This is a genomic window from Flexivirga lutea (assembly GCF_054778955.1).
The window spans coordinates 84,588-141,284 of the sequence record NZ_BAAGZB010000001.1; the positions used below are offsets into that span (position 1 = coordinate 84,588).

General features: G+C 68.9%; 50 protein-coding genes and 4 tRNA genes (1 of these 54 cut by a window edge). 35 read left to right on the forward strand and 19 right to left on the reverse strand.

Features of this window, described 5'->3' with window-relative positions; all coding sequences use genetic code 11:
• The first annotated feature begins 297 nt into the window (after positions 1-297).
• From htpX to ACYVBN_RS00460, 4 genes are read left to right on the forward strand one after another with little or no spacing between them, the layout of a single operon-like run.
• Positions 298-1,185 (forward strand): zinc metalloprotease HtpX, encoded by an 888-nt coding sequence (htpX, locus tag ACYVBN_RS00445; RefSeq protein WP_460598866.1) that lies wholly within the window; start codon positions 298-300, stop codon positions 1,183-1,185.
• A 17-nt stretch (positions 1,186-1,202) separates the two neighbouring features.
• A complete protein-coding gene (gene pepN / locus ACYVBN_RS00450; RefSeq protein WP_460598867.1) occupies positions 1,203-3,731 on the forward strand; it encodes a M1 family aminopeptidase in 2,529 nt (842 codons plus the stop codon).
• Positions 3,732-3,737: 6 nt separating this feature from the next.
• On the forward strand, positions 3,738-6,227 hold the full coding sequence (gene pepN, locus ACYVBN_RS00455; RefSeq protein ID WP_460598868.1) for a M1 family aminopeptidase: 2,490 nt from the start codon (positions 3,738-3,740) through the stop codon (positions 6,225-6,227).
• Positions 6,224-7,021 (forward strand): serine hydrolase, encoded by a 798-nt coding sequence (locus ACYVBN_RS00460; protein ID WP_460598869.1) that lies wholly within the window; start codon positions 6,224-6,226, stop codon positions 7,019-7,021. The genes pepN (ACYVBN_RS00455) and ACYVBN_RS00460 overlap by 4 nt, the downstream gene beginning before the upstream one ends.
• Positions 7,022-7,055: 34 nt before the next feature.
• On the opposite strand, the gene ACYVBN_RS00465 is transcribed toward ACYVBN_RS00460, so the two are convergent.
• The 5 genes from ACYVBN_RS00465 to ACYVBN_RS00485 all read right to left on the reverse strand — a co-directional run bounded on the left by ACYVBN_RS00465 (position 7,056) and on the right by ACYVBN_RS00485 (position 13,137).
• A complete protein-coding gene (locus ACYVBN_RS00465; RefSeq protein ID WP_460598870.1) occupies positions 7,056-9,917 on the reverse strand; it encodes a helix-turn-helix transcriptional regulator in 2,862 nt (953 codons plus the stop codon).
• 104 nt (positions 9,918-10,021) lie between these two features.
• On the reverse strand, positions 10,022-10,231 hold the full coding sequence (locus ACYVBN_RS00470; protein WP_460598871.1) for a hypothetical protein: 210 nt from the start codon (positions 10,229-10,231) through the stop codon (positions 10,022-10,024).
• 296 nt (positions 10,232-10,527) lie between these two features.
• Positions 10,528-11,283 carry a Rossmann-fold NAD(P)-binding domain-containing protein gene (gene fabG, locus ACYVBN_RS00475; RefSeq protein ID WP_460598872.1) on the reverse strand — a complete coding sequence of 252 codons (756 nt, stop codon included), beginning with the start codon at positions 11,281-11,283 and terminating at the stop codon, positions 10,528-10,530.
• 73 nt (positions 11,284-11,356) lie between these two features.
• Positions 11,357-12,337 (reverse strand): NADPH:quinone oxidoreductase family protein, encoded by a 981-nt coding sequence (locus tag ACYVBN_RS00480; protein WP_460598873.1) that lies wholly within the window; start codon positions 12,335-12,337, stop codon positions 11,357-11,359.
• The gene (locus ACYVBN_RS00485; RefSeq protein ID WP_460598874.1) at positions 12,334-13,137 is read right to left on the reverse strand and encodes an SDR family oxidoreductase; all 804 of its coding nucleotides are present in this window, start codon (positions 13,135-13,137) and stop codon (positions 12,334-12,336) included. Before ACYVBN_RS00485 ends, ACYVBN_RS00480 begins: the two co-directional genes overlap by 4 nt.
• A gap of 115 nt (positions 13,138-13,252) precedes the next feature.
• Here ACYVBN_RS00485 and ACYVBN_RS00490 point away from each other — a divergent pair, with 115 nt between their 5' ends.
• Positions 13,253-13,852 carry a TetR/AcrR family transcriptional regulator gene (locus ACYVBN_RS00490; RefSeq protein ID WP_460598875.1) on the forward strand — a complete coding sequence of 200 codons (600 nt, stop codon included), beginning with the start codon at positions 13,253-13,255 and terminating at the stop codon, positions 13,850-13,852.
• Positions 13,853-13,864: 12 nt separating this feature from the next.
• Here the strand turns inward: ACYVBN_RS00490 and ACYVBN_RS00495 are convergent, their stop codons facing one another.
• Positions 13,865-14,362 (reverse strand): YajQ family cyclic di-GMP-binding protein, encoded by a 498-nt coding sequence (locus ACYVBN_RS00495; RefSeq protein WP_440280838.1) that lies wholly within the window; start codon positions 14,360-14,362, stop codon positions 13,865-13,867.
• Positions 14,363-14,487: 125 nt separating this feature from the next.
• On the opposite strand from ACYVBN_RS00495, the gene ACYVBN_RS00500 reads away from it, so the two are divergent.
• Positions 14,488-14,568: transfer RNA gene (locus ACYVBN_RS00500), tRNA-Tyr, on the forward strand.
• A 76-nt stretch (positions 14,569-14,644) separates the two neighbouring features.
• Here ACYVBN_RS00500 and ACYVBN_RS00505 read toward each other — a convergent pair.
• Positions 14,645-15,529, reverse strand: a complete 885-nt coding sequence (locus tag ACYVBN_RS00505; RefSeq protein WP_460598876.1) for an EamA family transporter — start codon at positions 15,527-15,529, stop codon at positions 14,645-14,647.
• A gap of 270 nt (positions 15,530-15,799) precedes the next feature.
• Between ACYVBN_RS00505 and ACYVBN_RS00510 the strand changes: the two genes are divergently transcribed.
• The 3 genes from ACYVBN_RS00510 to ACYVBN_RS00520 all read left to right on the forward strand — a co-directional run bounded on the left by ACYVBN_RS00510 (position 15,800) and on the right by ACYVBN_RS00520 (position 19,049).
• A complete protein-coding gene (locus tag ACYVBN_RS00510; RefSeq protein ID WP_440280836.1) occupies positions 15,800-16,003 on the forward strand; it encodes a cold-shock protein in 204 nt (67 codons plus the stop codon).
• Between the two features lie 224 nt (positions 16,004-16,227).
• Complete coding sequence (locus ACYVBN_RS00515; protein ID WP_460598877.1) at positions 16,228-17,700, forward strand: MFS transporter; 1,473 nt, start codon at positions 16,228-16,230, stop codon at positions 17,698-17,700.
• Between the two features lie 86 nt (positions 17,701-17,786).
• A complete protein-coding gene (locus ACYVBN_RS00520) occupies positions 17,787-19,049 on the forward strand; it encodes a GNAT family N-acetyltransferase (protein ID WP_460598878.1) in 1,263 nt (420 codons plus the stop codon).
• A gap of 24 nt (positions 19,050-19,073) precedes the next feature.
• On the opposite strand, the gene ACYVBN_RS00525 is transcribed toward ACYVBN_RS00520, so the two are convergent.
• On the reverse strand, positions 19,074-20,981 hold the full coding sequence (locus tag ACYVBN_RS00525; RefSeq protein WP_460598879.1) for an acyl-CoA dehydrogenase family protein: 1,908 nt from the start codon (positions 20,979-20,981) through the stop codon (positions 19,074-19,076).
• Positions 20,962-21,684, reverse strand: a complete 723-nt coding sequence (locus tag ACYVBN_RS00530; protein WP_440281530.1) for a TetR/AcrR family transcriptional regulator — start codon at positions 21,682-21,684, stop codon at positions 20,962-20,964. The genes ACYVBN_RS00525 and ACYVBN_RS00530 overlap by 20 nt, the downstream gene beginning before the upstream one ends.
• 81 nt (positions 21,685-21,765) lie before the next feature.
• On the opposite strand from ACYVBN_RS00530, the gene ACYVBN_RS00535 reads away from it, so the two are divergent.
• From ACYVBN_RS00535 to ACYVBN_RS00580, 10 genes are all read left to right on the forward strand, one after another.
• Positions 21,766-23,067, forward strand: coding sequence for an acetyl-CoA C-acyltransferase (locus ACYVBN_RS00535; protein ID WP_460598880.1), 1,302 nt, complete (start codon positions 21,766-21,768; stop codon positions 23,065-23,067).
• The gene (locus tag ACYVBN_RS00540) at positions 23,064-24,431 is read left to right on the forward strand and encodes a 3-oxoacyl-ACP reductase (protein ID WP_460598881.1); all 1,368 of its coding nucleotides are present in this window, start codon (positions 23,064-23,066) and stop codon (positions 24,429-24,431) included. Before ACYVBN_RS00535 ends, ACYVBN_RS00540 begins: the two co-directional genes overlap by 4 nt.
• A 7-nt stretch (positions 24,432-24,438) precedes the next feature.
• Positions 24,439-25,299 carry a MaoC family dehydratase gene (locus tag ACYVBN_RS00545; protein WP_460598882.1) on the forward strand — a complete coding sequence of 287 codons (861 nt, stop codon included), beginning with the start codon at positions 24,439-24,441 and terminating at the stop codon, positions 25,297-25,299.
• Positions 25,300-25,377: 78 nt separating this feature from the next.
• Positions 25,378-25,450, forward strand: a tRNA-Thr gene (locus ACYVBN_RS00550).
• Positions 25,451-25,478: 28 nt separating this feature from the next.
• Positions 25,479-25,555, forward strand: a tRNA-Met gene (locus ACYVBN_RS00555).
• Between the two features lie 42 nt (positions 25,556-25,597).
• Entirely contained in the window at positions 25,598-25,768 is a 171-nt protein-coding gene (gene rpmG, locus ACYVBN_RS00560; RefSeq protein ID WP_325550922.1) for a 50S ribosomal protein L33, read from the forward strand.
• Between the two features lie 89 nt (positions 25,769-25,857).
• A complete protein-coding gene (locus tag ACYVBN_RS00565; protein WP_460598883.1) occupies positions 25,858-26,310 on the forward strand; it encodes a hotdog family protein in 453 nt (150 codons plus the stop codon).
• A complete protein-coding gene (locus ACYVBN_RS00570) occupies positions 26,307-26,714 on the forward strand; it encodes a MaoC family dehydratase (RefSeq protein ID WP_460598884.1) in 408 nt (135 codons plus the stop codon). The genes ACYVBN_RS00565 and ACYVBN_RS00570 overlap by 4 nt, the downstream gene beginning before the upstream one ends.
• On the forward strand, positions 26,714-27,802 hold the full coding sequence (locus tag ACYVBN_RS00575) for a UDP-N-acetylmuramate dehydrogenase (protein ID WP_460598885.1): 1,089 nt from the start codon (positions 26,714-26,716) through the stop codon (positions 27,800-27,802). The genes ACYVBN_RS00570 and ACYVBN_RS00575 overlap by 1 nt, the downstream gene beginning before the upstream one ends.
• 56 nt (positions 27,803-27,858) lie before the next feature.
• Positions 27,859-28,230 (forward strand): hypothetical protein, encoded by a 372-nt coding sequence (locus ACYVBN_RS00580; protein ID WP_460598886.1) that lies wholly within the window; start codon positions 27,859-27,861, stop codon positions 28,228-28,230.
• A 4-nt stretch (positions 28,231-28,234) separates the two neighbouring features.
• Here ACYVBN_RS00580 and ACYVBN_RS00585 read toward each other — a convergent pair whose 3' ends face one another.
• Positions 28,235-29,281, reverse strand: coding sequence for an adenosine deaminase family protein (locus ACYVBN_RS00585; RefSeq protein ID WP_460598887.1), 1,047 nt, complete (start codon positions 29,279-29,281; stop codon positions 28,235-28,237).
• A gap of 105 nt (positions 29,282-29,386) precedes the next feature.
• Positions 29,387-31,153 (reverse strand): RICIN domain-containing protein, encoded by a 1,767-nt coding sequence (locus ACYVBN_RS00590; protein WP_460598888.1) that lies wholly within the window; start codon positions 31,151-31,153, stop codon positions 29,387-29,389.
• Between the two features lie 337 nt (positions 31,154-31,490).
• On the opposite strand from ACYVBN_RS00590, the gene ACYVBN_RS00595 reads away from it, so the two are divergent.
• The 5 genes from ACYVBN_RS00595 (at position 31,491) to rplA (ending at position 34,646) form a co-directional block, all read left to right on the forward strand.
• Positions 31,491-31,563 (forward strand) — tRNA-Trp (locus ACYVBN_RS00595).
• Positions 31,564-31,602: 39 nt separating this feature from the next.
• A complete protein-coding gene (gene secE / locus ACYVBN_RS00600) occupies positions 31,603-31,845 on the forward strand; it encodes a preprotein translocase subunit SecE (protein ID WP_440280974.1) in 243 nt (80 codons plus the stop codon).
• 565 nt (positions 31,846-32,410) lie between these two features.
• Entirely contained in the window at positions 32,411-33,268 is an 858-nt protein-coding gene (gene nusG, locus ACYVBN_RS00605; RefSeq protein WP_460599778.1) for a transcription termination/antitermination protein NusG, read from the forward strand.
• Between the two features lie 164 nt (positions 33,269-33,432).
• Positions 33,433-33,861, forward strand: coding sequence for a 50S ribosomal protein L11 (gene rplK, locus ACYVBN_RS00610; protein ID WP_440280973.1), 429 nt, complete (start codon positions 33,433-33,435; stop codon positions 33,859-33,861).
• A 68-nt stretch (positions 33,862-33,929) separates the two neighbouring features.
• Positions 33,930-34,646, forward strand: coding sequence for a 50S ribosomal protein L1 (gene rplA, locus ACYVBN_RS00615; RefSeq protein ID WP_440280972.1), 717 nt, complete (start codon positions 33,930-33,932; stop codon positions 34,644-34,646).
• 85 nt (positions 34,647-34,731) lie between these two features.
• On the opposite strand, the gene ACYVBN_RS00620 is transcribed toward rplA, so the two are convergent.
• The 6 genes from ACYVBN_RS00620 to ACYVBN_RS00645 all read right to left on the reverse strand — a co-directional run bounded on the left by ACYVBN_RS00620 (position 34,732) and on the right by ACYVBN_RS00645 (position 41,747).
• On the reverse strand, positions 34,732-35,547 hold the full coding sequence (locus ACYVBN_RS00620; RefSeq protein ID WP_460598889.1) for an ABC transporter ATP-binding protein: 816 nt from the start codon (positions 35,545-35,547) through the stop codon (positions 34,732-34,734).
• The gene (locus ACYVBN_RS00625) at positions 35,540-36,535 is read right to left on the reverse strand and encodes an ABC transporter ATP-binding protein (protein ID WP_460598890.1); all 996 of its coding nucleotides are present in this window, start codon (positions 36,533-36,535) and stop codon (positions 35,540-35,542) included. The genes ACYVBN_RS00620 and ACYVBN_RS00625 overlap by 8 nt, the downstream gene beginning before the upstream one ends.
• The gene (locus ACYVBN_RS00630; RefSeq protein WP_460598891.1) at positions 36,528-37,514 is read right to left on the reverse strand and encodes an ABC transporter permease; all 987 of its coding nucleotides are present in this window, start codon (positions 37,512-37,514) and stop codon (positions 36,528-36,530) included. The genes ACYVBN_RS00625 and ACYVBN_RS00630 overlap by 8 nt, the downstream gene beginning before the upstream one ends.
• Positions 37,511-38,443 (reverse strand): ABC transporter permease, encoded by a 933-nt coding sequence (locus ACYVBN_RS00635; RefSeq protein ID WP_460598892.1) that lies wholly within the window; start codon positions 38,441-38,443, stop codon positions 37,511-37,513. The genes ACYVBN_RS00630 and ACYVBN_RS00635 overlap by 4 nt, the downstream gene beginning before the upstream one ends.
• The gene (locus ACYVBN_RS00640) at positions 38,440-40,131 is read right to left on the reverse strand and encodes an ABC transporter substrate-binding protein (RefSeq protein WP_460598893.1); all 1,692 of its coding nucleotides are present in this window, start codon (positions 40,129-40,131) and stop codon (positions 38,440-38,442) included. Before ACYVBN_RS00640 ends, ACYVBN_RS00635 begins: the two co-directional genes overlap by 4 nt.
• Positions 40,132-40,316: 185 nt before the next feature.
• Positions 40,317-41,747 carry an MFS transporter gene (locus ACYVBN_RS00645; protein ID WP_460598894.1) on the reverse strand — a complete coding sequence of 477 codons (1,431 nt, stop codon included), beginning with the start codon at positions 41,745-41,747 and terminating at the stop codon, positions 40,317-40,319.
• A 127-nt stretch (positions 41,748-41,874) separates the two neighbouring features.
• Here ACYVBN_RS00645 and ACYVBN_RS00650 point away from each other — a divergent pair, with 127 nt between their 5' ends.
• From ACYVBN_RS00650 to rplL, 3 genes are all read left to right on the forward strand, one after another.
• The gene (locus ACYVBN_RS00650) at positions 41,875-42,666 is read left to right on the forward strand and encodes a MerR family transcriptional regulator (RefSeq protein ID WP_460598895.1); all 792 of its coding nucleotides are present in this window, start codon (positions 41,875-41,877) and stop codon (positions 42,664-42,666) included.
• Between the two features lie 313 nt (positions 42,667-42,979).
• Positions 42,980-43,600, forward strand: coding sequence for a 50S ribosomal protein L10 (gene rplJ / locus ACYVBN_RS00655; RefSeq protein WP_440280964.1), 621 nt, complete (start codon positions 42,980-42,982; stop codon positions 43,598-43,600).
• 93 nt (positions 43,601-43,693) lie between these two features.
• A complete protein-coding gene (rplL, locus tag ACYVBN_RS00660) occupies positions 43,694-44,080 on the forward strand; it encodes a 50S ribosomal protein L7/L12 (protein WP_440280963.1) in 387 nt (128 codons plus the stop codon).
• A gap of 87 nt (positions 44,081-44,167) precedes the next feature.
• Here rplL and ACYVBN_RS00665 read toward each other — a convergent pair whose 3' ends face one another.
• Positions 44,168-45,004 carry a class I SAM-dependent methyltransferase gene (locus tag ACYVBN_RS00665; RefSeq protein WP_460598896.1) on the reverse strand — a complete coding sequence of 279 codons (837 nt, stop codon included), beginning with the start codon at positions 45,002-45,004 and terminating at the stop codon, positions 44,168-44,170.
• Positions 45,005-45,154: 150 nt separating this feature from the next.
• Here ACYVBN_RS00665 and ACYVBN_RS00670 point away from each other — a divergent pair, with 150 nt between their 5' ends.
• Positions 45,155-45,820 carry a winged helix-turn-helix transcriptional regulator gene (locus ACYVBN_RS00670; RefSeq protein ID WP_440283308.1) on the forward strand — a complete coding sequence of 222 codons (666 nt, stop codon included), beginning with the start codon at positions 45,155-45,157 and terminating at the stop codon, positions 45,818-45,820.
• A 1-nt stretch (position 45,821) separates the two neighbouring features.
• On the opposite strand, the gene ACYVBN_RS00675 is transcribed toward ACYVBN_RS00670, so the two are convergent.
• On the reverse strand, positions 45,822-46,286 hold the full coding sequence (locus tag ACYVBN_RS00675) for a cupin domain-containing protein (protein ID WP_460598897.1): 465 nt from the start codon (positions 46,284-46,286) through the stop codon (positions 45,822-45,824).
• A 435-nt stretch (positions 46,287-46,721) separates the two neighbouring features.
• Here ACYVBN_RS00675 and ACYVBN_RS00680 point away from each other — a divergent pair, with 435 nt between their 5' ends.
• The 7 genes from ACYVBN_RS00680 to ACYVBN_RS00710 form a co-directional block, all read left to right on the forward strand.
• Positions 46,722-47,903 (forward strand): acyl-CoA dehydrogenase family protein, encoded by a 1,182-nt coding sequence (locus ACYVBN_RS00680; protein ID WP_460598898.1) that lies wholly within the window; start codon positions 46,722-46,724, stop codon positions 47,901-47,903.
• A 7-nt stretch (positions 47,904-47,910) separates the two neighbouring features.
• The gene (locus ACYVBN_RS00685) at positions 47,911-48,999 is read left to right on the forward strand and encodes an acyl-CoA dehydrogenase family protein (RefSeq protein ID WP_460598899.1); all 1,089 of its coding nucleotides are present in this window, start codon (positions 47,911-47,913) and stop codon (positions 48,997-48,999) included.
• A gap of 181 nt (positions 49,000-49,180) precedes the next feature.
• Positions 49,181-49,897 (forward strand): S1 family peptidase, encoded by a 717-nt coding sequence (locus ACYVBN_RS00690; RefSeq protein ID WP_440283304.1) that lies wholly within the window; start codon positions 49,181-49,183, stop codon positions 49,895-49,897.
• A gap of 192 nt (positions 49,898-50,089) precedes the next feature.
• Positions 50,090-50,647 carry an anthrone oxygenase family protein gene (locus ACYVBN_RS00695; RefSeq protein WP_460598900.1) on the forward strand — a complete coding sequence of 186 codons (558 nt, stop codon included), beginning with the start codon at positions 50,090-50,092 and terminating at the stop codon, positions 50,645-50,647.
• Positions 50,648-50,696: 49 nt separating this feature from the next.
• Positions 50,697-51,635, forward strand: coding sequence for an AraC family transcriptional regulator (locus ACYVBN_RS00700; RefSeq protein ID WP_460598901.1), 939 nt, complete (start codon positions 50,697-50,699; stop codon positions 51,633-51,635).
• 415 nt (positions 51,636-52,050) lie between these two features.
• Complete coding sequence (gene rpoB, locus ACYVBN_RS00705) at positions 52,051-55,536, forward strand: DNA-directed RNA polymerase subunit beta (RefSeq protein WP_460598902.1); 3,486 nt, start codon at positions 52,051-52,053, stop codon at positions 55,534-55,536.
• Between the two features lie 110 nt (positions 55,537-55,646).
• Positions 55,647-56,697, forward strand: partial view of a DNA-directed RNA polymerase subunit beta' gene (locus ACYVBN_RS00710; RefSeq protein WP_460598903.1) — the 5' portion only. The gene runs 2,846 nt beyond the window's last position; 1,051 of the gene's 3,897 nt are visible here — the first part of the coding sequence; the start codon lies at positions 55,647-55,649; its stop codon lies off the right edge, out of view.

Below are 56,697 nucleotides of genomic sequence, written 5' to 3' on the forward strand. Positions count from 1 at the left end.
AGGGTGGGGTTTGGTACGGCGGGGGCTGGGGTTCGTGTACCGAAGTCTCCCCAGGGTGGGGTTTGGTACGGCGGGGGCTGGGGTTCGTGTACCGAAGTCTCCCCAGGGTGGGGTTTGGTACGGCGGGGGCTGGGGTTCGTGTACCGAAGTCTCCCCAGGGTGGGGTTTGGTACGGCGGGGGCCGGGGTTCGTGTACCAAAGTCTCCCCAGGGGAGAGTTCGGTACGGCAGTCGGCAGGCGACCACGGTCGCGGCAGCTGACCGGAACAAACGCATCAGGCACGCACGTTCTGCAGATATGCACCGTCACTTCAACGGCCTGAAGACAGCCGCGCTCTTCGGCGGCATCTGGGTCGTGCTGCTCGCGATCGGCGGGCTGGTGGCCGGTGGTCGCTACATCTGGATCTTTGCGTTGATCGGTGTGGCCACCACGGCATACAGCTACTGGAACTCCGACAAGCTCGCGATCAAGGCCATGCGCGCATACCCCGTCAGTGAGATGGAGGCGCCGGCGATGTACCGCATCGTCCGGGAGCTGTCGACCAAGGCCGGCAAGCCGATGCCCCGCCTGTTCATCTCGCCGACCGACGCACCCAACGCGTTCGCCACCGGCCGGAGCCCGCAGCACGCCGCGGTCTGCTGCACCCAAGGCATCCTCGACCTGCTCGACGAACGCGAACTACGCGGTGTCCTCGGCCACGAGCTCATGCACGTCTACAACCGCGACATCCTCACCTCCTCGATCGCCGCGGCGCTCGCGGGCATCATCACCTCGATCGCACAGATGATGATGTGGTTCGGGATGTTCGGTGGCGGTGGCGGCGGCGGCAACGACGACGACCGGCCCAACCCGCTGGCCATGCTGGCGATGGCATTCCTCGCGCCGGTGGCCGCGAGCCTGATCCAGATGGCCATCAGCCGCACCCGCGAGTACGACGCCGACGAGGACGGCTCGAAGCTCACCGGCGACCCGCTCGCGCTCGCCTCCGCGCTGCGCAAGCTCGAGGCCGGCACGGCCCGGACCCCCCTCGCGCCCGAGCCGAAAGTCGTCAATGCCAGCCACATGATGATCGCCAATCCCTTCCGGGCACAGGACGTTTCACGCCTGATGTCGACTCACCCGCCCACCGAGCAGCGCATTCAGCGACTGGAGGACCAGGCCTACGGCCGGCAGATCCGTCCGTGACATGAAAGCCTGAGCCCATGGGTTCTCTGCTGCGCACCGAGGCACAGGCACGTGCCGCGCTGATCGACGTCACGTCCTACGACATCGCGCTCGACCTGGATCAGGGCGAGGAGACGTTCGGCTCGGACACGACCATCCGCTTCACCTGCCGCGCGCCGGGGGCATCGACGTTCCTGGACCTGGACGCGGTCTCGGTCATCTCCATCACGGTGAACGACCAGGAGATCGACCCGGCATCGGTCGTCGACCGCCGGTTGCCGCTGGACGGGCTGCGCGAGGACAACACCGTTCGGGTCGTGAGTGTGATGCGCTACCGGCACGACGGCGAGGGCCTGCACCGTGCCGTCGACCCGGCGGACGGACGCCACTACGTCTACGGCATGTCCTTCCTCAACGCCGGCCCCTCGATCTTCGCCTGCTTCGACCAGCCCGACCTCAAGGCGCCGTACGACGTACGGGTCCGGGCTCCGCAGGACTGGCTGGTCGCGGGCAACGGTGCCGCCCGGCGGACTGCGCCCGGTGAGTGGACGCTGGTCACGACACCGCCGCTGTCGACATACTTCGTGACGATCTGTGCCGGGCCGTATGCCGTGGAGACCGACGAGCACGACGGCATCCCGCTGGGCATCTACGTGCGCGCATCGCTCGCCCAGCAACTCACCGAGCAGCGCGACGACATCTTCGAGGTGACCAAGCAGTCGTTCGACTACTACCACCGGCTCTTCGGGATCCGTTATCCCTGGGGCAAATACGATCAGTTCTTCGTGCCGGAGTTCAACGCCGGAGCGATGGAGAACCCCGGCTGTGTGACCCTGCGCGACGACTACATCTTCCGTGGTGCGCACACGCGCACACAGTTGCTCACGCGCGCCAACACGATCAGCCACGAGATGGCGCACATGTGGTTCGGCGATCTGGTCACGATGCAGTGGTGGGACGACCTGTGGCTGAACGAGTCGTTCGCCGAATACATGGCGCACCGCACGGTCGTGGACGCCACGCAGTACACCGAGGCCTGGGTCGACTTCGGCATCACTCGCAAGACGTGGGGTTACGGCGTCGATCGCAGCCCGTCCACGCACCCGGTCGCCGGCGCTCCGGCGCCGGACGCGGAGTCCGCGCTGACCAACTTCGACGGCATCTCCTACGCCAAGGGCGCGTCCGCGCTGCGCCAGCTTGCACTCTACGTCGGCGACGACGCGTTCGTCGCCGGTGTCCGAAAGCACTTGGCGGACAACAGCTTCGGAAACGCCACGATGGCCGACTTCCTCGGCGCCGTCGAGGAGGCCAGCGGACGATCACTGACCGAGTGGACCCAGGGCTGGTTGCGCAGCTCCGGTGTCGACGACATCCACCTCGACGTGCACGACCAGGACGGCACGATCACCCGGGCCGAACTCGTGGTGACGCCCCCGGAGGCGGACCCGGCAACGCGGTCGCACGTACTCGACGTCGCCGCGCTCAACGACGGGGTCGCCGGCAAACAGCTCCGGCTGCACACCGGCGGAGCGCGGACCGACATCCCCGAACTCGTCGGGACGGCGCGCGCCCGGCTGCTGCTGCCGAACACCTCGGACCTGACCTGGGCGACCACCGTGCTGGACGAGGCCTCGTTGGCCTCGGTCGCCGACGAGTTGGCCGCTGCGGACGACCCGTTGGTCCGGCTGGGCATCTGGTCGGCCCTGCTGGGCGGAGCCGACACCGGCCGCATCGACCCGCGCCGGGTCGTCGAGGTGTTCGGCGCCTGCTGGCCGCAGGAGCCCGTGCCGTCACTGAGCGACGCCCTGTCCGGTCAGGTGCGGACTCTCTACCCCTATCGTCTTGTGCCGCCGTCGGATTCGGCAGCAGCGCGCGACGCGCTGCACGGCGCTGGACGGCGCCGGCTCGACCAGGTCGACCCGGCCTCACCGGCAGCGCTGACTGCCGCGCGTCTCGTGGTGACCACGACGACCGACGGGCAGCTGCTCGACCGGTGGGCGTCGGACACCGACCGGCCTGCTGCGGCGGCCGGTGACCAGGACTTCGGCTGGCTCGCAGTCCACCGGCAGGCCGTCCTGGGCCTGGTCGACGACGCGGCGATCGAGCAGGCCGCCACGTCGGACGAGAGCCTCAGCGGCCACCTGTCCCGGCTCGGTGCGCGTGCCGCCCTGCCGACCGAGGAGGCGAAGGCCTGGGCATGGGATCAGTTGTACGGCGAGACGCACCTGTCCAACTACGAAGGCCTCGCGATCGCGCGCAGCTTCTTCGCTGGGTATGCCGAAACCCGCGTCACCGAGATACTGCGCCCGTACGTCGACCGGTTCTTCACTGAATTGCCCGCTGTACCAGCCAAATACGGCGACATGGCGGCCGAGAAGTTCGTCGTCGCCGCGTTCCCGCACCGTGCTACCGAACCGGCCGTCGCGGATCGCGCCCGCGCAGCCACCGCGTCGAGCGAAAACTCCGCGGGCGTGCGACGGGCGCTGACCGATGCGCTCGACCGGCTCGACCGCGCACTGGTCGCCCACGAGCGTTTCCCCGCCACCAACGCCACCACGGAAGGCTGAGCACCAGTGTCGTCGCTGCTGCGCACCGAGGCCGAGGAGCGCGCGTCACTGATCGACGTGACGTCCTACGACCTCGCCCTGGACTTCACCCGCGGAGACGAGCTCTTCGGCTCCCGAGTGGTCATCCGGTTTGGTTGTGCGACGCCGGGAGCATCAACATTCGTCGATCTCGATCCGCGGGAAGTCCACTCGATCACGTTGAACGGCAACAGGATCGACGACTCCCAGGCCAAGGATGGCCGGCTCTGGCTGGACCGGCTGGAGCCGGACAACGAGCTGGTGGTGGACGCGACGATGGGCTATGTCCGCGACGGCGAGGGCATGCACCGTGCCGTCGATCCGCAGGACGGGCAGGCCTATCTCTATGGCAGTCCTGCGTCGTCGACGGCCGGCAAGATCTACGCGTGTTTCGAGCAGCCGGACCTGAAGGCGCCGTACGACGTGCAGGTGAAGGCACCGGCGGAGTGGTCGGTGATCTCCAACGGTGCGGCGGATGATGCGGCACACGACGCGGTCGACGGGTGGCGCAGTTTTGAGACGACCCGGCCGATCGCCACCTACTTCTTCACGGTGTGCGCCGGCCCGTTCGCGCGGCAGACGAGCGAACACGACGGGATCCCGCTGGGCCTCTACGTACGCGCCACCCTCGCCGAGGAGTTGCGTGATCAGGCCGAGGAGATTTTCACCGTCACCCGCCAGGGCTTCGACTACTACCACCGGGTCTACGGCATCCGCTATCCGTGGGGCAAATACGACCAGGTCTTCGTGCCCGAGTTCAACATGGGAGCGATGGAGAACCCGGGGTGTGTGACGCTGCGCGACGAGTTCGTCTTCCAGGGTCACGCGTCTCGCGCCGAGCACCTGCTGCGCGCCGTGGTCGTCATCCACGAGATGGCGCACATGTGGTTCGGGGACCTGGTCACCATGCAGTGGTGGGACGACCTGTGGCTCAACGAGTCGTTCGCCGAGTTCCTGGCCCAGCAGGGCACCGCCGAAGCCACCGAATTCACCGAGGCGTGGGTCGACTTCTCGGCGACCCGCAAGAACTGGGGGTATGCCGCCGACCGTGCGCCGTCGACGCACCCGATCGCCGGGACGCCGGCGCCGGACGCCAACGCGGCCCTGGAGAACCTGGACGGCATCACCTATCCCAAGGGAGCGTCGGCGTTGCGCCAGCTGGCGGCATACCTGGGAGAGGAGACCTTCCTCTCCGGTGTGCGGAAATACCTGCGGGCACACGAGTTCGGCAACGCCAGTCTGCAGGATTTCCTGCGGGCGATGAGTGAGGAGAGCGGTGAGGACATCGTGGCCTGGGCGCGCGGCTGGTTGCTGACGCCGGGCACCGACGTCCTCGCCGTGTCCGCCGATGCGGACGGTGTGTCGATCGCCCGCTCGGCACCGCAGCATTACCCGGCGAGTCGGCCGCACGTCACGGATGTCGCGGCCTATCGGGACGGTGTGCTGCTCGGTGCCACCGACCTACGCCTCGATGCGGACGTGACGGCGGTCGACGGCCTCGACCTGGTGGAGCGGCCGAACCTGGTGCTGCCCAACGCGACCGACCGCACGTGGGCGATCGTCGCGCTCGATCAGGACACCCTGGCGGCGTTGCCGGCCGAACTGCCCCAGCTGGCCGACGCGACCGCGCGCGGCGTCGTCTGGTCGTCGCTGTTCAACGGCGTGGCACTCGGCACGGTGGACCCCGCACTGGTCCTGGACGTCTTCGAGGCTGCCTGGCCCAGCGAGGACGTCGACCCGCTGCTCGAAGCGGTCGCCAATCTGATCAGCAGCATGCTGCCCGGCCGGTTCTTGACCCTGGACCGGACACCAGCCGCGCTGGATCGCCTGGCCGGCACCGGGATGCAGGTCTTCCAGGCTGCCGGCATCCCGGATTCCCGGCGTCTGACGGCGGCCCGCCTGGTCGCCGCCACCTCCGCCGACACCGATCTGCTGCGCGGCTGGCTCGACGGTCGCGGGTTGCCGGACTTCCTCGCCGGTGACGACCAGTTCCGGTGGTCCGTGATCGGCCGGCTGGCGTCGCTCGGCGCGATGGAGAGTGCCGAGATCGGCCACTGGCGGGAGAAGGACCCCTCGGTCAGCGGGGTGTTGCGCTCGTTGTCCGCCCGGACCCGGATCCCGACGGCGGAGGCGAAGGCGTGGGCCTGGTCGCACCTGTTCGACTCGGACAATGCCAGCAGCCACGAACTCGGCGCCGTGGCGAGCGTGTTCTTCGGGCCCACCGACCAGATGGTCACCCGGCCGTATGTCGAGCGCTTCTTTGCCGAGTTGCCTCAGTTGGCAGGCAAACTCGGTGACATGGTGCTTCACCTTCTCGCCGCGGACGGCTTCCCCTCGACCGTGGTTGAGCCCGCCACCGTCGAGGTCGCCGAACGTGCGCTCGAGCGGCAGTTGCCGGCCGGAGTGCGCCGGTCGTGGGTCGACGGCACCAGCCGGCTGCGTGAGCAGCTGCGTTCGCAGGAGGAGTTCGGCGCATGAGCCTGCAGTGGAGCATCCTGGCGGTGCGGCTCGATCGACCCGATGCGCAGCCGTGGGTGGAGGAAGCATCGGACCTGGTGCTGAAAACCGCGTCCGTCGGCAAGCTGCTGCTACTGGGCGAGGTGGCACGCCGCATCGACGACGGCGATCTCGCCGCCGAGCACCGGGTCAGCAGGGCCGGCGCACCGTTCGTGCGCGACTCCGGGCTGTGGCACGCGCTCGACCAGGGCGACCTCTCCGTGGTCGACGCATGCCGGCTGGTCGGCGCGGTCAGCGACAACCTCGCGACCAATGTGCTGCTCGACCTGGTAGGCCTGGATTCGGTGGCGGCATACGGAGATTCGATCGGCGCAAAGCCGATGGAGCTGCTGGATTACATCCGCTCCGAGGCGCGCGACCTGACCGTTCCGGGCACTCCGCCGACCCTGTCGCGGGCCAGCGCAGCATCCCTCATCGGCTATCTGCGCAGGCTGTATGACGGCACTGTGTCCTTCCGGGTGGAGGAGTGGATGTCGTTGAACACCGATCTGTCGATGGTGGCGTCCGCCTTCCACGAGGATCCGTTGGCGCACAACATGATCGACACGGGCGAGCATCCGGTCCTGATCAACAAGACCGGCACCGACGACGGCATCCGCGCCGACGTCGGGCTGGTCCGCGCCGGTGATCGTGTCGTCGGCTACGCGGCGATCGCCAACTGGCCGACGGACGACTCGCCGCCGGGTCTGGCCTCGGTGCTGGCGCGCATGCGCCGCATCGGTGCCGAGATCCGCGACCGGCTGGCGCAGGACTGACCGACCGTCGTGCTGCACCGACCCTCGCCGACGGTCAGTGCAGCACCCCGCGTTGCCGGGCCAGGTCGACGGCCTCGGTCCGGTTGGCGGCACCGAGTTTGGCCAGGATGTTCGACACGTGCACGCTCGCGGTCTTGGTGCTGATGAAGAGCCGGCCCGCGAGCTGCCCGTTCGTCATACCCGCGGCGACGAGTCGCAGCACGTCGAGTTCCCGCGGGGTCAGTGCCCCGCCCCGTGCGGTCTCGCCGCCTGACCGTCCGCGCAAGCGGGTGACGAGGCGCGCGGCGCCCAGCCGGTGTGCGGTCGCCAGGGCGTCGTCGGCGATCGATCGCGCCGCGCTGCGGTCGCCGGCCGCCTGCAACGCGCGGCACAGCAGCAGCTGCGTGGCGGCCTGCTCGTAGCCGAAACCGGCGTGGCCGAAGAGACGCACGGCCTCCCGGTGCTCATCGGCCGCCAGCGCGTGCTCGCCGGCATACCGTGCCAGTTCGCCGCGAGCCCGGGCGAACCAGGCCCGTGACTCCTCGCCCAGTGACTCGCGTGCGCCGCGCACCGACAGCACGGCCTCCAGCCGGGCTTCCAGCTCTTCCACCCGGGATGCATGATCCGCGGCCGCTCGTGGATCGGCGAGGGCGGCCTCGGTGAGTTGGGTCAGCAAAAGGGCGGTCATCCGGATCTGAGCGTCGAAAACCCGCATCCGCCATACCTTCTCGACGGTCGCAATCGCTTCGTCGTAGATGCCGATCGCGCCGTCGAGGTCGCCGCCAGCGCCGAGGATCTCGATCATCCCGGGGGCATCGTTGACCAGGATGAACATGTCGTGCGACCACTGCTCGTGCAGCACCTCGTGCCGGGCCCGCGCCTGCTCGAACCTGCCGCGTGCGACGTCGACCGTGAGCCGCACCGCTTCGCCGGACATTCTGGCCAACAGCGGCAGGTCGTCGGTCTTGGCCAGCAACTCGTCGACGCGGTCCCAGTCGCTCAGCTTGGCAGCGAGGGTCGCGGCGAAGATGACCGAATCCATGCCGTACATCTCGGTCCGCGCATTCGTCTCGTCCGCCCGGCGGATCGCCTCGTCGTAGGTGGCAGCAGCCTTGGTGTGCTGGTCGGTGCGCGCCTGCAGCCCGGCGAGCTGGTGCAGCGCGCGCAGCTCGGCGCGGATGTGGCCTTCGGCGGCCGCCTGCTGCCGGACCTGCTCCAACGTGGACAGTGCCGAGCTCATGTCGCCCGCGATGCCGTCGAGCTTGGCCTGGGTCGTCATCGCGTCGGTGATGATCGAGGGTTCGTCGACGGCGCGGCCGATCGTCAGCGCGTCGCCCGCGGCAACGGCCGCCTCATCGAAGCGGTCGAAGGCGAGCAGGTAGTGCGCCTTGAGCGCAAGCAGCTGGCCCAGCAGCACCTTGTCGTCGAGGTCGCGTGCCCAGTGCGCGGCCGTGTCGAGCAGCTCGTCGGCCTCATCCGGCAGGTCGGCGACACCGAGCTTGAGATGCATGGACGGCAGGTCGGTCAGCAGCAACGCCGACAGGTACAGCCGCAACAACTCGGCACGCTCCAGCAGGGGCCCGGTGTGCGAGCGCAACGCGTCCCGCATCAGGTCGGCGGCCCGCAGCGGATCACCGGCCGCGAGCAGGGCGCCGGCGGCGCGTTGTGACAGGTCGGTGGGCACGTCGGTGAGTTCGGGGTGCCAGGCGGCCAGCGAGATGGCGGCCTCGAAGTGGCGAGCGGCGTTCGACGGTGCAGCGGTGGCCAGTGCCTCGTCACCGGCCCGCACTCGGGCCCGCAGCGCGACCTCGAAACGCCCCGCCTGCTCGGCGTGTCTGGCCAGCAGGGCGGCCCAGCAGTCCGCACCGGTCGCGAGGAGTATGTCGGTCAGCCGATCATGCAGCCGCACGCGTTCGCCGGGCAGCAGGTCGTCGTACACCGCCTCGGACAGCAGCGCGTGGCGGAAGGCGTAGGTGCCGTCGCGGGTCGAGACGAGCAGGTGGGCGTCGATGGCGGCCCGCAGCGCACCGTGCAACTGCTCGGGTGGCAGCTCGACCAACCCCTGCAGGGTCGCGTGGGAGGCCGCGGAGCCGGCGACGGAGACCGCGCGCAGCACCCGGCGTGGTTCGTCCTCGAGCGAGTCGGCACGCACGAGGAGCAGGTCGGCGAGGTCGCCCGGCAGCTGCGGGCCGGCGTTCGCGGCGGCGACGAGCTCCTCGGTGAAGAAGGGGTTTCCGCCCGAGCGACGGATGATGTCGCCGGCGGCGGGTTCGGCGAGCCCCGGCTCCAGGTGGTGCACCAGGGCACGGGCCGGCTCGGCCGCGAGCGGGTCGAGCAGCACCCTGCGGACCGTCGGCAGCCGGGACCACTCGGCCAGCGCCGGACGCAGCGGGTGGCGCCGGTGCAGGTCGTCCGTGCGGTATGTCGCGACGACGTGCACCCCGGGCCGCACGTCACGGGTGAACTGGTAGGTCAGCAGCTCACGTGTCGCACGGTCGGCCCAGTGCACGTCCTCGATGACGACGAGCACCGGCGCCAGCTCGGCGATGTCGTCGAACAGGTCCGCGACGGCCTCGAAGAACTCGACCGGCCGGGCGCTGTCACCGGGCGTGAGGCCGTTGACGGCCACGACGCCGGCAGCGGCCGGCAGGTCGCGCAGGGAGCGCGCGATGTCGGTGATCGGCAGGTATGGCGCGGCGCTGTCGCCCAGGTCGAGGCAGCGACCCACGAGCGCCACGCCACCGGCCTGCCGGCAGATCGCGGCGATCTCCTGCACGAGACGGGTCTTGCCGATGCCGGCGTCACCGCCAAGCAGCGTGATCGACGACCGCGCCCGGTCCCCGAGCAACCGCGCGAAGTCGTCGATCTCTGCACTGCGACCGAAGATCGGTCCGTCGGGGGCGGAGTCGGAGATCACTGGTTCATTGTCGCCCGTCCGCGGCTGCGCAGGACGACCATTTTCCGGTGGCTCACCGCCCGGCGAACTCGCCGGCGGACCGGCCAGCACCGATCCGCCGAGGTTCACCGCCCTCCGAGGTGGCCCGGAGTGACCAGGTTGGGGTCGTGCCGGGGCGCCGGCGTGCGGTCGACCGGCCGGCGGCGTCGCCCGAAGAGCCGCCGGACACTCAGTTCCCAGCCGTGCGCGACGGCGAAGTCGTGGGCGATCTGCTGCTGCCGGTAAGCGATCTCGGCCCCGACGATGGGGGAGGTGGAGTAGGAGAAGGGTGTCATCAGGGTGCCTTCCGATGTCGTGTTGCGTTGACATCGACAGTCGTCGCCTGAGGTAGCCGCTCGCCTCGGGCAGATGCCCTATTTGTCCGCTGGGCAGTGCCTCAGCTGCGTGCCGTCAGCGCCTCGAGCGGGCGGGCACACTCCTCACCGAGCGTGCACACTCCTCACCGAGCGGACACGAACGCACCGAGCGGACACACAAAGTGGCCGGAATCCGGCCACTTTTCGTGTCCGCTCGGTAGGTATGGTGTCCGCTCGGTCAGGGGAGCGGGGAGCGGGGGCGGGTGCCCACCCGATCAGTCGTAGGGGCCGCCGGCGACATACAGGACCTGCCCGCTGACGAAGCCGGCGTTCTCCCCGCAGAAGAACGACGCGGCGTTCGCGATGTCGGCGGGGCGGCCGACCCGTTGCACGGGGATCTCCTGGGCGGCCAGTTGCTGGAACTCCTCGAAGTCGATGCCGACCCGGTCCGCCGTCGCCTTGGTCATGTCGGTGACGATGAACCCCGGCGCGATCGCGTTGGCGGTGACGCCGAACTTGCCCAGCTCGATCGCGAGCGTCTTGGTGAAGCCCTGCAGGCCGGCCTTGGCCGCCGAGTAGTTCACCTGGCCGCGGTTGCCCTGCGCCGACGTGCTCGACAGGTTGACGATGCGCCCGAACTTCGCCTCGGTCATGTACTTCTGGGCGGCGCGTGTCATCAGGAAGCTGCCGCGCAGGTGGACGTTCATCACGGTGTCCCAGTCGTCCGCGGACATCTTGAAGATCAGGTTGTCGCGCAGCACGCCCGCGTTGTTCACCAGGACCGTCGACGCGCCGAGCTCGCCGGCCACTCGCTCGACCGCGGTGGTCACCGAGGCCTCGTCGCTGACGTCGCACCCGACGGCGAGTGCCCTGCCTCCGGCTGCGGTGATGGCCTCGACGACGGCGCCGCACGCTCCCTCGTCGAGGTCGAGCACGGCGACGGCGAGGCCGTCCGCCGCGAGGCGCTGGGCGATCTCTGCGCCGATGCCGCGTGCGGCACCGGTGACGATGGCGGTTCGCTGGTCCGTCATGGTTCTCCTTGCGTTGTTCGGTGGTTTCAGTGCGCCGGCCGAGTGCCGGGGGAGCGGATCGGAGGGGTATCGGCTAGGGGTGCCAGACCAATCGGCCGATGGTCCTGCCCGCTGCCAGGTCGGTGAGTCCCTCGGGCAGTTCGTCGAAACGGAGGGTCCTGCTGATCACCGGCTGGATCGCGCCGCTGGCGGCGAGGCGGGACAGCTCGGCATACCCCTGCTGGATCACCGACGGCCGCATGGTCTGGTAGTAACCCCAGTGCAATCCGAGGATCGAGTAGTTCTTCAGCAGCATGTGGTTCAGCGGCGGCGCCTGGATGCGGCCACCGGAGAAGCCGACGACCACGATCCGTCCCTCGAAGGCGACGCACTTGGCGAGCAGGTCGTAGGCGTCGCCGCCGACGGGGTCGAAGATGACGTCGGCGCCGCGGCCCTCGGTGGCTTCCTTGACCGCGGCGACGACGTCCTCGGTGGTGCGGTCGATGATCACATCGGCGCCCAATTGTCTTGCCGCAGCCGCCTTTTCGGCGCCGCCCACGATTGCGATCACCCGGTTGCCGTTGATCTTCGCCAGCTGCACGGTCGCCGAGCCGACGCCGCCGGAGGCTGCCTGCACGAGGACGGTGTCCTCGGGTCGTAGCTGGGCGCGGCGGAACAGTGCTGCCCACGCGGTCTGGTAGGCGATGGTCAGCACTGCGGCCGCATCGTCGTCGAGCGCCTCTGGTGCGAGCGCGCTGGCAGCCGGCATCAGCGCCGATTCGGCGAAGGCGCCGTGCGGCAGTGCCGCCATACCGATGACGCGATCACCGATCCTGCGGTCGGTCACGCCATCTCCGACCGTGGTGATCTCGCCACACAGTTCGGCACCGGGGACGAAGGGCAACTCCGGTCGCACCTGGTAGAGCCCCTGGCACATCAGCACGTCGGGGAAGTTGAGCGCTGCGCTGCGCACCCGGACCCGGACCTGGCCGGCGGCGGGTTCGGGGTGCGGCAGATCGGCCGTGCGCAACGCCTCCGCCGGGGTGCCGAGCTGCTGCACCTGCCATGCCTTCATGGCGTCCCTCCTGCGTCGTCGATCCGTGCCTGCAGGCGCTGCATACCCCGCAACCACTTGTCGGTGGCTGCTCCACGCAGCGCGAAGTAGTCCTTCACCTCCGGATGCGGGAGCACCAGGAAGTCTCCGTTCGCAACGGTTTCCACCAGGCAGTCGGCGACCTGAGCGGGCTCCAGGGCACCGTCGTGACCGATGACGTCGGCCACCGGGTCGGTGCCGGGTCCGGGGTACATGTCCGTGCGGACACCCTGCGGGCAGATGGCGTGGACGTCGACGCCGCGATGCCCGTAGGTGACGGCCAGCCATTCGGCGAAGGCCTCGGCACCGTGCTTGGTCACCGCGTATGACGGCTGGCCCAGCACGGTGAGCAGTCCGGCCGCTGATGCGGTGACGACGAAGCGTCCGCGGCCGCAGGCGAGCCATTCGGGCAACAGCAGCCGTGCGGCGCGCACATGCGCCAGCACGTTGACCGACCACGAGGTCTCCCAGTCCGAATCGGGCGTGTCGAGCCCTGCGCCACGTGCGACACCGGCGTTGCCGATCCACACGTCGATCGCCGACAGCTGCTCCCGGGCGGCGTCGACGACGGATCGCACGCCCTCCGGGGTGGCGATGTCGGCGGGCACGGCGTATGCGCCGATCCGGCCGGCGGTCTCGTCCAGCGGCTCGTCCAGCACGTCGGTCACCACGACGCGGGCACCGAGCACGGCCAGTCGTTCTGCAATCGCCGCCCCGATGCCTCGGGCGGCGCCGGTCACGACGACACGTTGGTCCTGCCAGGTCGTGAGCGGGGTGGGCACCGGTGCTCCTTCGAGGGTGGGCGGCTGACTAAGCGCTTGCTTAGCGTCGCACGCTGCGGCATGCTCGTCAACGAGGCGGAGCCCGTCCGTCGCGCGTCGAGGGAGAGGGGTCCCGATGGCCGAGCCGGTGGATGCGCTGCCGTCGGCGACGCAGCGCAGGCTGCTGGAGGCCGCACGGGATGCATTTGGTGCCAAGGGTTTTCACGGCACGACGACCCGGGACATCGCGGCCGCGGCGGGCATGTCACCGGCGGCGGTCTACGTGCATCACCGGACCAAGGAGTCGCTGCTCTTCGCCATCTCCCTCGCGGGTCACCGGGCGACGTTGCAGGCGCTCCGCGATGCCGGTGCGGCTGCCGACGGGCCGGTGCAGCAGCTCGCGGCGATGGTCCGCCGGTTCGTGCTGGGGCACACGACGGAGCACACGCTCGCACGCGTGGTCAACTACGAACTCGGCGCGCTGACCCCCGAGCACCGCGCCACCATCGACGCATTGCGGCACGACATACAGCAGCTCATCCGCGGTGTGCTCGCCGACGGTGTGGCATCCGGCGCCTTCCAGTGCGTCGATGTCGGTATGACCACCAACGCGATCATGGGCATGTCGATCGACGTCGCGCGCTGGTATGACGAACGCGACGCCTGGCAGCCCGAACGCGTCGCCGACCACAGTGCCCGGATGGCGCTGCGGATGGCCGGCGCGCGGGACGGTTAGCGCCGCGATGCCCTACCGGTAGTTGGTGAACTGCAGCGCCACATCCAGGTCGGCGCCCTTGAGCAGTCGCTGCACCTCCTGCAGGTCGTCCCGCGACTTGCTGGTGACGCGCAATTCGTCGCCCTCGATGCGCGACTTCACCGACTTCGGCCCCTCGTCCCGGATGAGCTTGGAGATCTTCTTGGCGTTCTCCTGGCTGATGCCGTCGCGCAGGGTCGCCTCGAGGCGGTAGTCCTTGCCCGACAGTTGCGGCTCGCCGTCGTGCGACAGTTCGAGCGACTTCAGCGAGACACCGCGCTTGACCAGTTTGGTCTGGAAGACGTCGAGCACCGCGAGGGTGCGCTCCTGCGAGTTCGCCTTCATCAGGATCTTCTCCCCGGACCACTCCAGCACGGCGCCCACGTTGCGGAAGTCGTAGCGGGTGGCGATCTCCTTGGCCGCCTGGTTCAGCGCGTTGCTGACCTCCTGCTTGTCGGTCTTGCTGACGATGTCGAACGACGAGTCGGCCATGCTGCTGCTCCTTCGGATGGCGGGTGCTGCTCGCCCCGAGTATGCCGGGCTGCCACCGGTGGCGGCCCCCGGGACGCCGATTGGCCCAGCGCGCACGATGCTTGTTATCCTCGTCCACGCACCACGCCAGGTTGCCCGAGCGGCCAATGGGAGCGGACTGTAAATCCGTCGCGAAAGCTACCTAGGTTCGAATCCTAGACCTGGCACCGCGTGCACGAGGGCCCCGGCAGTTCTGCCGGGGCCCTCGGTCGTGCCGGGGCCGTTTCTGCGTCATCCGGATCGTCATACGGCGATGAGTGCGATGCCCGCCAGCACCACCACGGCACCGGCGAACTTGCGCGCGGGCGCCGGCTCGTGGAAGAGCTTCCAGGCCAGCAGTGAACCCACCACGATGCTCGACTCGCGGGCCGGCGCGACCAGGGCGACCGAGGTCGTCGTCATCGCCTGCAGTACCAGGATGTACGCGAGCGGGGAAAGCACTGCGACACAGACGATCTCGCGCCAATGCTCACGTGCCACGCGCGACAGCTCCGCCCGCTGACCGCGCACCCCGGGGACCATCAGCAGGCTCTGCCAGGCGGTGCTCAACGCGAAGTAGGGCACCGGCAGCAGCGCCAGCCCGGTCATCGAGTGGTCGTCCCACAGCGTGTATGACGCGATGGCCAACCCGGTCAGCGCCCCCCACTGCAGCCCGGTCGCAGCCGGCTTCGCCGACGGTCCGGTATGGCGCCGCGGCGCACCCGCCGGTCGTGCGGCGGCGACCACGGCGACACCCGCCACGATGACGAATCCGCCGGCGACGGCGATCGGGCCGGGGCGTTCGGCCAGCACCACGATGGCGAAGAGCATCGTGAGCAGTGGGCCGGTGCCACGGGCGACGGGGTAGACCACGCTCAGTTCGCCCTTGCGGTAGCCGGTCTGCAGCGCGAGGCCGTAGGCGATGTGCAACAGGCCGGACAGCGCGGATGCGGCCAGCAATGCCGCACTGAGGGCCGCGCCGTTGGCCGCCAAAACGATCAACCCGATCGGCAGCCACACCAGCGCGGACAGGGCGGCATACGCGAAGACGAAGACGTATCCGCCGTGTGCGACGCGCTTCGCGGCGATGTTCCAGATCGCGTGCAGCACCGCGGCGGTAAGCACCAGGGCCAGAGCGGTCGCCGACATCCGTTGACGCTATCGAACCGTCGTACCGGCGCCGCGGAGAGGCAGGATGACGGACTGGCCGGCCGCCGCGCTGGGTGTATGGCGCCGGAGCGGGTAACCTCGGTCCTGGTCGGCAGGTTGTTCCTTCACGTCTTGAGCGCGCTGGATCCATGCAGCGCTCGACGCACAGGCCCCGATGAGTCCATGTCGGGTGCGTGCCACGTCGTCGTTTGGCCCCGGGCGTCGCGCAGAGTGTGCGGCCCGGAAGACATATCGAAGGGAACCGCCATCATGGCAACAGGCACCGTCAAGTGGTTCAACGCGGAAAAGGGCTTCGGCTTCATCGCCCCGGAGGACGGCAGCCCCGACGTCTTCGTCCACTTCTCCGCGATCAGCGGCACCGGCTACAAGTCGCTGGAGGAGAACCAGCGTGTCGAGTTCGACTCGGCGCAGGGCCAGAAGGGTCCGCAGGCGGAGAACGTTCGCGCGATCTGATGAAGCACGTCTGATCGAGGCGGGCGCATCCGGCACTTCCGGATGCGCCCGCTTCGCTTGTCGCCGGACCGAACCCGCCACGCGCCACAGGGGGCGCGCAGACCTGTTGGGCGCCCGCTGAAACCACCGGACGCCCGGCTGAAGGGCCAGCGAAACCGTGGTGAAACTCCTGCTCCCTAGCTTCCTCGGCATACCGATCCCCACGCGAGCCGCAGGAGGCCGCCATGACCAACTCCACCCTCACCGAGCCCACGACGACCGAACCACCGGGGCCGCGGACCTATGCGTCCATCCGGGCCGCCTGGATCCCGCTGGCCGCCCTCTGCCTGGCCTTCTTCGTCGAGATGGTCGACAACACGCTGCTGTCCATCGCGTTGCCGACGATCGGCCGCGACCTCGGCAGCGGCACCACCGCACTGCAGTGGGTCACCGGCGCCTACTCGCTGACGTTCGGCGGCCTGCTGCTCACCGCCGGCTCGGTGGCCGACCGGTTCGGGCGCAGACGCGTCCTGCTGGTGGGTCTCGCCCTCTTCGGGCTGATCAGTCTGACCGTCGTCCTGGTCGACTCGACCGGCCAGTTGATCGCGATGCGGGCTGCCCTCGGGGTTGCGGCCGCCGCGATGGCGCCGATCACCAACTCGCTGGTCTTCCGCCTCTTCGACGACAAGGCGCTGCGCATGCGTGCGATGACGGTGATGATCGTCGTCGGCATGTCTGGCTTCATCCTCGGCCCGCTGCTCGGCGGCACCGCCCTGGCGCACATCCGCTGGGAGTGGCTGCTCGTCGTGAACGCTCCGATCGCGCTCATCGCCGCCGCCGGGGTATGGCGCGGCGTGGCGCCGGACGACCGAGGCGGCCTGACCAGCGACCGGCTCGACCTGCCGGGTGCGGCGCTCAGCATCACCATGATCGGGCTCGCGTGCTACTCGCTGACCAGTGGCGTGCAGCACGGCTGGTTGTCGGCCGTCACTCTCGCGTCCGTCGGTGGCGCCGTCGCTGCAGGCATCGCCTGGGTATGGCGCGAGCGGACCAGCAGGACACCCATGCTGGACCTGTCGGTGCTCTCCGACGGCACCGTCCGCGGCGCGATCTTGGCGCAGGTCGGCACGGCCATCGCGATGGCTGCGGTGATGTTCGGCCTGATCCTGCACTTCCAGTACGCCTACGGCTGGAGCCCGGTCCGTGCCGGCCTGGCGAACCTGCCGATGATCGCGACGATGCTGGTCGCCACACCGTTGTCGGAGTGGCTGGGCAAGAGCTTCGGTCACCGCATCGCCTGCCTGGTGGGCGCGGCGTGTCTCGGCGGCTCGCTCGTCGGTATGGCGTGGGGCGTCGAGCACGGCTACCTCGCCATCGCGGTCTCGATGGTGATCATGACCGTGGGCCTGCGCACCGTGATGACGATCTGCGCCGTCGCGCTGGTGGATGCCATGCCGGCCAACCGCACGTCGATGGGCACCGCGCTGAACGACACCGCCCAGGAGGTCGGCACGAGCGTGGGCACTGCCGTCGTCGGCACGCTGATCGCCGCGCTGGTCACTGCGACGTTGCCCGCGGGCACCTGGAGTGCGGGCCTGGTGCAGTCCTTCTTCCACGGCGAACGCATCACCTACCTGGTGCTTGCCGGCATCGTGGGCGCCATCGCAACGATCGGCGCGCTCAGCCTGACCGACTCCCACACGGTCGAAGAGAACTGAGCCCGGTGACCGGTCGGCCGGTCCGTTCGACCGTGCGCCGGGTAATCCGGTTGCGGCGGGTCCGCGAGTACGGCTTCATGGGTGGCATGGCAGATGTACACGTCGGCCCGGCTCGCGACGCCCGGCGGTTCCTCGACACCGACGAACTCGTGTGGTTCGCCGAGCCGTCGCGCGAGTCCCCGGAACGGACCCTGTCCGGCATACCGGAGGACCAACGGTTCGCCGCCGAGGTCGCGGACGGCGACCCGTCCTACTACGCGGGCGTTTACGGTGTCTACCCGCTGACCCTCACCGTGCCGGGACGAAGGCAGGCGCTGCAGCAACTGCCGGCGAGCGGACTCACCTTCGTCGGCGTGCACCCAGACGAACGTCGCCGAGGGGTCCTCACCGCGATGCTGCGCGACCACTTCGAGCGAGTGCGTGGTGGTGACTGGTCCGGATTGTCGGTGCTCCACGCGAGCGAGCCGGCAATCTATGGCAGGCACGGCTACGGAGTTGCGTCGCTGGAGACCCGGGTGACTCTGACCAGGCGTGCGACCCTCACCGCCCCGGGCCTCGAGCCGGACGCGTCGGCACTTCAGACCCGTCTGGTGGCAGCGGGCGGGCCGGGCGTCCCGGACCGCATGCGGGCCGCCGCACTGCACGCCGGTGCCCGCACGCTCGGCTCGGTCGTCCGGGAGGTCGAGGCCTACGCGATGTTCGGCCGCGATACGCCACAGACGCTGCGTGACAAGGAACCACAACGGATCCTGTTCGCGACACGTGACGGCAGCGATATCGGCTATGCCCGGTTCCGTCGCCAACAGAAGTGGGAGGACGGCCGACCCGACGGCACCGTGGAGGTCGGCGAACTGGTCGGTGACCCCGCGACCGAGCTCGCGCTGCTGCGGCGCCTGGTGGACCTCGACCTCACCTCCTCGGTCGTCCTCAACGGCCGTGGAGTCGATGACTCCGTCTTCGCGTGGGCAGGTGGAGACCGCAGCCTGCGCGGTCCCGTCTGGGACAGCCTGTGGATCCGGCTCGTCGACCTGCCGCTCGCCATGGCGCGGCGTGGGTATGCCGCCCCGGTCGACCTCGTGCTCGAGATCGAGGACGCCTCCTGTGCCTGGAATCAGGGCCGATGGCGGTTCACCGTCGACGAGGAGGGCGCCGGCCGCCTCGCGCGCACCGATGGCAGTCCCGATCTGCTGCTCGCCACGCAACTGCTGGCGAGCGCTTACCTGGGTTCGCGCAGTCTCGAGGCCGCGCGGGTCGCCGGGCTGCTGGACGAGCACCGCGCCGGGGCGGCCCGGGACCTCGACGCCGCCCTACGGATGCCGCTGGCCGCGGCCGCCGCCGTCGGCTTCTGATCGCGTCGAAGGCGACGACCTCCGTCAGCGCACGATCGGTGCGGTGATCAACTCCTCGGGCACACCGAGCGCGTCCACCAGCGTCGACACCTGGCCGCGCAGTTCCTGGCACAGGTCGTTGACCGAGGCGGTGACGGCGCGGCTGCGTGCGGTGGTGATCCGGCCGTGCTCGAGGAACCACGCCTTGTCCTGCTCGATGGACGAGAGGGCGTAAAGGATCAGCGTCCGCTCCAGCAGAGACTTCGCCGCGCCGTCCGGCATACCGTCCAGCGCCTCAACTGCCGACTCCAGGACGCACCGGTCGATGTGCGTGCGTGCCGCCAGCAGGACATGGTCCTGTGCATTGTTGAACAGCTCGAGAGCATTGTCCTTGGTCGCTTTCCGCAAGCGGCTGCCCAGCGTCTCCAGGACGTGGTCGGCCCGTTGCTCGAACATCGACGCCGCCCAGCCCAGGCTGTCGGTCGCCGAGTCGTCATCGCGCCCCGTCGCGGCGTCGACGAGCCGCTGGATCCCGGCGCGGCCGGCGGTGCGCTCGACGATGCGCTCGCCCACCTGGCCGGCGACCTTGCCGACCATGCCCGGCACGTCCAGGTCGCCCCACATCGCCTGGTAGTCGGTGAGCAGGCCCTTGGCCGCGAGCTGCAGCAGCACGGTGTTGTCACCCTCGAAGGTGGTGAACACGTCGACGTCCGCGCGCATCTGGGTCAGCTGGTTCTCGGCCATGTATCCCGCCCCGCCGCATGCTTCTCGGCAGGCCTGGATCGTGTCCAGTGCATGCCAGGTGGTGACCGCCTTCAGGCCGGCGACCCGCGACTCCAGCTCGCGCTGGCCCTCCACGTCGCGCTCGGCGTGTGCCGGGCCGCCCTGCAGCTCCTGCAGGCGTTCCGTGACGGCGTTCTGCGCGAAGCTGAGGGCGATCGACTTGGCCAGCCGCGGGAGCAGTTTGCGTTGGTGGGCGAGGTAATCCAGCACGACGATCTCGTCCTGGTCCTCCGCCGCCGCGAACTGCCGCCGCGTCGTTCCGTAGCGCAGCGCGATGGCCAGAGCCTTCTTCGCCGCCGCACCGGAACCGCCGCCCACGCACACCCGTCCGCGCACCAGCGTGCCGAGCATGGTGAAGAAGCGGCGGTTGGGATTGTCGATGTCGGAGACGTAAGCCCCGTCGTCGTCGATGTCGCCGAAAGCGCCCAGCAGATTGTCCTTCGGCACGCGGACCTTGTCGAAGGCGAAGGTGCCGTTGTCGACACCGGGCAGTCCGCCCTTGGCCCCGTTGTCGCCGATCGTCACGCCGGGCAACGGCTTCCCGGTGTCGTCGCGCACGGGCACCAGCACTGCATGTACGCCGTGCCGGCCGGCCCCAGTGACCAGTTGCGCGAAGACGACGGCCAGGCGAGCGTCACGCGCGGCGTTGCCGATGTAGGTCTTCACAGCGCTCTCGGTCGGTGTGTCAATGATGATTTCTCGGGTCGAATCGTCATACGTGGCAGTCGTTTCCAGGGCTTGGACGTTGCTGCCGTGGCCGACCTCGGTCATCGCGAACGATCCGAGCAACCGCCCGGTCATGATGTCCTCCAGGTATGCCGCGTGATGGCGACGCGTGCCCAGCCGCGCGACGGCACCGCCGAAGAGCCCGAACTGCACACCCGTCTTCACCAGCAGGGACAGGTCGCCGAAGGCTTGCATCTCGAACAGGACACACGAGGCGGCGTAGTCCAGCTCGCCGCCGAACTCGGCGGGGAAGCCGACCCGGCCGAACCCGAGGTCGGCGATCTTGCGCAACGCGTCGGTGGTGTGCGCGCGATGCTCCTCCGTCGTGAGCCCGGCCGGTGCGAGCATCAGCTCGGCCGGCAGCTCGGTCCGCGCCTTCCGGCGCAACTCGATCCAGCGGCCGTCGAGGACATCGCGCAGTTGGTCAGCGGTCCGGTCGGTCATGTCGTGCTCCTTCGGGTCGAGGACGGGTCGAGTCGGAGGTGAGGCCGAGGGCCCCGGTGAGGCCATCGGACGCGAATTCCGCCAGATGTCGGACCACGACGCCGCGTGGCGGCCGGTCGGGGTCGGCCAGCCAGCGGTCGGCCGACTCCCGGACGAATCCGATCAGTCCGTGCGCCCAGATGCGGGCGGCGTCGGTCGGTCGGCCGGCATCGCGCAGCGCCTCGGCGAAGATCGGCTGCAGCACGCCGGCGATGGTGTCGCTGATCCCGATGACCGGGTCGTCCTCGGGTGCGACGTTGAGAGCGGGTCGACGGACCACGAAGCGGTAGACCTCCGGATCCCGTTCCACCTGCACGAAATAGCTGTCGATGACCGCTTCGATCGTCGCACGCGCGTCGCCGGCCAGCGGCGCACCGCCCGCACCCTCCCCGGCGTGCGTCAGTGCCTGTTGCAGGTCGCCCAGCACGTTGCTGTCCACGCTCGCGCAGACCGCCAGGTAGAGACCGAGGCGATCACCGAAATGCCGGTAGATCACCGTCTTGCTGGTGCCGGCCTCGGCGGCGATCTCGTCCATGCCCACCGTGGCGCCGTGACTGCGGATCGCACGCAAGGCGGCATCGGTCAACTCTCGCCGGCGCTGCTCGCGATGCTCGGCCCAGCGGGCGTCGCGGCCGTCGACGCGTGGGGGATGGCGGGTGGTCATGCCTCAAGAGTATCCGAAACCTGCTGTACCTGCTACTCTCGGTATCGGTAAATATGTCCCTTGAACATGGGAGTTTCTTCGATGAGCTCTGCAACGAACGAGCGCAGCGTCCGTGACGTCTACGTCCTCGGCGGCAACCGCATCCCGTTCGTGCGGTCCGGCGGCAAATACCTCAAGGCGTCCAACCAGGACATGCTCACCTCGGCTCTGGACGGTCTGGTCTCGCGCTACGGGCTGGCCGGCGAACGGCTGGGCGAGGTGGCGGCAGGAGCAGTGCTGAAGCACTCGCGCGACTTCAACCTGACCCGCGAGTCGGTGCTCGGGTCCCATCTGTCGCCCACGACGCCGGCGTATGACGTGCAGCAGGCGTGCGGCACCGGCCTGGAGGCCGCAATCCTGGTCGCCAACAAGATCGCGCTCGGCCAGATCGACTCCGGCGTCGCCGGCGGCACCGACACGACCTCGGACGCCCCTCTCGCAGTGAATGATTCATTGCGGCGGACGCTGATGAAGGTCAACTACGCCAAGACACCGCAGCAACGGATCTCCGCGCTGACCAAGATCCGGCCGGGACAGCTCGCACCGGACCAGCCGACCAACGGCGAGCCCCGCACCGGTCTGTCGATGGGCGAGCACCAGGCGATCACCACCAAGGAATGGGGCATCACCCGGGAGGCGCAGGACGAGTTGGCGGCACTTAGCCATCGGAATCTCGCCGCGGCATACGATCGCGGCTTCTTCGACGACCTGGTGACGCCCTACCTCGGGGTGACCAAGGACAACAACCTGCGTCCCGACAGCACGCCCGAGAAGCTGGCCGAGCTGAAGCCGGTCTTCGGCAAGGGCGAGGACGCCACGATGACCGCCGGCAACTCGACGCCGCTGACCGACGGAGCCTCGGTGGTGCTGCTCGGCTCGAAGGAGTGGGCGGACGAACACCGCATCACGCCGCTCGCCCGGTTCGTCGACGCCGAGACCGCCGCCGTCGACTACGTGACCGGCGACGAGGGTCTGTTGATGGCTCCGCCCTACGCCATCGCCCGCATGCTGCAGCGCAACGGATTGTCGCTGCAGGACTTCGACTTCTACGAGTTCCACGAGGCCTTCGCCTCGACCGTGCTGTGTCATCTGGCCGCGCTGGAGAGCCCGGAGTTCTGCACGCAGAAGCTCGGACTGGACGAACCGCTCGGAGCGATCGACCGGAGCAAGCTCAACGTCAACGGATCCTCGCTCGCCGCAGGTCATCCCTTCGCCGCCACGGGCGGCCGGATCGTCGCGTCGACCGCGAAGATGTTGGCGCAGAAGGGCTCTGGCCGGGCACTCATCTCCATCTGCGCCGCGGGCGGCAACGGCGTCGTCGCAATCCTGGAGGCAGCACAGTGACCGACACCTACGCGAACCTCGTCAACAAGAACGCCTTCGGCAAGAAGGTGGCCGGCCAGTTCGGCCTGCCGCGACCGGAGATCCTGCGCCGTTATGAAGAAGGGCAGGACCTGCTCGCCGGCCCCGCCGCCGTCGGCGGCATCGGCGACGCACCGGTCGCCGCCTCGGCCACCGGCATCGTCAGGGCCTCCGGTGGCCAGGTCGTGCAGGCGTCGCCCGAGGCGACATACGACAGCAAGCTGGGCGCGATCGTCTTCGATGCCACAGCCGCCCGCACCCTCGACCAGCTGGACCAGCTGCGCGCCACCGTCGCGCCGGCCGTCAAGAAGCTCGGTCCGTCCGCCCGGCTGGTCGTGATCGGTACGACGCCGGCGCAGCTGGCGGACGCCGAGGCGGCCGCCACCCAGCAGGCACTGGAAGGCATCACCCGGTCGATCGGCAAGGAGATGCGCCGGGGCAGCACCGCCAACCTGCTGTGGGTCGACCAGGACGCACAGGGCGACTCCTCCGTCCTCGCCGCACCGTTGCGGTTCTTCCTGTCCGCCCGATCGGCATACGTCTCGGGCCAACCGGTCCGAGTGCGGGCTGCCGAGGTGCCGGACACGGCCGATTGGCGGCACCCGATGACCGGCCGCATCGCCGTCGTCACCGGTGCCGCCCGCGGCATCGGCGCGGAGATCGCCAAGGTCTTCGCCCGCGCCGGCGCGGAGCTCATCCTCGTCGATATCCCGGCGGCCGGCGAGTCGCTGAGCAAGGTCGCGAACACGCTCGGCGCGACCGCGCTGCAGCTCGACGTCACCGCCGCCGACGCGGGCGAGCGGATCGCCGAGGCAGTGGCGCGCAAGGGCGACACGCTGCACGTCATGGTGCACAACGCCGGCATCACCCGCGACAAGCTCTTCGTCAACACCGACGAAAGCCGTTGGGGCAGTGTGCTCGACGTCAACCTGCGCTCGCAGTTCCGCATCAACAAGACGCTGCTCGACCCGTCCGTCAAGGGCGGTCTGGCCGAGGGCGGCCGCATCATCGCGGTCGCCTCGATCAGCGGCATCGGCGGCAACCGCGGCCAGTCCAACTACGCGGCCTCCAAGGCCGGTGTCATCGGCATGGTGCGGCAACTGTCGCAGAACCTCGCCGACCGGGAGATCACCGTCAACGCGGTGGCACCGGGCTTCATCGAGACCGAGATGACGGCCAAGATCCCGTTCGCGACTCGCGAGGTCGGGCGCCGGCTCAACTCGCTGCTGCAGGGTGGCCGGCCGGTCGACGTCGGCGAGGCGATCGCGTTCTTCGCCGAGCCGGGCTCGTCCGGTGTGACCGGTCAGGTGCTGCGGGTGTGCGGCCAGAGCCAACTGGGTGCGTGAGTTCGGTATGACGAAAGTCGTGGAACTGCAAGGCCCCCCGAGCCTGCCGAAGATCTTCGCGCGCGCCGTCGCGACCTCCAGGACGCACCACGGCAAGAGCGGGCTGCCCGACCTGCAGGTGGTCCGACGCGGGGTGCAGGTCGATCCGGCGGCGCTCGCGGACTACGACCACGTGTGCGGCTTCCCCCTGCGGGACCAGCTGCCGGCGACCTACCTGCACAACCTGGTCTTCCCGTTGCAGGTCACGCTGTTCGCGGACAAGAGCTACCCCTACCCGTTGATGGGCAGTGTGCACCTGGACAACACCCTCACCGTCCACCGTCCCGTGCTGCTCGGGGAACCCCTCGACCTGTCGACGTGGGCCACCAACGCCCGGCCGCACCGCAGCGGCGTGCAGGTCGACGTGATGTCACGGGCGCACGTCGGCGACGAACTGGTGTGGGAGGGCTTGGCGACATACCTCTATCGCGGCCAGCGGGTCGAGGGCGACGTCCCCGACCGCACGCCGGACGTCGAGGCGCCGGACGGCGCGGGCATGATCTGGCGGCTGTCCGGCGACCTCGGCCGCCGGTTCGCCGCCGTCAGTGGTGACGTCAACCCGATCCACCTGCATGCGGTCACCGCCAAGGCGATGGGCTTCCCGACCACGATCGTGCACGGCATGTGGAGTCAGGCGGCGATGCTCGCCGCGATCGAGAACCGCCTGCCCGCCTCGTATGTCGCGAAGATGTCGTTCCGCAAGCCGGTGCTGATCCCGGGCACGGTGCGCCTGGTGGCGCGCGAGACCACCGGGTCCTGGCAGCTCGCGGTGCGCGACAACCGCAAGGCGACCGTCCTGGTCCGCGGGGAGGTTTCGCCGATTTCGTGATCGAAGAGGCTTTGAGGTAGCCTTTTCGCTGCGCTGCCCGGGCAGGGCGACAACATCGTCGCGCTCGGGTTGCAGCAGGCCCCTATAGCTCAGTCGGCAGAGCGTCTCCATGGTAAGGAGAAGGTCAACGGTTCGATTCCGTTTGGGGGCTCGCAGATGGATCGCCATCCATCCGTCGAGGCGGGGTAGCTCAGCTGGTTAGAGCGCACGACTCATAATCGTGAGGTCGCGGGATCGAGCCCCGCCCCCGCTACCAAGACAGACGCACCGAAGACAGAAACTCCGAGAGCAGGTTGCCGTGGCCAGCAAGAGCGCAGACATTCGCCCCAAGATCACCTTGGCGTGCACCGAGTGCAAAGAGCGCAACTACGTGACGAAGAAGAACCGTCGCAACAACCCCGATCGCGTGGAATTCAAGAAGTACTGCCCGCGTGACAAGAAGCACACCGTGCACCGCGAGACCCGCTGACCGCAGCTCGCCATACGCTCCACGAGCGCCCCGGACCGGCAACGGTCCCGGGGCGTTTTCGCGCCTATGACGACCAGTAGTCTGACGCCATGGCTGTGAACCCTGAGGTGGCCGGGCGGAGCTATCCGCCGTCCGCGCCGTATGTCGTGTCACGCGCGAAGATCGCCGAGTTCGCCAGGGCGGTGGGTGCGACCGACAAGGCGCACTTCGACCCCGACGTCGCCCGGTCACGGGGTTACGCCGACGTGATCGCGCCGCCGACGATGGCGGTGATGATCTCCCAGCAGGGTGACGCCAACGTGATGGCCGACCCGGAGGCCGGCATCGACTTCAGCCGGCTGGTGCACGGCGAGCAGGCATTCGAGCACCACCGGCCCCTGGCCGCCGGCGACGAGGTGCAGGCCACCACGACGATCGAGAAGGTCCGCCAGGCCGGTGGGCACTCGATGGTCACGATGGGCACCGAGATCACCACCGTGGACGGTGAGCTGGTGACGACCGCGACCTCGGTCGTCGTGATCCGAGGGGACGGCGAGGCATGAGCATCGAAGCAGGCACCGAGATTCCGTCGCGCACCATCCATGTCGATCGGGCCACGCTGGTCCGGTATGCCGGAGCCAGCGGCGACTTCAACACCATCCACTGGGACGAGCAGTTCGCCAAGTCCGTCGGCCTGCCCGACGTGATCGCGCACGGCATGTGGACCATGGGTGCCGCGATCCAGCCGGTCGTCGACTGGCTCGGCGACGCCGGACGGGTGACGTCATACAGCGTGCGGTTCAGCGCGCCGGTGCCGGTGCCGCACGACGGGGGAGCGGACATCGAGGTCGGCGCGACGGTCAAGTCCGTCGACGGCGACACCGCCACGATCGACCTGACCGCCACGTCCGGTGGGCAGAAAGTGCTGGTGCGCGCGCGGGCGACCGTCGCGCTGAAGCCCGCCTGATGCGCGAGGCGAACGACGTCGAGCTCGCACCGCTCACCACCATGCGGGTCGGCGGCCCGGCCGCCCGCCTCGTCGTCGCGGAGACGACCGACGAGATCGTCGACGTGGTGCGCGAGGTGGACGACGCCGACGAACCGCTGCTGGTGCTGTCCGGCGGATCCAACATGGTGATCGCGGACGAGGGCTTCCCGGGCACCGTGCTGCGGATCGCCAACGCGGGCATCGAGGTGGAGTCGGACGACGCCTGCGGGGGAGTGCACGTGCGGGTCGCCGCCGGGGAGGAGTGGGACGACCTCGTCGAACGGTGCTGCGACGAGGGCTGGTCCGGCATCGAGGCGCTGTCCGGCATACCCGGGCTCACCGGTGCGACCCCGGTGCAGAACGTCGGAGCCTACGGTCAGGAGGTCGCGCAGACCATCGCGTCGGTGCGCACCTGGGACCGACAGGAGCAGCAGGTGCGCACGTTCACCAACGCGGACTGCGAATTCGCCTACCGCCATTCACTGTTCAAGGGGTCGTCGTTCCGCGGCGGCGGGCGGTATGTCGTGCTGGACGTGCTCTTCGCACTGCGGCCGACCGAGTTGTCGCAGCCGGTGGCCTATACCGCGCTCGCGGACGGACTCGGCATTCAGATCGGTGAGCGGGTGCCGCTGGCCGACGCGCGCGAAGCGGTCCTGGAACAACGCCGACGGCGCGGCATGGTGCTCGACACCGACGACCACGACACGTGGTCGTGCGGGTCGTTCTTCACCAACCCGATCATCAGCGCTGCGGCATACGACGCCCTCGCGGCGGCCGCGGCCGAGCGCTTCGGCGCCGACGCGCCGCCCCCACCGCAGTGGCCCACAGACGGCACCGGCGTCAAGACGAGCGCCGCCTGGCTGATCCAGCACGCAGGCTTCGACAGGGGCTACGGCATGCCCGGGCCCGCGGCGCTGTCCGGCAAGCACCCACTGGCGATCACCAACCGCGGCGGCGCGACGGCGGGCGACGTCGCCGAGCTCGCGCGTGATGTGCGGGACGGCGTGCGGGCCGCGTTCGGCGTGACGCTGGTCAACGAGCCGATCTTCGTGGGTCACGAGCTCTGACCCTCGCATCCCAGCCGCCGGAGTGCCACGATGGAAGTGGCACTTGGGAGGTCGCGATGTGGCGGCTCGTCGAATACGTCGGTGCCTGCGTGGCACCCGCGGCGCTGCTGGTGGCTGCCGACAAGGCGGTGCGCTGGTGGGTCGCGCCGCGGACCCCGAAACACACCCCACGCACGCCGGCGTCCCGGGACATCGCCCGGCTCTCCTCCGACCTCACCCGCCTGTATGCCGAACTCGATGTGCTGCGCGACTCCAAGGCCGCCGCACGCGTGCACCGGTTGCGAGCGACCACCCTGGCGTACGACGACGTCCTGGAGTCCTGCTGCACCGCGTTGCAGGTGCGCGACGGTCTGCCACCACGGGAGTGGACCTCGGTCGAGCGGCTCGAGGTCGAGGCCACCCTCGAGGAGGCTGGGCTGCGCTGGTGAGCCGTCATTCGCGCGGGTGCGCCAGCCAGGCGTCGATGTCCTCGTATGCCGCTTTGCGGACGTCCGGCGGGGCGAACGACGCGTCCATCGACGAGCGCGCGAGCGCGGCAAGCTCACGGTCGGTGAAGCCGTGGTCGGTCCGCGCCGAACGGTATTGATCGGCCAGGCGGTTGCCGAACAACAGCGGGTCGTCGGCGCCGAGTGCGACCGTCGCGCCGGCATCCACGAGGGTGCGCAGCGGCACCTCCGCCGGCGTGCGGTAGACACCCAGCGCGACGTTGGAGCCCGGACAGACCTCCAGGGCGATGCCGGAGTCGACCACCCGGTTGAGCACCGAGCGCGACTCGACGGACCGCACCCCGTGGCCGAGTCGGTCCGGTTGCAACGACGCAACGGTCTCGTTGACCGCGGCGGGGCCGAGCAACTCGCCCGCGTGCGGCACCGCAGCCAGGCCGGCCTTGCGGGCGATCGCGAAGGCGGCGGCGAAATCGGCGGTGGTTCCACGGCGTTCGTCGTTGGACAGCCCGAAGCCGACCACCTGCCCGGGCTGGTCACCCGCGTGGTGCGCGGCGAGCCGGGCCAGCGCGCGAGCGTCCATCGGGTGCTTGAGCCGGGAGGCGGCCACGATCACGCCCACCCCGATCGGCAGGTCGGTGCTCGCCGCCCGTGCCTCGTCGAGCACGATCTCCAGCGCGGGCGTGATGCCGCCCAGCCCGGCGGCATACGACGTGGGATCGACCTGGATCTCCAGCCACCGCGAACCCTCGGCCACATCGTCCTCGGCTGCTTCGCGCACCAGCCGGCGCAGGTCCGACTCGTCCTTGACGCAGGCGCGGGCGGCGTCATACAACCGCTGGAACCGGAACCAGCCGCGCTCGTCACGGGCGGAGAGGGCGGGCGGCCAGTCGGCCAGCAGCGCCTCGGGCAACCGCACGTCGTGCTTGGCCGCCAGCTCCCGCAGCGTCGTGATGCGTAGCGACCCGGTGAAGTGCAGGTGCAGGTGTGCCTTCGGCAGGGCAAGGACCGAGCGGGCGCCCACGGGTTCCGGCATGCCCCGAACCTAGTAGACGCGATCGAGCGGACACACACCGAACGAGCGGACCAGAAAATCGCCCGGATTTTCTGGTCCGCTCGTGACGTTCCGTGTCCGCTCGGTTCAGCCGAGCGGCACGAAGCGCAGCTCCTGCGTGGCGGGTTTGCGCGCGGAACCGGCTGCCGACTTCGTGCCGGTCCAGTTCCGGTAGGGCTCGGTGCGGGCCGGGCTGCCCTTCCCGCCGCCCAGGTCCAGCACCAACCCGCTGTAGCGGTTGACCAGCCGGAACGCGTTGCCGCCCTTGCCCTGGGTGGCCTGGATGAACCACTGTTGGCCGGCGGTCGGCCCGTCGCCACCGACCGGTGAGAGTCCGGTCGTCGCGCCCCAGGCCCGCCCGGTCGTGGAGGTGTCATCGACGCCGAGCGCCAGGCCGGAGGACGCGTTGCGGACCGTGTAGGAACCGTCGTCGTTGGACCGGAATCGCCAATGTGTGGAGGCCGAGTTCCCCTGGGCGACAACGGTCTTGGAGCCGACCGCAGCCAGCGAGCCACCGGCTGCGAGCAGCCGGTAATCCTGCCCGGCCCGGACCGGTGACGTCGCGGGCTGGTCGCTGTCGATCGTGATGGTGGCGTAGTCACCGTCCGAGCCGTTGGCGCACGCGATGGAGCAGTAGCTGCGGAAGGTCTTGCCGACGGTGGTGCCCTGCGTCCTGCTGACCGGGTCGATCAACCAGCGATACCAGCTGCTGTTGGCGTATGCCGAACCCGTGTCGCCGACCAACGTCCACTTCGGGTGGGCGAGGTCGTCCGTGGCGTAGATGCGCTGCGGAGTGTTGTCGGACAGGCGTTCCGGCGTGCCGATGTACTTGCCGAGGTAGGCGTCGTAGGCGATGTTCAGGATGAACAGGTCGGAGTTCGGCGGCAGGGTGCCGGCCGCCTGCTGCTGCCGCCAGGTGCCCTTGGTGGTGGGGTCGTACTCCTTGTCCGGCGCGACATACCCGGTCGGCGAGCTGGCCGTCGAGACGACGCCGCTCTCCTTGCCGCCGACCCCGGGCTGGCGCCAGGCGCCGTCGTAGTACTTCTGCCAGGTGCCGGTCGCCATCTTGCCGCTGATCGGCGCGCGGGCGACGTGCTCGGTGAAGCCACCCCAGCTGCCGCCCTTGTCCACGATGCGCGAGCCGTAATAGACGTAGAAGTAGCCGGACTTCATGTCGACGAACAGGCGCGGATCGCCGTCGCCGTAGTAGTAGGTCTGCTCCGGGAACGCGTGGGTGTCACCGCGTTTCGTGCTGTACGGCGAGGTGATCGCGTGGCCCTTGATCTGCCACGTCGTGCCGTGGTCGGTGGACACGGCGTAGTCGATTGCGTCGTAGTGCAGTCCGTCATCGAACGGCCGTGGGGTGAATTCGTTGTGGACCAAGCCGATCCAGTTCCCGGTGTCCGGGTCGACCCAGGTGCCGACCAGGTCGCAGTAGTTCGCGAAGGAGTAACCGGTGGGTGTCGGGGTCGCCGTCGCCTCGCGGCCGGTCGGGCCGTTCAGGCAGCGCCATACGGTGTCGTCGTTGCGGTCCTGCGGGTTCGCCGGGTCCGCGGCCGTCGACAGCGCCTCGTCCTTGGTCGCGGTGTCCATGTCCTTGCCGGTGTAGAACTCCCACTCGTGCACGCTGTCGGCGCTGTAGAGGGAGGCGGACTGCTGGAAGTGGAAGGTGCCGTCGGCGTCGATGAACGGCGCGGCGGGGGTGTCGGTCGGATGGTTGTAGGCGCCGATCGTGCCGACATCGATCGTGTACGACGGCGCCTGCGGCGCGGCGCTCGCGCCCGGTGCGGCGGCGACGGTGGCCAGCGCGATGGCTGCCACTCCGGCGCTGCGCAGGGTCGTGGTCCGGTGCATGGGATGACCTCTTCTCTCGGCGAGCTGCGGCGGGGACGCGCAGCCTGGCCTTGTCGAGGCTAACGAGCAATTGACGTTAGGTGAGCGTTCGAGCGCAAAAACTTCATCAAGAATCAAAGTCGGATCCTGTGCGACCCTGTGCGAGGTCGGGGTGGGCCGTCGCTGACCGGCCGGCGGGCGGTGCCCGGCGGTGGCAGTCCGCGACCGCGGAACTCCGATGGAGCACGCACCGTTTTGTGAGGAGTGGGCCGGACACCGTATGCTTGACCCACCGATCAACCTCAGGCTGATGTGGCATGCCCGAAAGATGGCTTGTCGCGGTTGCGTGAGCGCTCGGAGGGCACTAGCTCAATTGGCAGAGCACCGGTCTCCAAAACCGGGGGTTGGGGGTTCAAGTCCCTCGTGCCCTGCACGACAGATTCACCAGAAGCAACGAGTCAGGAGTCACCGTGAGCACGAGCACCGCCTCGACGCGCGGCTCCGCCGACGAGAAGCCGCGGGGTGGCCCCCTCGGCAAGCTGGTGCTGTTCATCCGGCAGGTCATCGACGAGTTGCGCAAGGTGGTGCGGCCGACCCGTGACGAGCTGGTCAGCTACACCGTCGCGCTGGTCGTCTTCCTGGTGATCCTGATGGCTTACGTCGTCGGTTTGGACCAGCTGCTGGTGCACCTCGTCGACTGGGTCTTCGCCTGAGGCGTATGACGCCGCGGCGTCATACAGCGCCATACAGGCGTCCGGTACGACACGGAACATCAAGGAAAGCAGGGCAATGACTGGCGAGCTGGACCCGCAGGAGGCTGCGGCGCTGGACGCGACGCGCGCCGAGGACGAGGCATGGGACGCCGACCTGAAGGCTGAGGACGGCCAGGCCGTCGACGCTCTCGTGCTCGCGCACGACGAGGACGTCGACGCACCGGCGGACGACATCCGCGAGGCCATCGAGGACCAGATCGATGCCGCCGACGGTGACAGCGACACCGAGCAGGCACTGGAGATCGCCCGTGACGGTGCCGACCCGGAGGACCCGGCCGAACTCGACGCCATCCACCGCACCGAGACCGACGTCGAGGACGACGGCGACGACTTCGACCCGGACGCAGCCGAGGCCGGTGACGACCCGCAGGCGGAGGCCGAGATCGCCGAGGCAGACGACGACACGGCCGCCGAGGCCGACGCCGAGCGTGACGAGGCAGAGGTCGACGGCGCCGAGGGCGACGAGGAGGCCGAGGCCGGTGACGACCCGCAGGCGGAGGCCGAGATCGCCGAGGCAGACGACGACACGGCCGCCGAGGCCGACGCCGAGCGTGACGAGGCAGAGGTCGACGGCGCCGAGGGCGACGAGGAGGCCGAGGCCGAGGTCGCCGGCGAGGCCGCCGACCTCGGCGAGGACGTCGCCGGCGACGACACCGGGGACAGCACCGACGAGGACAGCGCCGACGGGGACAGCACCGACGAGGACAGCACCGACGAGGCTCCCGCGCTGAGCGCCGACGAGCAACGTGCCGCCTTCATCGCCGACCTCAAGATGCAGTTCGGCGAGTGGTATGTCGTGCACTCCTACGCCGGCTACGAGAAGCGCGTCAAGGCCAACCTCGAGACCCGCATGACCAGCCTCAACATGGAGGACTACATCTTCCAGGTCGAGGTTCCCATGGAGGAGTTCACCGAGATCAAGAACTCCCAGCGCAAGACCGGCACCCGCGTGCGGATGCCCGGATACGTGCTGGTGCGCATGGACCTCACCGACGAGAGCTGGGGCGCGGTGCGCCACACCCCGGGTGTGACCGGTTTCGTGGGCAATGCCCACCAGCCGTCGCCGCTGTCGATCGACGAGGTCGTGACGATGCTCAACCCGGTCTTCGAGGAGCCGGCCGGCGCGACCGAGTCGGGTGCTCCTGCGGCCGGTGGTGCGGCCAAGCCCGGCAAGACCGCGGCGAGCGCGGACGTCGATTTCGAGGTCGGCGAGTCCGTCACCGTCATGGAGGGCCCGTTCGAGACTCTGCCCGCGTCGATCTCCGAGATCAACACCGACACCCAGAAGCTCAAGGTGTTGGTGTCCATCTTCGGCCGGGAGACCCCGGTCGAGCTGTCGTTCAACCAGGTCGCCAAAATCTAAACCCGACGAAGTTTCTCCCCCGCTTCGCTCCTCCGAATACTTCGCGGGGGCCCCGAACGGGAAGCGGTGGAGCGATAAGGAAAGAACCCTGACCGGGACTGCCGGCTCAGGACAATGCAACCGGGTCATCGCCCACGGCGTAGGCCCACGAGAAGGAATAGAGCATGCCTCCCAAGAAGAAGGTCGCCGGCTTCATCAAGCTGCAGATCCAGGCCGGCCAGGCGACCCCTGCCCCGCCTGTCGGTCCCGCGCTCGGTCAGCACGGCGTCAACATCATGGAGTTCGTCAAGGCGTACAACGACGCCACGGCGGACAAGCGCGGCAACGTCATCCCGGTGGAGATCACGGTCTACGAGGACCGCTCCTTCACCTTCATCACCAAGACCCCGCCGGCCGCCGAGCTGATCAAGAAGGCCGCCGGTGTCGCCAAGGGTTCCGGTGAGCCGCACAAGAACAAGGTCGGCAAGCTGACCAAGGACCAGGTCCGTGAGATCGCCACGGAGAAGATGGCCGACCTCAACGCCCACGACGTGGAGCAGGCCTCGCGCATCATCGCCGGCACTGCACGCTCGATGGGCATCGAGACCGAGTAACACCACCAACACACACCGTGGATGGGCCAGCTTCGGCCCGCACAACCACAACCCCGAAGGGAAACCAGATGAAGCACAGCAAGAACTACCGCGCAGCGGCGGAGCAGATCGACAAGAGCAAGGTCTACGCGCCGCTGGAGGCCGTGCGTCTGGCCAAGGCCGGTGCCAAGACCAAGTACGACTCGACCGTCGAGGTCGCGTTCCGTCTCGGCGTCGACCCGCGCAAGGCCGACCAGATGGTCCGCGGCACCGTCAACCTGCCCAACGGCACTGGTAAGACCGCCCGCGTGCTGGTCTTCGCCAACGGTGACAAGGCTGCCGCCGCGGAGGCCGCGGGTGCGGACTTCGTCGGTTCGGACGAGCTGCTCGACAAGGTCGCCGGCGGCTGGACCGACTTCGACGCGGTCGTTGCCACGCCCGACCTGATGGGCAAGGTGGGTCGTCTCGGTAAGGTCCTGGGTCCGCGCGGTCTGATGCCGAACCCGAAGACCGGCACCGTCACGATGGACGTCGCCAAGGCCGTCTCCGACATCAAGGGCGGCAAGATCGAGTTCCGCGTCGACAAGCACTCCAACCTGCACTTCATCATCGGCAAGGTCTCCTTCGACGAGAAGGCCCTGATCGAGAACTACGGTGCGGCGCTGGAGGAGATCCTGCGTCTGAAGCCGGCCGCTTCGAAGGGCCGCTACATCTCCAAGGCGACGATGTCGACCACGATGGGCCCGGGCATCCCGCTCGATGCCTCCGTCACGCGCAACCTGATGGGTGAGGACGCCGACGCCTGATCGTCGCTCTCCCGCCATACGCACGCGGCCGTCGTCCCCCGGGGACGGCGGCCGTTTGCGTATGGCGCGCAGCCGTCGCATCCCGTCATTCGGTGGATGTCGGCAAGGGGCGGCGCCGACGGTGCGGGTCCGGCACCGGCACGGCCGCCAGCAAGGAGCGCGTGTAGGGGTCCTGCGGATCGTCGTAGATCTGCGCGACCGGGCCGGACTCGACCAGCCGGCCCTGCTGCATCACAGCCACCCGGTCGGCGATGCCGCGCACGACCGCCAGATCGTGAGAGACCACCAGCAGGGCGAGGCCGCGTTCGTCGCGGAGATCTCCGAGCAGGTTGAGGATCTGCGCCCGGATGGACACATCCAGCGCCGACACCGGCTCGTCGGCGATGATCATCCGCGGTTGCGTCGCCAAGGCACGCGCGATGCCGATGCGCTGACGCTGGCCGCCGGAGAACTGGTGCGGGTAACGGTCCAGGTGCTCCGGCTCCAGACCGACCGACGTGACGAGATCTTCCAATGCCTGTCGATCACGGGGGAGACCGTGGTTGCGCAGCGGCCCGGAGACGATGCGTGCGACCGTCTGGCGGGGGTTGAGCGAGGTGTAGGGGTCCTGGAAGACGACGCTCAGTTCCCGCCGGAGGGTGCGCAGTCCCCGGCCGCGCAGCTGCGTCACATCGTTGCCGTCGAAAAGGATCCGGCCGGACGTTGGGTCCGTCAGCCGCAGCGCCAGGCGGGACAGCGTCGACTTGCCCGAGCCGGACTCGCCGACGAGTGCGACCGTCTCACCGGGCGCGACATCGAGCGAAACGTCCTGCACCGCATGCGTTTCCGCCCCCGGCCGGAAGGCCGAGCGGCTGCGGAACGTCTTGCTGACGTTGCGCAGGCTCAACAGGGGCTCAGTCATGGGGCAGCTCCCGCTCGGCGGTGTAGTGGCAGGCGGCACGGTGCTGGTCGCTGCCCGGCCGCGGGTCCAGCGGCGGGCGCTGCGTGCGGCAGGCGTCGCCCACCGCGGCGGCGAACGCGCACCGCGGGTGGAACGGACAGCCGCCCGGCAGGTTGGTGCCCGACGCCGGCACGCCGGGTATGGCGGCCAGTCTGCCGGGAGCCTCCAGGTTCGGGGTCGCCTGCAGCAGGGCCCGCGTGTAGGGGTGCGCCGGACGGTCGAAGATGTCCAGGACGCTGCCCGATTCGACGATCCGGCCGGCATACATGACGGCGATCCGGTCGGCGGTCTCGGCGACGACGCCGAGGTCGTGGGTGATGAGCACCAGCGCCATACCGAGATCGTCGGTGAGCCCGGTGAGCAGATCGAGCACCTGCCGCTGGACGGTGACATCCAGAGCAGTGGTGGGCTCGTCGGCGATCAGGATCGCGGGTTCGTTGACGATCGCCATGGCGATCATCGCGCGTTGCCGCATGCCGCCACTGAACTCGTGCGGGTAGTCGTCGACGCGGCGCTGCGGCTCCCGGATGCCGACCCGTCCGAGCACTTCGACGGCACGCTTGCGCGCGGTCGCGCGATCCACGTGATGGTGCAACCGGTAGGCGTCGCTGATCTGTCGGCCGATGGTCCGGAAAGGGTTCAGCGACGCCAAGGCGTCCTGGAAGACCATTGCGATCGTGCTGCCGCGCAACGCGACTCGTCGCTTCTCCGGCATGGCATTGAGGTCCGCGCCCTCGATCAGGACGCTGCCGTCCACGGTGGCCGACTCGGGCAGCAGGCCGATGGATGCCAGTGCCGTCGCGGACTTGCCCGAGCCGGACTCGCCCACGACGGCCAGCACCTGACCCGGGTAGGCGTCCAGCGTCACACCGTTGACCGCGGCGACGGGGCCGGACGAGCCGCGGAAGGTGACCCGCAGGTCACGCAGGCGTAGAGCGGGACTAACCACGGCGCACCCTCGGATCGATGGAGCCTTGGACGACGTCGACGATCAGGTTGCCGACGATGATCAGCGCAGCGCCGAAAAGTGCTGTGCCGACGACGATCCCGAGATCATGGGAGGAGACGCCACCGATCAGCAGGTCACCGATGCCGTGCATGCTGAACACCCGCTCGGTGAAGATCGACCCGCTCAGCAGCATGGCCAGATCGAGGCCGAACAGCGTGGTGATCGGCACCCACACGCCGCGGCGCGCGGTGCGGCGCACGGTGCGCCGGTTCGCACCGGTGGCGCGCTGGGCGAGCAAATGATCGGAGCCGAGTTCGTCGAGCATCTGGTTGCGGGCGAACCGTGCGTAACCCGCTGCGTTGATCAGCCCGATGACGCACCAGGGCAGGATCAGGTGCCAGGCCCAGTCCACCGGGCTCTGGGTCAGTGGCACGTAACCGGACACCGGCACCATGTTCAGCTGGAAACCGAACAGCAGGATCCCCAACAGCCCCAACAGGTATGCCGGGGTCGCGACCAGGAACAACGAACCGCCGCGCACCATCGCATCCGGCCAACGGCCGCGGAAGATCGCGGCGAGCGGCCCGAGCGTCATACCCACGAGGAGGGAGACGGCGGCACCACCCAGGGCGATCGACGCGGTGACCGGCAGGCGGGACCAAATCAGGCTGGTGACCGACTGCCGCTGGTCGAAGGAGAAGCCGAAGCAGGGCGCGGAACAGTGCGCAGCCTCGGCGCCCGTGCCGTACGTGCGGCCGACGAACAGCCCCTTGAGGAAGTCCAGCCACTGCACGAAGGCGCTGTGGTCGGTGCCCATGAAGTGCTTCACCTGCGCGAGCCGCTCCGGCTGGCAAGGCTTTCCACACATGACCCGGGCGGGGTCGGACGGGCCGCTGTAGAACAGCATGAAGACGCAGAAGGAGATCGCGAGCAACACCAGTAGCGAGACCAGCAACCGCCGGGCGAGGTAGGAGGTCATCGCGCGTTCTCCTCGGCACGCACGTCGAAGGCATCCCGCAGGGCGTCGCCGAGCAGGGTCGCGCCCAGCACGATGAGCAGCAGGACGACCGACGGGAAGATGAGGTAGCCGGCATCGGCGCCGGTGTAGGTCCAGGTGATGGACGAGCCGATGAGCACACCCAGGTCCGGGGTGTCGGCGCCGATGCCGACCCCGAGGAAGCTGAGTCCGGCGGACACCGCCACGGTCGCCGGGAAACTCAGCGCGACCACGACAGCGAGCGTGCCGACCAGGTTGGGCAGGAGTTCCCCGCCGAACACCCGGTGCAACGGCGTGCCGGAAGCCTTTGCTGCGTCGATGAATTCACGGGCCGCCAGTTGTTTGGTCTGGGTGTGGATCAATCGCGCGGTGCTCACCCAACCGAATGCGGCCAGCACGACGGCCAGGACCACGGGTTTGGGGATGTCGGCCGGCACGATCAGTTGCAGCGCGATCAGGAACAGCAGCGTGGGGAAGCCGAACATGAAGTCCACGAACCGGCCCAGTGTCGCTTCGAACCAGCCGCCGAGATAGCCCATCGCCATACCGACGGCGGCACCGATGATGACCGACACGATGGTGGCCGCCAGGGCGATCAGGATCGTGGTGCGCAACCCGTAGACCACCAGCGCGAACAGGTCGCGACCGGTGCCCGGCTCGACCCCGAACCAGTGGGCGCCGCTCACCCCGCCGAAGGTGCCGATCGGGTTGCCGCCGTTGTTGCCGTCGACGAGCTCGCCGTGGAAATCACTCGGGTTCTGCCCCTCCAGGGCGGTCAGCAACGGAGCGCAGAAGCCGGCCACGATGACCGCCAGCAGGGCGAGCGCCCCGATCCGGCCGCCACCGGACCGCATGGTCCGGTGGACGGCGGCGCTGATCGGGGAGCGGCTGCGCGCAACCGCGGTCGTCACTTGCGCAGGCCCTGGACCAGCACGTTCGGGTAGGTCGGGAAGGTCGGGATGTAGGTGCCCGTGACGTTGCTGCCGTTGAGGTAGGCCTGGTGCGAGTAGTAGAGCGGCACGGCCGGTGCCTGCTGCATGATCTGCTTGTCGATCGCCGCCCAGGCGGCGTCGGCCCCGGCCGGGTCGGTGATGCCGGTCGCCTTGTTGATCGCGGCATCCACGGCCGGGTCGTTGAATTTCGACAGGTTGAAGTTGCCGCCGCCGATCTGGTTGGACGCGAACACCGGCTGCAGTTGCGCGTAGGCACCCGGGTAGTCGGCCTGCCAGCCGGAGATCGTCAGGTCGAAGTTGTTGCCCTGCGAGACGGTCGCCAGCCAGGTGTCGCTGTCCTTGCCGGCCAGCTTGACGTTGATGCCGATCTTCTTCAGGTCCGCCTTGATCGACGCGGCCTGCTTGGCCTCCTGCGGTGTGGTCGAGTCGTAGACCAGGGTGAGGGTCGGCACCTTGGTGTTGCCGAGCAGCTGCTTGGCCTTGGCGATGTCACCGGTGGCCGGGGCGGGGTAGAGGTCGAACTTCTGGTAGCCCTGGACTCCCGGCGGGATCAGCGTGGTCGCGAGCGACCCGGCATACGTCGGGCCGCCTGCGATCGTCTGCAACGACTTCTTGTCGATCGCGTACTGGAGTGCCTTGCGGACGTTCAGGTTCTTCAGGCCCGGCCGGCTGGTGTTGATCGCGAGGAATTCCTCGGCACCGGAGGGGGAGACGGTCGTGCGCGCCTTCACCGCCGGATCGGAGTTGATCTTCGGCACGATCGCGGCGGTCACCGCGACACCGGCGCCGTTCTTGTCGTCGCCCTGATCGTCGACCATGCGCTGGGCGAGCGTGTCGGGGTCCAGGCCCATCTCGTAGACGACCTGGTCCGGCGCACCCAGGCGCACCGGGTCGGAGCTCTTCTGCCAGTGCGGGTTTCGCTTGAGCGTCACCTTGGAACCGACGGTGTATGACGCCACCTGGTAGGGGCCGGACGACGGCGGGGTGTGGTCGTATGCCGGAATGCCCATCCCGGCCTTGGCGGGGATCGGGGCGAAGGCCGGCATCGAGGCGACCCAGCCCCAGTCGGCGAACGGCCGGACCAGGTGGAAGACGATGGTGTTCTTGTCCGGCGTCTGGATGGAGTCCAGCTGCTTGCCCTTGGCCGGACCCTGGTATTTCTCGCCGCCGACCAGCAGCGCCTTGTGATAGCTCAAGCCGCCCTGCAGCTGCGGGTCGAAGCTGCGCTCGATGCCGAACTTGATGTCCTGTGCGGTGATGACACTGCCGTCGGCGTACTTCTGGCCCGACTTGAGCCGGTAGGTCCACGTCCTGCCGCCGTCGGACGGCGTGCCGGTGGTGGTCGCCAGGTCCGGCACGAGCTGGGTGTCGCCGTTGGGGGACGTTTTCCACGTCGTCAGGCCGCGCACGATCAGGTGGATCGAGCTGGTGCCGAGGTTCTGGCTCTTGGCCGGATCGAAGTGGATCTCCTTGCTGGAGGAGTATTCGTAGAGCGTGCCGCCCTTGGCCGGTGCGGCCGTCGCGCCGTGCCCGCCGGTCGAGGCGCCGGTGGAGGAGGAGCCATGGGAGTTGGCGTTGCAGGACGCCAGCGCCAGGCTGCCGGCGAGTGCGGTGACGGCGATGAGTGATGCGCGACGACGGGACATGTCGACCTTTCGGGAAGGACCAGGGGGTGCCAGGAAGTTATCGACATACTAGGTGCGCGTTATGACAATGACCTCCGTGGGGTACGCACCGCACGAGGGAGCGCAGCGTGCGACGCGCGCGAACTCCTCTGAGCCTAGTGCGAATCCAGCTGTCGATGGCGTATGGCGCCCGCCGGATCCGGCCGTCAGGCACGCCGGCGGAGAGACGCAGTCACACCGGCCAAGGCGAGCAACCCGGTGACGCCCATCAGGTAGCACAGCCCGTGTTCGAAGGCGATCCGCGGACCCTGCCCGGCGGCCCCGAAGAACACGATCCCGATCAACGCGACACCGACGGTGTTGCCGATCTGTTGCACGGCCGACAGCGTGCCGGACAGCGATGCTGCCTCTGCCGGAGCGACCGAGGACATCACGGTGGCGATCTGGCTGGTCAGGCAGATGCCCATGCCGACACCGGTGAGCACCAGTCCGGGGGCGAGCCACAACACACCAGCGCCGGGGGCGTCGGCGACCACGACGGCGGTGAGCGCATGGCCGGCCAGGCACAGTCCGGCACCGGCGACGCCCGCACGGGCGCCCAGTCGTCCGGACAGCTGCTCGGCGCGCGCCGTGCCGACCAGGTACGCCACCGCGAGGAAGGTGAACATCGCACCCGACTCCAGGGCGCTGAGTCCGCGGCCGCCCTGCAGGTAGATCGCCAGCACCAGGAAGTAGGACGCCATACCGAGGAAGAGCAGGGTCTGCAAGGCCAGTCCGGCGCGCAGCGTCGCCGAGCCGCGCAGCACCACGCCGAGCATCGGCTCCTCGCCCCGTCGCAGCAGCGTCCGGCAACGCATCACCAGCACAGCCGCCAGCACCACCGAGCCGGCCAGGCAGACCCAGGTCCACGCCGGCCACCCGAGCCGCCGGCCTTCGAGCAGCGGCAACAGCACGGCGGTGAGGGCGCCGGTGGCCAGGATTGTCTCGAGGGCGTCGAGCCGGGGCGGGCGGTCCGGCCGGGTCGCCGGCAGCTGCCGTACGAGCGCGAGTATGGCGCCTCCGACCGGCACGTTGACCAGGAAGATCGAGCGCCAGCCGAGACCGAGGACGTCCAGCTGGATGAGCGCGCCACCGATGAGCTGGCCGCTCGCGGCGGCGAGCCCCATCACGGTCGAGTAGGCGCCGATCGCACGCACCCTCGCGGGGCCCTGGTAGATCTCGCCGATCAGCGCGAGCACCATCGGCGTGATGAGCGCACCGCCGACACCCTGCACGATGCGGGCGCCGGTGAGCGCGAGGATCGACGGTGCCAGTCCGCAGGCAGCCGAGGCGGCGGTGAAGAGCATCAGTCCCCAGCCGAAGATGCGCCGTCGGCCCCACCGGTCACCGGCTCGTGCGCCGGCCAGCAGCAGTCCGCCGTAGGTGAGCCCGAAACCGGCGATCACCCACTCGAGCCCCGTGTCGTCGGTGTGCAGATCCTGCTGCATCGCCGGCAGTGCGACGTTGACGATGAAGAAGTCGAGGACGACCACGAAGACTCCCGCCAGCAGGGCCGCGAGCGGCCGCCAATCGGCAGGTGCCTTCGGACTGTTCTGTGCAGGAGGGGTTTTCGATGTGCGGCGACTGGAGCGCGGCACCGGGTCGTTGTGGTCATGTCTCCGTTGTCCGGCCTCCTGCAAGGGGAGAGTCCAGCGCTGCGGCGGAAGCGGGTGTCATTCCGGTGGCATTGACCCTCCCGTTGCGGGAGGGTCTTGCCTTGTGCACATGACAGAGCTGCTCAGCATCGGTGACTTCTCGAAGATGACCTTCCTCAGCGTCAAGGCGCTGCGGCATTACCACGATGTCGGGCTGTTGGCTCCGGCGCAGATCGACCCGCATTCCGGCTATCGCTACTACCGCCCCCAGCAGGTGGGTGACGCACAGCTGATCCGTCGGCTGCGGGAGCTCGACCTGCCGGTCGAGGCCGTTCGCCGGGTGGTCGCCGCACCGGATCCGGCCGTACGCGACGCGATCATCGCCGAGCATCTGGACCGGATGACCGAGCAGTTGCGCCGGACCCAGGACACCGTCGACTCGCTGCGGCGCATCCTGCGGGACGACCAACCCGCCCTGGAGGTGACGACGGTGACCGAGCCGGAGGTATCGGCGCTGGTCGTGCGCGAGCGGGTCACCGCGGATGCCGCGATGGCATGGTGGGTCGACACGTTCACCGCACTGCATCGCAGGTTGCGGCTCAACCACGGGCAGCGCACCGGCCCGGACGGCGTCGTCTTCCCGACGGCGTACTTCACCGAGGGCGTCGCGGATCTGGTGGCCTACCTGCCTGTTGCGCCCGGCACCCGGGGCGCCGAACAGATCGCCGGAGGCGCGCTCGCGGTCACCTCGTACGACGGGCCGTTCGTCGATCTCGATCACGCGTATGGCGTGCTCGGGCGATCGGTGACCGAGCGGGCCGTGGCCGCCGATGGTCCCGTCCGTGAGCGCTACCTGCCGCGCGGCGCTGCCGCGGACCTGCTCGATCACACGACCCTCGTGTGCTGGCCGGTCGGCGACTGAGCCTGTCGCCGATTTGCTCCGCGGTCGCCGCGAACCGTATTCTTGAGCCACCGAAGACCGCCGGTTGTCCACGTGCCCCGGCACGTGACCGAAGGTTCCGCACTCGAGCGGGCGACCAGCGCAGGTGAACGCAGGCAGCACGATCGCGCCATACCTCGCGTATGGCGCCCGATCGCATGTGAGCCCCGGACATCTGTGCCGGGGCTCTTTTTCGTGTGCCGGATCCTCCGCGGTGGCCCCTCGGAAGACCCGCGACGAACATTCACCAATGGATGATCGTCGGGACGAACATTCACCGATCAAGGAGGTCCGCATGGCCAAGTCCGACAAGTCGGCAGCCATCGCCGAGCTCACGGACAAGTTCCGTGACTCGGGTGCGGCCGTGCTGACGGAGTACCGCGGCCTGTCCGTGGCTCAGCTCACCGAGCTGCGCAACTCCATCCGTGAGCACGCGACCTACACCGTGGTGAAGAACACGCTCACCAAGCGCGCCGCCGAGGCGGCCGGTGTGACGGCATTCGACGACGACCTGCAGGGTCCGTCGGCGATCGCCTTCATCACCGGTGACCCGGTGGAGGCCGCCAAGGGGCTGCGTGACTTCGCCAAGGCGAACCCTCTGCTGGTGATCAAGGGCGGCGTCATGGACGGCAAGGCCCTGTCATCGGAAGAGATCACCAAGCTTGCGAGCCTCGAGTCTCGCGAGGTCCTGCTCGCCAAGCTGGCCGGCGCCATGAACGCGTCGCTCAGCCAGGCGGTCTACCTCTTCGCCGCGCCGCTGTCGCAGACCGCCCGGGTCGTCGACGCGCTGCGGGCCAAGGTCGAGACCGAGGGCCCGGTTGCCGCCGACGCCCCGGCCGCTGCCGCCGAAGAGACCGCTGCCGAGGCTCCGGCCGAGGCTGCTTCAGACGTCGCCGAGGGTGGCGACGAGAGCTGATCGCCTCACGGCGCTTCAGTTCGAATCTTTCACAAGACAAAGCCACTCACGGCATGCGACTCCGGTCGTAGAAACAACGAAAGGTTGCCAACCATGGCAAAGCTCAGCACCGAAGAGCTCCTTGACCAGTTCAAGGAGATGACCCTGATCGAGCTCAGCGAGTTCGTCAAGGAGTTCGAGGACACCTTCAACGTCACCGCTGCCGCTCCGGTCGCCGTGGCCGCTGCCGGTGGTGCCGGTGGCGCCGCCCCCGAGGCCGCCGAGGAGAAGTCGGAGTTCGACGTCATCCTCACCGCTGCCGGTGACAAGAAGATCCAGGTCATCAAGGAGGTCCGCGCGCTGACCTCCCTCGGCCTGAAGGAAGCCAAGGACCTCGTGGACGGCGCCCCCAAGCCCGTTCTGGAGAACGTCGACAAGGCTGCCGCCGAGAAGGCCAAGGAGCAGCTCGAGGGCGCCGGCGCGTCCGTCGAGCTCAAGTGAGCTGACGCTGCACTGCTCTTCGCAGCGGGCCCGGTCCTTCACGGACCGGGCCCGCTGTGCGTGGACCCCGTCATACCGGGTGGGGCGTCATACCCGCGTTCCGGTGAACAGCAGGTATTCCCACTCCATCGTGAGATCCCCTGCGGCAGAGGTGTTCGCGCCCGCCGCGAGCTCTTCGACCGCGGTGTCCAGCGCCCGGATGCGTTCCGGGTCGTCCGCATGCAGGCGATAGGTGGACAGCGACGGCCCGTAGTTGTGGTGGAAGTAGTCGCGGAACGCCGCCGGGTCGGTGAAGAACGTCACCGGCAGCGAATGGCGCCGCGTCTGCACCTGCTCGAGTGTGCCGTCGAAGAGTTGGCGCACATGATCCGCGTCGCCCCACAGCGGAGGCGGTGAGGCGCCCTCCGGTGGCGGTGGCATGAACTCGCGCATGGCGGCGAAGAGCTTGCCGATCGTGCCGTCCGGTGTCCAGGACAGGACACCGATCCGACCGCCGGGCCGGCACACGCGTGCCATCTCGCCGGCAGCCCGCCGATGGTGCGGTGCGAACATCACGCCGATGCAGGACATCACCACATCGAAGCTCGCGTCCGGGTAAGGCAGGGCCTCCGCGTCGGCCGTCTGCCACCGTATGCCGCTGTCCGGCGCCGCGGCGCGGCCGGCGGCCAGCAGTTGCGGCGTGAGGTCGGACGCGGTCACGTCCGCGCCGGCCAGCGCGGCGGGCACGCTCGCGTTGCCGGTCCCGGCGGCGACGTCCAGCACCAGATCACCCGGGCAGATCCGGAGTGCCGTGACCAGTTCACGGCCGAGCGGTGCGACGAGCTCGCGGGCGATGCGTGGGTAGTCGCCGCTTGCCCACATCGCCCGATGGCGGTCCTTCAGTGCCGCATCGGCCGGCGCGCCGGCCACAGGTATGACGGACATGACTCCTCCTTCGGGTCGCGCAGCCGAGGGGCCGGCCGAGCTGCTCCCAGCCTCCGCCGAAGCCGTCACCCCGGCCAGTTGCGAATCTGTACTGGCGGTCCGGCCCGGGGGCGGGGCACCATGGAGGAGGGCGGCACGCAGGAGGCGGCGATGGCTGCGACATACGGCCAGTTCTGTCCGCTGGCGAAGGCGATGGAGATCCTCGACGAGCGCTGGACCGTGCTGGTCATCCGCGAACTCCTGCTCGGCAGTAGTCGGTTCAACGAGATCCGTCGTGGCGTGCCGCGGATGTCGCCGGCGCTGCTGGCCAAGCGGTTACGAACCCTCGAGCGGCACGGTGTGGTCGCTCGGACGGCGGCCGGCTACGAACTGACCGCATGCGGTCGCGACCTGCACGCCGCGATCACCACGCTCGGCACCTGGGGCCTGCGGTGGATCACCGACCTCGGCGAGGAGGACCTCGACCCGCACCTGCTGATGTGGGACATCAAACGCACTCTGCCGGTGCACCGTTGGCCGAACGAACCCACTTGCGTCGCAGTGGTTTTCACCGACGTCGCAGCGCGAGATGCCCGATGGTGGGTCGTCGTCTCGCATGGCGTGCCCGATTGCTGTGACTTCGACCCGGGCGTGGAGGCGTGCGCCACGATCCTCGCGTCGCTGCCGCTGCTCACCCGTGTATGGCGCGGCGAGCGCGGTTGGCGGGACGCGATCCGCGACCGGGAGCTGCGGATCGACGGGCTGGGAGAGGTCCGTGGCGCCATACCGGAGTGGTTCGGCCGGTCGCGACTGGCGGACGCCCTCGCGATGGCCTAGCTCACTGCGGCTCGTGCAGGCTGAAGTCGGCGAAGTCGAACCCCGGGGAGACCACGCACGCCACCAGCGTCGCGCGGTCGGGATCGGCAGGCACTGCCAACTGCCACTCGTCCGCCTGCACCAGGTGCTGCCCGCCGGGGCCGAGGGTGACGCTGCCGGTCTCGGCCGGGGCGTCGCCGGTGCCGCCGAGGGTGAGCCGCACAGGACCGCCGCCCTGCCAGATCCACAGTTCGCAGGAGCGCACGCGATGCCAGGCGGAGGTGTCGCCGGGTCGCAGCAGGAAGAGCACGCAGGTGGCCAACGACCTTGTTCCGTATGCCGTTTCGACATTCTGCGGATGGCGCCAGGTCTCGCGGAACCAACCGCCCTCGGGGTGCGGCTCGAGCCCGAGGGCACTCGGCTCGGAGGGGATCGGGTCGGAGGGGATCGGGTCGGAGGGGATCGGCTCGGACGGGTGGGTCGGCACGGCAGCTCCGGATTCGTACGACGGTAGGTCTCGTCGCGATGCTACTTCTCCATGCGGTGTGCCGAAGTCTCCCCAGGGGAGGGTTTGGTGCGGGTATGGCGTGCGGGGTCGTGCCGAAGTCTCCCCAGGGGAGGGTTTGGTGCGGGTATGGCGTGCGGGGGCGTGCCGAAGTCTCCCCAGGGGAGGGTTTGGTGGGGGTATGGCGTGCGGGGGCGTGCCGAAGTCTCCCCAGGGGAGGGTTTGGTCGGGTATGGCGTGCGGGGGCGTGCCGAAGTCTCCCCAGGGGAGGGTTTGGTGCGGGTATGGCGTCCGGTGGCGTACCGAAGTCTCCCCAGGGGAAAGATCGGCACGCCCTCACCCCGGATCACTAAGCAAGCGCTTAGCAAGTGAGTTACTGTGAAGTAGCACACCCACGATCAGGAAGGTCGCTTCGCCATGCGCCTGCAACTGTCCGACGAGGACGCTGCCTTCCAGCAGCGGATGCGTGACTTCTTCACGACCGAGATCCCGGCCGACCTGCGCGAGCGCTGGGCCGCCGGCGGCGAGCTCGATGCCGACGACATGCGCACCGCGCAGCGGTTGCTCAACGCGGCCGGCCTCGCCGTGCCGCACTGGCCGGCGGAGTGGGGCGGCCAGGACTGGACTCAGCTGCAACGGCACCTCTACCTGCAGGAGATGCAGGCGGCGAGCGTGCCGCAGCCGCTGGCGTTCAACGCCAACATGGTGGGCCCGGTCATCGCGACCTTCGGCAGCCAGGAGCAGAAGAAGCGCTTCCTGCCGGCGACCGCCAACCTGGACATCTGGTGGTGTCAGGGGTTCTCCGAACCCAACGCCGGCTCCGACCTGGCGAGCCTGCGCACCCAGGCGGTCCTCGACGGCGACGAGTGGGTCGTCAACGGGCAGAAGACGTGGACGACGCTCGGGCAGTATGCCGACTGGATCTTCGCACTGGTGCGCACCGAGCCGGACGCGCCGAAGAAGCAGATGGGCATCTCCTTCCTGGTGATCGACATGAAGACCCCCGGCATCAGCGTGCGGCCGATCCAGCTGATCGACGGCGGTCATGAGGTCAACGAGGTCTTCTTCGACAACGTGCGCGTGCCGGCCGATCAACTGATCGGCGAGCGCGGCAAGGGCTGGACGATCGCCAAGTTCCTGCTCGGCAACGAACGCGTCGGCGTCGCTCCTGTGGGTGCGATCAAGCGGGCGCTCCGCGACGCCAAGCGGCACGCCGGCGCCACGAGGTCCGGCGACGGCACCCTGCTCGACGAGCCGTTGATCGCGGTGCGCTTCGTCGAGTTGGAGACGCAACTGGCGGCCCTGGAGCTGACTGTCCTGCGGGTGGCCGCCAACTCGCACGGCGACAAGCCCGAGCCCGCGTCCTCGATCCTGAAGTTACGCGGATCGCAGCTGCAGCAGGACGTCTTCGAGTTCATCGCGGATATCGCCGGCCCCGCCTCGCTGCAGTGGTCGCACGCGGACGACAGCGAGCTGGAGGCATGGACGGCGCTCGCCACCCCGACCTATCTGAATTTCCGCAAGGCGTCGATCTACGGCGGGTCCAACGAGGTGCAGCGCAGCATCATCGCCTCGGGCATCCTCGGACTGAAAGGCTGATCTGACAATGGATTTCACCTTCGACGACGAACAGAAGGCGCTGCAGGGCGCCGTCCGCGAGCTGGCGTCGCGGCACGCTCCCGCCGAGACACCCGGTGACGTGCCGGTCGGTCCGGCGACACACGACCCGGCCGTCTGGTCCGCAATCGCCGAGATGGGCCTGATCGCGCTGCCGTTCGCCGAAGAGGTCGGCGGTGCGGGCGCGTCGCCGGTCGAGGTCGCCATCGCTGCTGCCGAGCTCGGCAGGGCCCGCATGGTGACGGCATACGCGGACGCGCTCACGGCGGCGGCGCTGATCGCCTTCGGCGGCACCGACGAGCAGCGGGCCAAGCTGCTGCCGGACCTGCTCGACGGCAGCACGCTGATCGTGCCTGCCTTCGCCGAGCCGGGACGTGCCTGGTCGCTGCAGGCGTGTGACGTCACCGCGTCGGGCACCGAGGGCGATGTCACGCTCACCGGCACCAAGGAGCCGGTGCCGTATGCCGACGCCGCTGACCGACTCGTCGTGACGGCACGAGTGGGGGAGGAGACCGGGTTGTTCCTGGTGTCGGATGCGAACGTCTCCGGCATGCACGTCCGCTTCGACGAGACGCCGGCCGTCGCCCTCGGCACTCTGCAGGACGCCACCCGCGCGATGCAGGCTGCGATCAATCTCGGCATTCTCGCCGTGGCCGCGGAGGCGCTCGGTGCGATGGACGCCGCGCTGCCGATGACGGTCGAATATCTCAAGACCCGTAAGCAGTTCGGTGTTCCGCTCGCCGCGTTCCAGACGCTCACCCAGCGCGCCGCCGACATGTACGTCTCGCTCGAGTTGGCGCGCAGCACCGTGCTGCACACCGGGATGGCGCTCGCCACCGACCCGTATGACGCGGCCGCCGCCTCGCGCGCCAAGGTCGTGGTCGGCCAGTCCGGTCGACACATCGGCCAGGAGGCGATCCAGTTGCACGGGGGCATCGGGATGACCGCCGAGTACGAGGTCGGCCATCACACGGCGCGGATCACCGCGATCGAGCACACCTTCGGCGACACCCGGTGGCACCTGGCAGCACTGGCCCGCGAGGTCGCCGGTCACGAGCAGGTGGACGTGCTGCGGTAGGCCTGCGCCGCACCGCCAAGGGCACGTAAGCACTTGGTCAAGCACGCCTCCAGCTTTGGCAAGAGTTGCCCAGGGGGTCTTGTGTTCACATTTCGAGACGGCGAAAGTTGCGGAGCCGCAAGCGTTTTCGCGCTTGACGGCAAAAAATCCCGTTAAACCGATCTCGAGAAGAAGGCAACACATGCGCAGCCTCCATCGTTTGGCTCTCGCCACCGCTGCCAGCGCGGTCCTCGTCGGTGCCGGCACCGGCACCGCCATGGCGGATCCGGTCAGCCCCAACATCATCGGCGGCACGAGCGGCAGTTCGCCGTACATCGTGCAGTTGGTGTTCGGGCAGAGCGGCGGCACCTACGGCTGTACCGGTGAGGCGATCGCCCCGCAGTGGATCCTGACGGCACAGCACTGCATCGACGGCACCCAGTGGATGGATGTCTACTTCAGCAACTCGGTCACCAATCCGGGCACGCCGATCGCCGCGGACCAGATCGGCGGATCGTCCTACGGTGACGTGGCTCTGGTGCACCTGTCGTCCAGCAAGTCGCTGAACAGCTATGCGCCGCTGGCCTCGTCATACAGCCCGCGCTCCGGTGACACCGGCACGATCTGGGGTTATGGCCTGACGGCAGGCGGAGCTCGGCCGACCCATCTGAACAAGGCGACCGTCAACGTCGTCGGTTCCAGCACCGACGCGTACGGCGGCCGCGCCATCCACGTCAAGGGTGTCGACGGCGCCTCCAACCACGGCGACTCCGGTGGCCCCCTCTTCGTCGGCGGCAAGATCGTCGGCGTCTGCTCGACCGGCGACGTCGCCGACCCGGGCAGCGATATCCACGCCGGCTCCAACTACGCCAACCTGACGGCGAGCCGGTCCTGGATCAGGTCCGTCACCGGCGTCTGAGCACAGGGCTCCCACAGCACCGACGAGCGCTGCCGTACCCCGGTTCTCCGCGGGCACGGCAGCGCTCGCCGTGTGCCGGGACGTCCGCGCATGCACGCGAGCGTCTGACGGATGGATCGGCCGCACGACCGGCGGTGGACTACTGGGCAGGGGCCGGCACCGGGCCGGTCGATCAGTAGGAGACCACCCGTCATGACCTCTCGACTCACCGTCCTCGCAAGTGTGGCCGCCGCCGTCGGCTCCGCAGCCACCGCCGCGGTCTACGCCGACTTCTCGGCGCGCATCATGCCCTCGCTCGGGCGTATGGCGAACTCCGCCGGTATCGCCCGGATGCAGCATCTGAACCGGTCGATCGAGCAAGGCCCTTTCATGCTCGCCTTCTGCGGAGCGGCGGTCTCCGGCGGCTACCTGGTCTACCGGTTGTTCCGGGGCGACCGCTCCACTGCCGACGTACTGCTGGCGGCCGGCGGCTCGGCATACCTGGCCGGGATGCTGCTGACGATGCTCTACAACGTGCCGCTGAACAACCGGCTGGCCGGGATCGACCCGCACGCCGCCGGTGCGGTCCCGTTGTGGCGCGACTACCTGCAGCACTGGACCGCGGCCAACACGGTGCGGGCGGTCCTCTCGGCGGGAGCGGTCGTGCTGCTCGTGGCCGGGCTGATCTCCGGCCAACGGGACCGCACCGGATCGCCGTCAGCCGGTGCCGAGCCGCCCGCGCGTCAGGTGACCACCGGTGCCTCCCGCTGATCTGGCGATCCTCACGCGATGTCATGGCCAGTCACTACAGTCCTGTCCCATGGCGGAGCTGGCGGGCACGACGGACATCCTGGACGGGCCGCGCGCCCGCGGCGCGTTCCTGCTACGGGTGCTGATGGAGCCGCCCTGGGCCCTGGAGATCGCCGAGGACGCACCGCTGACCGTGGTCGCGGTGCTGACCGGTGGGTTCTGGCTGCGTTGCGCGGACCGGGCGCCGCAGCAGCTCGTGGCGGGAGACGTGCTGCTGGTGCGCGGCGCGACCCGCTACCTGCTCAGCGACGAGCCGACGACCGCCCCCGACATCCACATCGGTCCCGGTCAGGCGTGCTCCGGCACGGACGGGCGGGACCTGTCCGAGGAGCTCGCGACCGGCGTGCGTGCGTGGGGCAACGACGCCGCAGGACGAGACACGATGCTGGTCGCCAGCTACCCCCAGGAGGTGCAGCTCGGCACGGTGCTCGCGGCCGCCCTGCCGCGCATCGCGGTGGTCAACGCTGCCGAGAGTCCGCTGCTGCCGGTGCTGGTGGCCGAGGCGGCGCGCGACGCACTGGGTCAGGAGGCCGTCCTGGACCGCATCCTCGACGTCGTGCTGATCTCTGTCGTGCGCGACTGGGCGGCGGAGGCACCGGCAGGTCTTGCCGGCCTGCGAGTGGTGACGGACCCCGCCGTGGCCGAAGCAGTGCGGCTGATCAAGGCCGAGCCGTCCCGGGCCTGGACCGTCGACGAGCTCGCCGCGGCTGCCGGCGTGTCCCGTTCGGTGCTCGCCCGGCGGTTCCAGGCGGTCGTTGGCATGCCCCCGATCGGCTACCTCGCCCAGTGGCGGTTGTCGCTGGCGGCCGATCTGCTGCGAGACACTCGGCGCACGCTGGCATCGGTGTCCCGCGAGGTCGGCTACGGCGGCCCGTTCAGCCTGAGCACTGCGTTCAAGAAGGCGTATGGCGTCAGCCCCGCGGCATACCGCTCGGAGGTGTCCGCTTGAGCACCCCACGAAGTTTCTCCTCCGCTTCGCTCCTCCGAATACTTCGCGGGACCCCGCCTGAGCCATCACATCCGGGCGCGACACGCCAAACCGGCCGGTATCCCTTGACCCACGGGCGAAGAGGGTGCACGCTCGTCTCCATCGAATCTCCGAGCCGGGGGGCTGTGAGGTCCGATCGTTACCGCGTGTAGACATGCGGGCACTTTTCGGGTATTGTGTTGCTTTGCGCTGCCCATATCCAGCCAACCCACCTTTGACCGCGCTCTGTCCGCGCGCCCGGGCTCACCTCGGGACGCGGAGATCTCCAGGGCCATGCCGCCGTGCCGCACGGCCGGGATGAGGTCGCGGTGGTGCCGCGGGTTGTGGACGCACATTTCGAATCGCCCGCTTTGAATGCCTGTGGAAGGATCCATCCTTGGCTGCCTCGCGCACTGCGACCCAATCCCTCTCCTCGGCAAAGACGGCTTCGGGCCGTCTGTCGTTCGCCAAGATCCGCGAACCCCTGGAAGTTCCTGACCTGTTGGCCCTGCAGACCGACAGCTTCGACTGGCTGCTCGGCAACGAGCGTTGGCAGGCCCGTGTGGCCGAGGCCAAGGCCGCCGGCAAGGTCGACGTCCCGGACCGGTCCGGCTTGGAGGACATCTTCGAGGAGATCTCCCCGATCGAGGACTTCTCCGGCTCGATGAGCCTGTCCTTCCGCGACCACCGGTTCGAGGAAGTCAAGTACTCCATCGAGGAGTGCAAGGAACGCGACATGACCTATGCCGCGCCCCTGTTCGTCACCGCGGAGTTCATGAACTCCACCACCGGTGAGATCAAGAGCCAGACGGTCTTCATGGGTGACTTCCCGCTCATGACCGACCGCGGCACCTTCATCATCAACGGCACCGAACGTGTCGTCGTCTCGCAGCTGGTCCGCAGCCCGGGCGTCTACTTCGAGCGCGCGCTGGACAAGACCTCCGACAAGGATGTCTTCAGCGCCAAGATCATCCCCAGCCGTGGTGCGTGGCTGGAGTTCGAGGTCGACAAGCGCGACCAGGTCGGCGTCCGCGTCGACCGCAAGCGCAAGCAGTCGGTCACAGTGCTGCTGAAGGCCCTCGGCTGGACCGAGGCGCAGATCCTGGAGGAGTTCGGCGACTACGAGTCGATCCGCGCAACGCTGGAGAAGGACCACACCGCCAATCAGGACGAGGCGCTGCTGGACATCTACCGCAAGCTGCGCCCGGGCGAGCCGCCGACCCGCGAGGCCGCCCAGAACCTGCTGGACAACCTCTACTTCAACGGCAAGCGCTACGACCTGGCCAAGGTCGGCCGCTACAAGATCGACAAGAAGCTCGGTCTCGAGGCGTCGATCAACGACAGCACGCTGTCGGTCGACGACATCGTCGCCACGATCAAGTACCTCGTGGCACTGCACGCCGGCCAGGAGACCATCAAGGGTCACCGGGACGGCGAGGAGGTCGACCTGCGCGTCGAGGTCGACGACATCGACCACTTCGGCAACCGCCGCATCCGCAACGTCGGTGAGCTCATCCAGAACCAGGTCCGCACCGGCCTGTCGCGCATGGAGCGCGTGGTCCGTGAGCGGATGACGACGCAGGACGTCGAGGCGATCACGCCGCAGACGCTGATCAACATCCGGCCGGTCGTCGCCTCCATCAAGGAGTTCTTCGGCACCAGCCAGCTGTCGCAGTTCATGGACCAGAACAACCCGCTCTCGGGCCTGACGCACAAGCGTCGTCTGAACGCCCTGGGCCCGGGCGGTCTGTCCCGTGACCGCGCCGGCATGGAGGTCCGCGACGTCCACCCGAGCCACTACGGCCGCATGTGCCCGATCGAGACCCCTGAAGGTCCCAACATCGGTCTGATCGGTTCGCTGGCGTCCTACGGGCGGATCAACGCCTTCGGCTTCATCGAGACCCCTTACCGCAAGGTCAAGGGCGGCGAGGTCACCGACGAGATCCACTACCTGTCCGCCGACGAGGAGGACAACTTCGTCATCGCGCAGGCCAACGCGGCGCTGACCGACGACAACCACTTCGCCGAGGAGCGCGTGCTCAGCCGTCGCCGTGGTGGCGAGTCCGAGGACGTCCCGGCCGACGAGGTCGACTACATGGACGTGTCACCGCGCCAGATGGTGTCGGCCGCGACCGCGCTGATCCCGTTCCTGGAGCACGACGACACCTCGCGTGCGCTCATGGGCGCCAACATGCAGCGTCAGGCCGTGCCGCTGGTGCGCGCCGAGGCGCCGCTGGTCGGCACCGGCATGGAGCACCGCGCGGCGCTCGACTCCGGTGACGTCGTCCGTGCCGAGAAGGCCGGCGTCGTGACCGAGGTTTCGGCCGACCTGGTGACGGTCCTCAACGACGACGGCACCCAGACGACATACCGCATCAGCAAGTTCATCCGCTCCAACGCGGGCAACTGCTACAACCACCGCGTGGTCGTCGAGAACGGCGCCCGTGTGGAGGCCGGTGCGGTCATCGCCGACGGTCCCGCGACCGACGGCGGCGAGATGGCCCTGGGCAAGAACCTCCTCGTGGCGTTCATGTCCTGGGAGGGTCACAACTTCGAGGACGCGATCATCCTCTCCCAGCGTCTGGTGCAGGACGACACGCTCAGCTCGATCCACATCGAGGAGCACGAGATCGACGCCCGCGACACCAAGCTGGGTCCGGAGGAGATCACGCGCGACATCCCCAACGTCAGCGAGGACGTGCTGGCCGACCTGGACGAGCGCGGCATCATCCGCATCGGCGCCGAGGTCCGCGACGGCGACCTGCTGGTCGGCAAGGTCACCCCGAAGGGTGAGACCGAGCTGACCCCCGAGGAGCGCCTGCTCCGCGCGATCTTCGGTGAGAAGGCGCGCGAGGTGCGCGACACCTCGATGAAGGTCCCGCACGGCGAGACCGGCACGGTCATCGGCGTCAAGGTCTTCGACCGCGAGGAGGGCGACGAGCTTCCCCCGGGCGTCAACCAGCTGGTGCGGGTCTACGTCGCCAACAAGCGCAAGATCACCGACGGTGACAAGCTGGCCGGCCGCCACGGCAACAAGGGCGTCATCTCCAAGATCCTGCCGGTCGAGGACATGCCGTTCCTGGAGGACGGCACGCCGGTCGACGTCGTGCTCAACCCGCACGGCGTGCCGCGCCGGATGAACCTCGGCCAGATCCTGGAGCTGCACCTGGGCTGGTCCGCCTCTCGAGGCTGGAAGATCGAGGGCAACCCCGAGTTCGCCCAGCAGATCGCGCCGGACGCCCAGGAAGCGCCGCCGAACTCCCGCGTCGCGTCGCCGGTCTTCGACGGTGCGTCCGAGGACGTCATCACCGGTCTGCTCGACTCGACGTTGCCGACCCGCGACGGCCAGCGGCTGGTGGACCACACCGGCAAGACCCGGCTGTTCGACGGCCGCTCCGGTGAGCCGTTCCCCGAGCCGGTGTCGGTGGGCTACATGTACATCCTGAAGCTCCACCACCTGGTCGACGACAAGATCCACGCCCGTTCCACCGGTCCCTACTCGATGATCACCCAGCAGCCGCTCGGCGGTAAGGCCCAGTTCGGTGGCCAGCGCTTCGGTGAGATGGAGGTCTGGGCACTGGAGGCGTATGGCGCCGCCTACGCCCTGCAGGAACTGCTGACGATCAAGTCGGACGACGTGACCGGCCGCGTGAAGGTCTACGAGGCCATCGTCAAGGGCGAGAACATCCCCGAGCCCGGCATCCCGGAGTCGTTCAAGGTCCTGATCAAGGAGATGCAGTCGCTGTGCCTCAACGTCGAGGTGCTCTCCAGCGACGGCAGCCTGATCGACCTGCGCGACTCCGACCAGGAGGTCTTCCGCGCAGCGGAGGAGCTCGGCATCGACCTGAGCCGGCGCGAGCCGTCCTCGGTCGAAGAGGTCTGAAAACAGACAACCGGTCGAGGTGTGCCGGGATCTTCCCGGCATACCTCACCAACTTCGTGACACACCAACTCTTTTCAGACCTTCGTTAGACACGAGAAGGAAGGCACAACGTGCTGGACGTCAACTTCTTCGACGAACTGCGTATCGGCCTCGCCACCGCTGAATCCATCCGTCAGTGGAGCCACGGTGAGGTGAAGAAGCCCGAAACCATCAACTACCGCACCCTGAAGCCGGAGAAGGACGGGCTCTTCTGCGAGAAGATCTTCGGTCCGACCCGCGACTGGGAGTGCTACTGCGGCAAGTACAAGCGCGTCCGCTTCAAGGGCATCATCTGTGAGCGCTGCGGCGTCGAGGTGACCCGCAGCAGCGTGCGCCGCGAGCGCATGGGGCACATCGAGCTCGCCGCTCCGGTGACCCACATCTGGTACTTCAAGGGCGTCCCGTCGCGCTTGGGTTACCTGCTCGACCTGGCCCCGAAGGACCTGGAGAAGGTCATCTACTTCGCGGCATACATGATCACCTCCGTCGACACCGACCAGCGTCACAAGGACCTGCCGTCGCTCGAGGCGCAGATCGAGGTCGAGAAGAAGGAGCTGGAGAACTCCCGCGACAACGCGGTCAACACCCGCGCGGCGAAGCTCGAGGCCGACCTGGCCGAGCTGGAGAAGGAAGGCGCCAAGGCGGACGCCCGTCGCAAGGTCCGCGAGTCGGCCGAGCGCGAGATGAACCAGATCCGCAAGCGCTCCGACCAGCAGGTCGAGCGTCTGGAGCAGGTTTGGGATCGCTTCAAGAACCTCAAGGTCCAGGACCTCGAGGGCGACGAGGTGCTCTACCGCGAGATGCGGGACCGTTTCGGTCTCTACTTCGAGGGCGGCATGGGCGCCGAGGCGCTGCAGAAGCGGCTGGAGACCTTCGACCTGGAGGCCGAGGCCGAGTCGCTGCGCGAGATCATCGCGACGGGCAAGGGGCAGCGCAAGACGCGAGCCCTGAAGCGCCTGCGCGTGGTCACCGCGTTCCTGCAGACCAAGAACAACCCCAGCGGCATGGTGCTGGACTGCGTGCCGGTCATCCCGCCGGACCTGCGCCCGATGGTGCAGCTGGACGGTGGCCGCTTCGCGACCTCGGACCTGAACGACCTCTACCGCCGAGTGATCAACCGCA

Excerpts from the sequence above, each read along its gene's own strand:
- htpX (WP_460598866.1), top strand. The coding sequence starts at position 298 with ATGCACCGTCACTTCAACGGCCTGAAGACAGCCGCGCTCTTCGGCGGC.
- pepN (WP_460598867.1), top strand. The coding sequence starts at position 1,203 with ATGGGTTCTCTGCTGCGCACCGAGGCACAGGCACGTGCCGCGCTGATC.
- ACYVBN_RS00460 (WP_460598869.1), top strand. The coding sequence starts at position 6,224 with ATGAGCCTGCAGTGGAGCATCCTGGCGGTGCGGCTCGATCGACCCGAT.
- ACYVBN_RS00470 (WP_460598871.1), bottom strand. The coding sequence starts at position 10,231 with ATGACACCCTTCTCCTACTCCACCTCCCCCATCGTCGGGGCCGAGATC.
- fabG (WP_460598872.1), bottom strand. The coding sequence starts at position 11,283 with ATGACGGACCAGCGAACCGCCATCGTCACCGGTGCCGCACGCGGCATC.
- ACYVBN_RS00480 (WP_460598873.1), bottom strand. The coding sequence starts at position 12,337 with ATGAAGGCATGGCAGGTGCAGCAGCTCGGCACCCCGGCGGAGGCGTTG.
- ACYVBN_RS00490 (WP_460598875.1), top strand. The coding sequence starts at position 13,253 with ATGGCCGAGCCGGTGGATGCGCTGCCGTCGGCGACGCAGCGCAGGCTG.
- ACYVBN_RS00495 (WP_440280838.1), bottom strand. The coding sequence starts at position 14,362 with ATGGCCGACTCGTCGTTCGACATCGTCAGCAAGACCGACAAGCAGGAG.
- ACYVBN_RS00505 (WP_460598876.1), bottom strand. The coding sequence starts at position 15,529 with ATGTCGGCGACCGCTCTGGCCCTGGTGCTTACCGCCGCGGTGCTGCAC.
- ACYVBN_RS00510 (WP_440280836.1), top strand. The coding sequence starts at position 15,800 with ATGGCAACAGGCACCGTCAAGTGGTTCAACGCGGAAAAGGGCTTCGGC.
- ACYVBN_RS00515 (WP_460598877.1), top strand. The coding sequence starts at position 16,228 with ATGACCAACTCCACCCTCACCGAGCCCACGACGACCGAACCACCGGGG.
- ACYVBN_RS00520 (WP_460598878.1), top strand. The coding sequence starts at position 17,787 with ATGGCAGATGTACACGTCGGCCCGGCTCGCGACGCCCGGCGGTTCCTC.
- ACYVBN_RS00525 (WP_460598879.1), bottom strand. The coding sequence starts at position 20,981 with ATGACCGACCGGACCGCTGACCAACTGCGCGATGTCCTCGACGGCCGC.
- ACYVBN_RS00530 (WP_440281530.1), bottom strand. The coding sequence starts at position 21,684 with ATGACCACCCGCCATCCCCCACGCGTCGACGGCCGCGACGCCCGCTGG.
- ACYVBN_RS00535 (WP_460598880.1), top strand. The coding sequence starts at position 21,766 with ATGAGCTCTGCAACGAACGAGCGCAGCGTCCGTGACGTCTACGTCCTC.
- ACYVBN_RS00545 (WP_460598882.1), top strand. The coding sequence starts at position 24,439 with ATGACGAAAGTCGTGGAACTGCAAGGCCCCCCGAGCCTGCCGAAGATC.
- ACYVBN_RS00565 (WP_460598883.1), top strand. The coding sequence starts at position 25,858 with ATGGCTGTGAACCCTGAGGTGGCCGGGCGGAGCTATCCGCCGTCCGCG.
- ACYVBN_RS00570 (WP_460598884.1), top strand. The coding sequence starts at position 26,307 with ATGAGCATCGAAGCAGGCACCGAGATTCCGTCGCGCACCATCCATGTC.
- ACYVBN_RS00575 (WP_460598885.1), top strand. The coding sequence starts at position 26,714 with ATGCGCGAGGCGAACGACGTCGAGCTCGCACCGCTCACCACCATGCGG.
- ACYVBN_RS00580 (WP_460598886.1), top strand. The coding sequence starts at position 27,859 with ATGTGGCGGCTCGTCGAATACGTCGGTGCCTGCGTGGCACCCGCGGCG.
- ACYVBN_RS00585 (WP_460598887.1), bottom strand. The coding sequence starts at position 29,281 with ATGCCGGAACCCGTGGGCGCCCGCTCGGTCCTTGCCCTGCCGAAGGCA.
- ACYVBN_RS00590 (WP_460598888.1), bottom strand. The coding sequence starts at position 31,153 with ATGCACCGGACCACGACCCTGCGCAGCGCCGGAGTGGCAGCCATCGCG.
- rplK (WP_440280973.1), top strand. The coding sequence starts at position 33,433 with ATGCCTCCCAAGAAGAAGGTCGCCGGCTTCATCAAGCTGCAGATCCAG.
- rplA (WP_440280972.1), top strand. The coding sequence starts at position 33,930 with ATGAAGCACAGCAAGAACTACCGCGCAGCGGCGGAGCAGATCGACAAG.
- ACYVBN_RS00620 (WP_460598889.1), bottom strand. The coding sequence starts at position 35,547 with ATGACTGAGCCCCTGTTGAGCCTGCGCAACGTCAGCAAGACGTTCCGC.
- ACYVBN_RS00630 (WP_460598891.1), bottom strand. The coding sequence starts at position 37,514 with ATGACCTCCTACCTCGCCCGGCGGTTGCTGGTCTCGCTACTGGTGTTG.
- ACYVBN_RS00640 (WP_460598893.1), bottom strand. The coding sequence starts at position 40,131 with ATGTCCCGTCGTCGCGCATCACTCATCGCCGTCACCGCACTCGCCGGC.
- ACYVBN_RS00650 (WP_460598895.1), top strand. The coding sequence starts at position 41,875 with ATGACAGAGCTGCTCAGCATCGGTGACTTCTCGAAGATGACCTTCCTC.
- rplJ (WP_440280964.1), top strand. The coding sequence starts at position 42,980 with ATGGCCAAGTCCGACAAGTCGGCAGCCATCGCCGAGCTCACGGACAAG.
- rplL (WP_440280963.1), top strand. The coding sequence starts at position 43,694 with ATGGCAAAGCTCAGCACCGAAGAGCTCCTTGACCAGTTCAAGGAGATG.
- ACYVBN_RS00665 (WP_460598896.1), bottom strand. The coding sequence starts at position 45,004 with ATGTCCGTCATACCTGTGGCCGGCGCGCCGGCCGATGCGGCACTGAAG.
- ACYVBN_RS00670 (WP_440283308.1), top strand. The coding sequence starts at position 45,155 with ATGGCTGCGACATACGGCCAGTTCTGTCCGCTGGCGAAGGCGATGGAG.
- ACYVBN_RS00680 (WP_460598898.1), top strand. The coding sequence starts at position 46,722 with ATGCGCCTGCAACTGTCCGACGAGGACGCTGCCTTCCAGCAGCGGATG.
- ACYVBN_RS00685 (WP_460598899.1), top strand. The coding sequence starts at position 47,911 with ATGGATTTCACCTTCGACGACGAACAGAAGGCGCTGCAGGGCGCCGTC.
- ACYVBN_RS00690 (WP_440283304.1), top strand. The coding sequence starts at position 49,181 with ATGCGCAGCCTCCATCGTTTGGCTCTCGCCACCGCTGCCAGCGCGGTC.
- ACYVBN_RS00695 (WP_460598900.1), top strand. The coding sequence starts at position 50,090 with ATGACCTCTCGACTCACCGTCCTCGCAAGTGTGGCCGCCGCCGTCGGC.
- ACYVBN_RS00700 (WP_460598901.1), top strand. The coding sequence starts at position 50,697 with ATGGCGGAGCTGGCGGGCACGACGGACATCCTGGACGGGCCGCGCGCC.